Here is a 49849-nt window from a genome sequence, read left to right as displayed (position 1 = left end):
CAAGCTCACGGATCCGCGTCACCTCGGCCGTGGTCACACCCGGTTCGATACCCTCCTGATATCGGCCCTTGACCCGTCCGTAGCGACTCCACCCGCAACCGATCTGGTCCGCGACTCGCGCGATCGTCCCCCGCGTCGTGCCGAGCTCGGGCCTTGATCGCGGATCTTGGACACGGTGTCGGACGCGGCGCGGCTGTGGCTGTGACGGTAGCCGGGAGTGTCTGTTCGTAGGTGTTCGGGGACAGGTGCCGGCAGTAGGAGTGTCGTCGTCGGGTGTTGTAGCGGGTCAGCCACCTGAAGACCTGCCGTCGGCAGGTGGCCGCGTCGGGCCAGCAGGTGCTGTCCTGGAGGACCTCGCGTTTGACGGTGGCGTTGAACGACTCGGCCAGGGCGTTGTCCGCCGACGATCCGACCGCGTCCATGGAACGGGTCACTCCGAGCCGGTCGCAGAGTTCGGCGTAGGCACTCGAGGTGTAGACCGCTCCGCTGGTGGTCGCTGGAAGACCGCCCCGCGTAGCGACCACGGGCCCGTTCCGCGGCGTGGAGTGCGTCGCTGACCAGGTCGGTGCGCATGTGATCAGCGAGGGCCCAGCCGGCGAGTTTGCGGGAGCAGCAGTCGATCACCGTGGCCAGATACAGGTTCGTCCCGCCTGCGAGGGGCAGGTAGGTGATGTCACCGACGTAGACCTGGTTCGGTGCTGGGGCGGTGAAATCCCGCCTGAGCAGGTCGGGCACCGTCTGCCGGGACTGCTCGACGATCGTGGTGTGCACCCGGCGCCGGCTGCGGTAGCCGGCGATCCCGGCCGCACGCATCACCCGCGCGACGCGTTTGTGGTTGACCCTGTCCCCGGCTGCGGCGCCGTCGTTGAGCTCGGTCGTGGCCCGCGGTGCACCGATGGTGTTCTCGGCGTCATGGATCGTCCGGATCCGCGCCACCAACACCGCATCACGGGCGGCCCGACGCGCCCGGGCCGGAGCGGCCGCCAACCAGGCGTAGAACGACGACCTCGAGACGTGCACGAGCTCGCACAACCGCTTCACGAAGGCTGCCGGTGGTCAGCGACGGACTGGAAGCGGGTCACCAGCGCGTCTCCCGCGAAATACTTGGCCGCCCGCTGCAGGATCTCCCGCTCGGCAGTCAGCTTCTTCTCGCTGATCTCGAGTTCACGGACCCGAGTCGAGACGGGCGATCTTCTGCCCCGGGGCCTCCCCGTCCAAGCCCGACCCCGGCGTGGTGCGCATGGTCTGTACCGGGCTGGGGCAGCTACTGCCATCAGCTGCGGTCTTGTTCCCCGTGCCGTGGATCGTGAGCCAGTCCCGCAACGTGCCCCGCGCGATACCCAGGTCGTCGGCGATACCACGGACCGTGGCACCCGGGATGGACTCATACAGATCAACAGCCTGCCGACGGAACTCGTCGGTGAAACTCTTCCTGGCCATGATCGCTGGATCATCTCGCTTCCCCAGCAGTGCTGGATTCAGCGTGTCCAAGATCCGGGGTCAAGCCCCATGGGGCCTCACGCTCGTGACCAACGCCGTGGTCACGTGGACGACCGAGTACTACGGCCTGGCCGTCGAGCAGATGCGCGGCCGGACGCCGGATCGACGACGAGGTCCTGGCCCACATCTCCCCGGCCCACTCGGAGAACATCAACTTCTTCGGCGCCATCGAGGTCGACATCGAAGGCGAGCTCGCCCAGCTCGGCCCCACCGGATACCGGCCACTACGAGTGCGCGACACCCTGTTCTGAACAGCTTTCCGTCCCTCTCGCCGCGACTCTGCGTCATCGAGCCGGCCTCACTCATCCGGCTGCTGCCACACCACCCCCGCCACACTGCGCTCACCGCGATCACCGCTGGTCAGACCCACTGTCGTTGTTCGTGAACACCACCCATGACCATCGCCATCGAACAAGTCGTGGTCGCTTCCACCGATGCGGCTGAGACACGCGATAATCTTGCGTTATCTGACCTATCCCGCGGACGCGGGCGCAGGTCCATGTCCAGGGAAGGGGCCCGGATGAGCGGGGAGAAGGCCGTCGACGCCCGCCCGGGCGGCGAACTGGGCCCTGTTGCGGGCGCCTCGACCGAGCCCGACCCCCGGCCCGACACTGAGCTCGATACCGCGGTGCTGCCCGGCGGGGTCGCGGCCGCCGCGGCCCGGGCGGCCTCCCTCGCGGCGCTGGCCGCCTGCGCCGACGCCCACGCGGTCGCCGCGCGGGCTCCGCGCACCCGGCTCGCCTACGCGGGGGACTGGGCGCACTTCGCCCGCTGGTGCGCCGCAGCGGGGCTGGAGTCCCTGCCGGCGGCGGTGGACACCGTGCGGCTCTACCTGGCCGACCTCGAGGCCACCCGCACCCCGGGCGGGGAGGCGGTGTTCTCCCCGGCCACGATGGGCCGGCGTCTGGCCGCGATCGCCGCTGTCCACCACGACGCCGGCCACCGGTCCCCGACCCGGGACCCGGCGGTCGGGGCGGTGCTGACCGGCATCAAGCGGGCCCGGGCCCACGCCACACATCAGATGCGCCCGCTCCTGCTGGAGGACCTGCGCACCGTGCTCGCGGACATGGAGTTCGGGACGTGGCCGGCCGGGTTGATCGGCGCCCGCGACGCCGCCGTGCTGCTGATCGGGTTCACCGGAGCGCTGCGCCGCAGCGAGCTCGCCGCCCTCACCGTCGCCGACGTGTCCTTCCACCCGGTCGACGGGCTGCACGTGCGCATCGCCCGGTCCAAGACCGACCAGACCGGGCGTGGCGCCACCGTTGTGCTGCCCTACGGCGCCCGGGCGGGTACCTGCCCGCCGTGCGCGGTGCTGCGCTGGATGGGGCTGCTCGCCGCCGCTCCGAACGGTCGCCCGGCCCTGATGCGCGACGTCCTGGCCACCCCATCCTGGCCCGACCTGGACCACCTGTTCGGCCACCCCGAACCCACCCCTGTCAGCGCTGACGGCGTCGGCGCCTGCTCACCGATCGAGACCGGCGCCGCGGAGCCTCCCAAACGGACAGCCCAGCCGTTCCGAGCTCCCGTGCCCGCGCTGGCCGGTCACACACCGCTGCTGCGGGCGATCCGTCGCGGCGGATCGCTCTCCGACACCCCGATGACCGGCGACGCCCTGCACGCCATGGCACGCCGACGCGCCGAGGCCGCGGGCCTGCCGGGACCGATGGGGTTCCACTCGCTGCGCGCCGGGTTCGTCACCACCGCACGACGCAACGGCGCCGACCACCGCTCCGTACGCCGTCAGACCCGCCACAGCAGCGACGCCATGATCGAGACCTACGACCGCGACCACGCCCCCCTCGTCGGCAACGCCGTGACCCGGCTGGGCTTGTGAACGATGACTCCGGCTCCTGAGGATGGCCTTCGATCAGTTACCGATCGCTCACTTCCGTCGAATCCACCCCCGTTGACCGCCGCAGAACCGCCCTGGGACGCCGCCGGGACCGGCTACCGCCGAGAGTGGGTGCTGTTCTGTGACTACGCCGCCGCGACCGGGCAACCGGCACTACCGACCACAGTGCCCACCCTGACCGGGTTCTTCACCGCACTACCCGCCCGCCCAGCCACCCAAGCACGGCGGGTCCGCGCGATCGCCGGCGCCCACCGCCGAAGCGGACACCTGCTCCCACGCCCAGAGACCGGACCCGCCGCGCCGCCGCTCTCGCAGCCGCGGCCGCGTCCGGCAACCGGTCGTACCGACAGCCCTGACCCAGGCCAGATGATCACCGCCTGCCCAACCCGGGGTTGGCCCCACGGGCTCCACGGCCGCCGCGACGCCTTCCTGGTCGTCGCCACCGTGGTCTTGAACCTGCCCCAGACACGCGTACGGGACCTCGTTCCCGCCGCAGTCACCGTCGACGTCGACCGGGTGCGGGTCGGTGAACAGCCCGTGCCCGCCGACGTCGACCCGCGTCGTTGCCCGACCTGCGCCGTCGTGCGCTGGCTGGACATCCTCGGCGCCCTCGACGGCCTGGGCCGCGGATCGACCCGCATGAACCTCACCAGCGCCCACGCCCCGACCGCCACCGACCCACACCGCCACGAGTGCCGGACCCCGCAACGGTGGCGCGCCGCCGCCACACTCCTGCCGGCCATCGACCGCTACGGCTGGCACACCGACTACCGCCCCATCACCACGCGCACCATCCGTACCCGACTCGCCCTGGCCACCACCCGCGCAACACAGCAGAACGAGCACGACACCCCGGCTCCCCGCCCGCCGGACGCGACCGCACCCACCTCGACTGCCGCGGCCCAAGAAGCCCCCAGCCTGGACGAGGTCCTCACCCTCCTCGACCGCATCGCCGACGACGCCGACGCACTCAACGACCAGATCATCACCCTGCTCAACAGAAACCCATGACCCTCCCGCAAACTCCAAGATCAGAAACCCACCCAGCCATATCCGCCCGAAATTTCCCGGATACTACGGCGACCCCAACAGGCGCGGGCGACGGTGCCGGGCGGGGCGGTGGTTCAGACACAGGAGCCGAGGCCGGCGCCGGGGCGGGGCCGGCCACCACGTCGGTGACCGCGCCCCCCGCCGCGCCGACCGCGTCCACAGCCTTGTGCCCCGCATCGGTCAGACCACCCAGGACACCCACCGCGCCCTCCCCCCACGGGCCCTCGACCGCGGGCTCCAGCTCCGCAGCCGACGCAGAGGCGAGCAAGACCGGCGTCACCGCGGTCCCACCGAGCATCGCCCCCGCCGCCAACACCGCGAACACCGACCGACGCGCCACCCCCGCTACCAGCGACGACGAGACCCAGGACGAAGGACTACTAATATATAACAAGTAGCTTACCTTTACCGAGCCGATCGGTGGGTATGTGGCGAGGCTGCCGAAGGCCCCGGATCGGTCGAGAGGGCTCGTCGACTCGACGACGTTCGTCAGGCGACTCCGAGTCCACCGAGGACCCGACGAACGCGCGCAGCTTCTGTATTCAGGAAGGCATGGAATTGTGCTGCAGATAGATGCGCGTCCTGCCAATTATTCTCGGCGAGGTGCTGCTTCCACTGCGGCGTGGCGACCAGGGATGCGATCACTCCCTCCAGGGCGGCGCGCTGGGTCAAAGACAGGCCAGGTGGGGCTATCAGGCCGCGCCAGTTGAACAGTTCGATATTAATCCCGAACTCATGCGTGGTAGGAATATCCAAGCCAGCTACTCGCTCATAGGCCGCGACTGCTAGTGCCCGGAATTCTCCCGTTCGGAGCTGGTGGGCGAACTCACCGACACCAGCGACGGCGAACGTGACTTTGTTGTTGAGTAGCGACCCCATTAAGCGCCCCCGACCGTCGTGAGCGATGTAGTTGACCGACTTCGGAATCAGTCCGACGTACTCGGCAATCAGCATCGGCGCCAAATGATCAGGGCCCCCCGGCGCTGAACCGCCACCCACGAGAACCGTGGAGGGGTGGGCTTTCCAGTCTCTGACCAGATCCCCAAGATCGCGATATACAGAGTTCGCAGGTACGAGAATGGCCTCGGGCTCGCTCACAAGCCGGGCGATCGAAGCAGTCTCACCCAGCAACGAATCAGCTTGGTTGGCGATCACCCCGCCGAGGAGTCCGAGTCCCATACTCGCCAACAGGCGATCGTTACCGCCCTCGGTGATGAGGTGATGAAGACCCGTCACACCGGCATCGCCGACGACGTTGAAGACCTCGACACCACGAGTCAGCCCAGTAGCATCGAGCACCTCGCCTACGACATGAGCCGTCATATCATAGCCGCTGCCCGGCGAGTTGGGGACAAGTAACCGCAGATCCCGCATCCGGCCATCAGCCAGCTCCATCAGCGGCCGCGCCCCGAGCGCCGCACCGCCGGTCGCAGCAATCCCGAGCCCGCCCCCCCCCCGAGGCGACGCCGCGTCAGGGGCGTTCCCCACACGTCCGAAGTAGACCGAGAAGACATCTACGCACACATTCCCGCACAGGCCGAAGGACGGCTTCGGTCAGTTTTTTCACCCATCTCGGCGAGCCTAGAGGCTTATTCAGGCCCCGTGAAATAACGATCTAGCCCGGCGTGTCGGGTTGGGCGACAGCCCGTCCATCGCGAATATTGGTTTGCCGAATCAATCCGAGATGAACGGGCTGCCGCAGTATGTACTATACCACTGGTTTCCGGCGTGATGAAATTCAGGATCTTGTCGCTATAGTGTATGAGCAGGATCAGCGGGACGCGACGGAGGCACGTTTGTCTTGGCCGCCGGTTCTGGGGTTGTTCTGGTCGGTGGTGATCACGTTGGCGTATCTGCGCGGGAATCGTGTGCAGTGGGAGTTGGCGGAAACCTATGGGGTGTCGCAGTCGACGGTTAGTCGAGCGATCACGGGGGTGACACCGTTGCTGGCACAGGCGCTGCGGAGTGTCGTTCCGACGGCAGAGGAGCTTCGTGCCGATCGGCAGTACATCATCGATGGAACCTTGCTGCCCTGCTGGTCATGGGCCGCGGTGCCGGGTCTGTGGTCGGGCAAGCATCGCACCACCGGCGTCGTCGTCCAGGTCGCAGCCACCCTGGAAGGGCAGCTGTCGTGGATCTCCGACCCGACCCCAGGCTCCCGACACGACCTATATTGCCTCGACCAATCCGGCGCCCTCGACCACCTCGCCACATACCCCCCGATCGGCGATAAAGGATACATCGGGCGCGGCATGCTCACCCCGTTCAAAAAACCACCCGGCCGGGAACTTCTCGACTGGCAAAAAACATTCAACAAGAGCCTCAACCACACACGCGCCACCATCGAACGAGTCATCGCCCATATCAAAACGTGGAAAGTTCTCCACACAGACTACCGGCGGCCCTACGCCACATTTAAAACGACAATCTCGGCAGTCATCGGACTCATCTTCTACACACTTACCTGACGGAGCCTGAATAAGCCTCCTGATCACTACCGCAGCCTACCTATCCGGGATATATGTGGGCAACTGGGTGAGCCTGTCCGAAGCCAAGGACCTCAGGCGGGGATGCTCACAACCCTAAGTAACGCTCCGGTGTCCAGTGTCCCCGTGGCCGAGACGGCCGCGACGGCACCGCGTGCTGCCCGGCACGGGACGCGCAGGCGTCGGTGCCATGTCTGACGTGAAGCCAGTTGAGCACCGCTCGAGTCTTCGGCTCTAGGGTGTGTCTCCCAAAGCCCGTAGCCAGGTGACGATCATCTTCAGCATTATTCCGCCGCGGTAGGTCAGAGCGAGCTTGTCGTAACGGGTAGCGAGGCCACGCCACTGCTTGACCTCGCAGAATCCGCGTTCGACGACGTTGCGGCTGCGGTAGTCGACCCGATCGAACACCGGTGGTCGCCCGCCGAGGGAGCCGCGTCGCTTCTGGTGTCCTTGTTGGTCAGCCGGTTCGGGGATGACCGCGGCGATCCCGCGTTCACGTAGATGCCGGCGGATGGTGCGGGAGGAGTAGGCCTTGTCGCCGCGGACCCGATCCGGGCGGGGCCGCGGCCAGCCCGGTCCGACCCGGTCGATGCACAGATGACTCATCAGATGCCCGAACATCGGGGCGTCGCCGGCCTGGCCGGGGCCGACGAGCACGACCAGCGGGCGGCCGTGGCCGTCAACGAGCTGGTGGATCTTCGTGGACAGTCCGCCGCGGGAGCGGCCCAAGGCGTGATCGGGCGGCTCGGCGTGCAGATTGTTGTAGTTCGATCCGGCCCCCTGTGTCACGAGTGAGGGTCGCGGCGTGTTGGTGGGCACGGATGATCGTCGAGTCGACCGACACCGCCCAGTGTGTGTCGGGTTTGCTGTCGGGTTGTTTGACACTCTGTCTGCGGGGCATGGGTCAGATCCAGACGACGCGCAACCCGCACGACATCACTTGTGAACTCAGACGGGTACTTCCTCGGCACAGCGACATCCTCTCAGCGGGACCCACGCCCCGCAGACAGAGTGTCAAACAACCCGACAGCAAACCCCTTGGCAGGCCGACCAGTGCGGTGGAGGCACACGCAAAGTTCTCACCAGCGGTTTCGGCCATTAACCGCCCCGTCTGGGGCGGCCGGCGGCCCGAAGCGCCCAGATGAGGGCGCACTGGCCTGCGCACCAAATCGGGGGCTGCAGCTGGTCTCACGAGCTTCCCGGACTTGCCGCAGATGCTCGCTTAGCGCCTCGCGGGCAGCCTGCCGCGCACCCCGCCCGGCCGGCCGGTCAAGCAGCATTCGATCGAATTCCACCCCCCGTGCGCTACCACGATGATGAAGCCTGTCGGGCACTGGTCCAGCGGTGCTGCGCATGCGCCCGATCTGGACTGCGCGGATCTCGTGCAGCCTGTTTCGCCAGGGCCTCAGTCGTGCCCCCATGACCCGCAGTGGGTCGCGGGCGTCGGTGGTGACCGGTCCACGGGGCTGGTCGGGCCGGTCAGGGTGATGCTCGAGGGCGTGCCGAAGGCCGGCGACGGTGGCGCCGGCCTCCCACCACGGCTTGAGCAGAGCCCGGGCACGCCAAATCTCGATCTTGTGTCCTTTTCGGCCTCCTAGGCTGAGAAGCGTGATCAGGGTGAGAGTTGCTTGGTGCCTGGCACCGGGGTTGTCGGGGACGTCGTAGGGGTGCCATTTGTGTGGGGAGCTGTTGTGTGGCCGTCTGCCGCCTGACAAGGGCTTAGTAGTCAGGTGAGTAGTGGGGAGGTCGCCACTTTCATCCACAGTGGTCTGACCTGGCTCAACTTGGTGCTGCAGGGGAGCGGAGTCGGAGGCAACCGGTAGCTCGGGCAGGGGACTGTGGGTGACCAGGGCGTAGGTGGGGGTACGACCGGCCTCGGTGCCGAGGAACTCTGCGCTCGCGCCGGGTTCGACCACGACGAGTAGGCCGCGGTCTCGGGCCCACGCCAGGACTCGGGAGACGGTGCGCTCGGCTCGGTCACCAGCAGCGCCCAGGCGTTGTGTGGTGAGTCCAGTGATCAGGCCGGTCTCCCAGTCCATATGGCACACCAGCCGCCGCAGGATCGCAGACCAACTGCGCCGCTTGTCTGAGCGCCACTCCTCGTCGTCGACCAGGCGAGCCACGTAATCGAGGGCCTCGCACTGGTCGAGCAGGACCCGGTACTCGTGGTCGATGAAGTTGCGCCAGCCCGGGTGCGGGATGAACCCGGCGCGGTGTCGCGCTCGGGCTCTGGCGACACCGCGTGCCAGCGCCCGTCTGCTGGGCGGCAGAGCTCCGCTCGGCCGGCCAGGGCCGTTGGTCGGTCCGGTGCGGGCGCGGGCGGCCCGGCCGCGAGGGGTACGTCGTGGCGCAGCCGCGGCACGGATGCCGAAGGTGTCGGTTGCTGGCTGAGTAGTGAGTGGGAGCTGGTGGAGCAGGCAGAGCTGGGAGGGGCCGGAGGCCAGGGCGAAGGCGCCGTGCTCGTAGCACAGAGTGCAGAACCCGGTGCCCGCTGCTGGTGAGCGGTCGGATTCTGAGCATGACGAACTTACCCCGTGTCTGTGGTGGTTGGCTTCCGGCCCAGGATGTATCCTGGACACGCGAAAGCGCCCCTTCTTCGCAGGTGGGGGATCGACCCCGGTTCGCCGGGGTTACGGCATCAGGCGGGTGCAGGTCCGACTTGATGCGAGAGCGACTCGAGGCGCCCCCCCCCCCCCCGGGGCTAGGGGGGCGCCTCGATCTCGTTATGAGGCCTTGGTCAGCAGCTGCTCCTGGGTCGTCATGTACTGCACGGGAATCTGGCCCGGCAGCTCACCCGCATGGCGCAGGCCAATCTCGATCAGCGCGCTACTGACGATCGAGATTGGTCGGTCTACCCGCTTCGCCAAAGCCCGGAGCTTCACGCTCTCGGCCTCGGGGATCCTGACTGTCACGTCTTCGCTGTCTGCCGAGCTGTAGCGGGCAGGAAGCGACGGCGGCAGCTCTGAGACCCTCTGCAAGCCTTCGACGACGAGTTCGGCTCCGATCTCGGACCACGTGAGACCTCGCCGCTTGGCAAGGTCTTTGAGCGCTGCCTCGGCTGCAAGCGGCAGTCGAGGAAAGATCACGACGCGGGTGCCCTTCGACGGGCGCCCCTTCGCACGGCCTGATGATCTCCTCGGCATGGCTCGCATCATGGTCTATATTCTGAATGAGCGGTAGCCGACACGCGGAGCGATCCGCTGGCGGCAATGGGTGAGGTTGCGGTCGAGGCGACTCTCCGGCTACGCCACGGGCGTGCCGTGTCGACGGCGCGTTGAAACTGACCCCCTAGCGACGGATTGGGATCATCCCCTCTGCGTGACGCTGAGGGGATGATCTTGTTGGAAGAGTGGGCCGAGGTTCGTCGGCTGCATCGCGCTGAGGGTGTGCCGATCAAGGAGATCGCTCGGCGGTTGGGGTTGGCGCGTAACACGGTGCGGTCGGCGTTACGTGCCGATGCGCCGCCGGCGCGGCAGCGGTGGCGGCGGGGGTCGGTGGTGGACGCGGTCGAGCCCCAAGTGCGGGCGTTGCTGGCGGAGTTCCCGTGGATGCCGACCACGGTGATCGCTGAACGGATCGGCTGGACCCGGTCGTTGACGGTCCTCAAGGACCGGGTGCGGGAGCTGCGTCCGTTGTTCGTGCCCCCGGACCCGGCCGACCGTATCGAGTACCGCCCGGGTCAGGTCGCTCAGTGTGATCTGTGGTTCCCGCCGGTACCGATCCCGGTCGCTGGTGGGCGGGATCGGGTCCTGCCGGTGCTGGCGATGACGTGCGGGTACTCGCGGGTGACCGACGCGGTGATGATCCCCTCGCGCAAAGCGGGAGACATCCTGGCCGGGATGTGGGAGATCATCGGCGGTTGAGGACGTTGTCCGCGGAGTCTGTTGTGGGACCGTGAAGCTGCGATCGGTGGTGGTGGTCGCCCGACAGCCGAAGCGGCCGCGTTCGCTGGGACGCTCGGAGTCCGGCTCACACTCGCCCCGGCGCGGGCCCCGGAGACCAAAGGGCTGATCGAGCGCCGTAACGGCTATTTCGAGACCTCGTTCCTGCCGGGGCGCAGCTTCGTCTCGCCGTTCGACTTCAACGCCCAGGTCCAGGCCTGGCTCAGCACCACGGCCAATGCCCGGCATCTGCGTGCGATCGGGGCCAGCCCGGCCGCGCGGTGGGCCGCTGACCGCGCCGAGATGGTGACGTTGCCGCCGGTGGCGCCGCGGGTCGGGCTGACCGGGCGGGTCCGGCTGGCCCGGGACTACTACGTGCGTGTCGACGGCAACGACTACTCGGTCGCCCCCCGCGCGATCGGCCGGTTCGTCGACTGGATCGCCACTCCGGCCCTGGTCGTGGTCACCTGCGGTGAGCAGATCGTGGCCACCCATGAACGGGTCTGGGGCAGCGGAGCCGCGATCACCGACCCGGAGCACAAGACCACCGCCCGAGCTCACCAGGCCGGCCAGCTCGAAGCCGAGCTGAAAAAGGGGCTTGACCCCGGATCTTGGACACGCTGAATCCAGCACTGCTGGGGAAGCGAGATGATCCAGCGATCATGGCCAGGAAGAGTTTCACCGACGAGTTCCGTCGGCAGGCTGTTGATCTGTATGAGTCCATCCCGGGTGCCACGGTCCGTGGTATCGCCGACGACCTGGGTATCGCGCGGGGCACGTTGCGGGACTGGCTCACGATCCACGGCACGGGGAACAAGACCGCAGCTGATGGCAGTAGCTGCCCCAGCCCGGTACAGACCATGCGCACCACGCCGGGGTCGGGCTTGGACGGGGAGGAACCACCGGGGCAGAAGATCGCCCGTCTCGAGGCTCGGGTCCGTGAACTCGAGATCAGCGAGAAGAAGCTGACTGCCGAGCGGGAGATCCTGCAGCGGGCGGCCAAGTATTTCGCGGGGGAGACGCGCTGGTGACCCGCTTCCAGTCCGTCGCTGACCACCGGCACACCTTCGAGGTGAAGCGGTTGTGCGAGCTCGTGCACGTCTCGAGGTCGTCGTTCTACGCCTGGTTGGCGGCCGCTCCGGCCCGGGCGCGTCGGGCCGCCCGTGATGCGGTGTTGGTGGCGCGGATCCGGACGATCCATGACGCCGAGAACACCATCGGTGCACCGCGGGCCACGACCGAGCTCAACGACGGCGCCGCAGCCGGGGACAGGGTCAACCACAAACGCGTCGCGCGGGTGATGCGTGCGGCCGGGATCGCCGGCTACCGCAGCCGGCGCCGGGTGCACACCACGATCGTCGAGCAGTCCCGGCAGACGGTGCCCGACCTGCTCAGGCGGGATTTCACCGCCCCAGCACCGAACCAGGTCTACGTCGGTGACATCACCTACCTGCCCCTCGCAGGCGGGACGAACCTGTATCTGGCCACGGTGATCGACTGCTGCTCCCGCAAACTCGCCGGCTGGGCCCTCGCTGATCACATGCGCACCGACCTGGTCAGCGACGCACTCCACGCCGCGGAACGGGCCCGTGGGTCGCTACGCGGGGCGGTCTTCCACAGCGACCACGGAGCGGTCTACACCTCGAGTGCCTACGCCGAACTCTGCGACCGGCTCGGAGTGACCCGTTCCATGGACGCGGTCGGATCGTCGGCGGACAACGCCCTGGCCGAGTCGTTCAACGCCACCGTCAAACGCGAGGTCCTCCAGGACAGCACCTGCTGGCCCGACGCGGCCACCTGCCGACGGCAGGTCTTCAGGTGGCTGACCCGCTACAACACCCGACGACGACACTCCTACTGCCGGCACCTGTCCCCGAACACCTACGAACAGACACTCCCGGCTACCGTCACAGCCACAGCCGCGTAATCCGACACCGTGTCCAAGATCCGGGATCAAGGCCCGTGGTCCTGCGCCCGGGCGCGCACACCGTGGGGGATCTGGTGGCGCATCGGGTGCGGCTGGCCGGTGGGCTCGGTGTCGACGCTGACCGTGTGCTGTTCGCGCCGGGGCGTCGTGGGCAGGGGGCGAACCGGGCGCGGTTGACGATCATCCACACCGACCCGGTCGCCGACACTCGGTTCTTCACCGCCCCGAAGGTCGTCGACGGGACGATCAAGGGCGTGGGCCGGTCGATCGACGGCTCGGGTGAGGTCGATGTGTTGATGTGGGACGACGGCGGGACGGTCCCGACCGGGGTCGTCGGGTCGACCGGGGGCGGGAAGTCCGGGGCGACGAACATCCTGGTGACCTCGGCGTTGTCGACCGGTGTGTTGAACCTGCTCTATGCCGATCCGAAAGGGAATTCCTCGACCGCTCTGGCCAGCCGTGCGCGGGTGGCGGTGATCGGCAAGCAGAACGTGCTGGCTCTGCCGCGGCTGGTGGCCGCGATCCTGGAGGCTCGGGCGCAGATCGCCGCCGAGCAGCACTCCGACCTGATCTTCCCCAGCCAGGACATTCCTGGGTGGATGTTCCTGCACGATGAGTACTCCTTCGTCGCGCATGATCCGAAGGTCGCTGCCCTGTGGACCGAGACGGTGAACACGGTGCGGGCGCTGGGTGTGTGGCTGGTCGGGTTGAACCAGTCCCAGGGGCAGGCCGCCTGGGGCGGCGATCACGCGCGTAGTGCGTTCGCCTCGCAGGTGATCGCGTTTCGCACGAACTCGAAGTCGTCCTCGGATCTGGTGCCCGGCCTGCTGTTCGACCCGGCGGAGTTGCCGCTCAACGACGGGCGTCCGCGGCGCCCGGTGCCCGGGATGGCTGTGCACGCGCACTTGGATGCCCCGGTGCGCTGGGACTGGCTGCCCAGCGATGCCGACGCCGACCGGATGGCCAGCAAAGGTCTCCCGGCGCCGGAGCTGACCGCGTCGATCGCATTCGACCGGTTCTTCGCCCAGCCGGAGCTGCATCCGCTCGACGCCGCGGCGGTCACCGCGGTGCTCGGCCCGCCCGTTCACGGGCGGTGGCAGGTCGGTGGCCTCGGTGGCACCCACCACCTCGACGACGGCACGGTCGGCGGCGGCCGCGCCGTCGTCATCCCGACCAGCCCGGCGCCGCGGCGGGCCCCCTGGGGGGCACGCGGCAGCGAGGCCAGCGGTGAGCCCGCCGACGCGGTGGAGCCGGCAGAGGTGGTGTTGTCCCCAGTCCAGGCCGAGGTCCTCGCCCTCATCCAGGCCGGGACGGCCACGACCGGGAAACTCGTCGCCGCGGCGACCGCGTCCAAGGCCGCCGTCCACGACGCACTGGACACGTTGATCGGGTGTGGGCGGGTGGTGCGGGTCGCCCGGGGCCGCTACCAGGCCGTTGAGGCGCCGCCCGCCCCAGACACGACCACCGCCGACACCAGCGACACCGTCCCCACCGGCGGCGGCGAGGACCGGTCGTGACCGCCGGGCCTCGCCGCCACGGTCGCAGCCGGACATTTCACCCACCCGCCGACGACCGTGACGGACGGCAGGGAAGGATCAGGCTGGTGAACCGGGTCTGGACGGTGTTGTTCGCGGTGCTCGCGGCGGCGGTGTTCGTGCTGGTCGAGATCTGGGCCTTCCGCGAGGAGACCGACACCGCCGCCGTCGACACCGGGACGTCGACGCCAACAACCACGACAGCACCGTCGGTGCCGGAGATGGTGACCGCGTCCGGCCCGGTCGACCTGTCGGCGCTCCGGATCGCCCCCGACCGGCACGGCCGCGACTACCGCCGCGAAGCGTTCGGCCCCGGATGGGCCCCCGCGGTCGGGCCGGGCTGCGATGTCCGCGACACCGTGTTGGCCCGCGACCTGACCGCCACCACCGTGGCCCGCGGCTGCGACGTCACCGCAGGAACGCTGCACGATCCCTACAGCGGCCAGACCGTCACCGGTCCGACGAGGGAGATCGACATCGACCACGTCATCCCCCTCGCTCTCGCGCATCGCAGCGGCGCGCACGCCTGGACCGACGCCCAACGCGAGCGGTTCGCGAACGATCCGGACAACCTGCGCGCCACCACCCCGGCGGTCAACCGGGCCAAGTCCGACCACGGGCCCGAGCACTGGATGCCGCAGGTCGACGCGTGCGCCTACGCCCACGACTTCGCCCGGGTCGCGACCCGCTACCAGCTCACGGTCACCGCGGCGCGCGCGGCGGCGCTGCAGCGTGCCTGTCGATGACGGTGTTCTGCGCTGGCGTGTCGCACCAGCAGACTTCGGTACCTGCCGATACCATCAGGTTGTTTAGCGGGCCTCTGTGGGAAGGGCGGTTGCCGGTGCGAGCCGATGTTGCTGAGTGGCTCGGCGTGGACGCTGCCGAGCTTTCTGATGAGCAGGCCGCGCGGGTCGATGCTGCGTTCGCTGTGATCACGTCCCGGTATGTCGGGCCGGATAAGGCTGTCGAGCGTGAGGCGGCGCTGGGTGCTGCTGTGCAGGTTGTCCTGGGTCGGGCCTCTCTGGATGAGATTTCGGTGTTGTGGCATCGGGCTAAGGAGCTCGAGCGGGAACGGCTCGCGGCATTGTCGGGTGCGTTGGTCGTGACGCCGGGTTCGGAGCGGACGTTGGCTGAGCGTTCGGGTGCGGCCCGGATGACCGTCCGCAGAGCCTTGGGAAGAAAGGTCCCCGGGGGAAGGGGCCGGTGAGAACAGTGTGACGAGTATCAGTGCCTGAATGCGACAAACGGCGCCCCATCCCTAGCCAGGTAAAGGCGCCGCAAGTCGTCCAACAGCAACAGCCGTGAAGGCTGAGATAGGAGAACTGTACCCATGAGGCTTATTCAGGGTGATCATGAAGTGCGGTGTTTCTCCAGGTCGGGACCGCAGCGAGGTAGCCCGCCAGGCGGCCCTGAATAAGCCTCTCTGTATGAGTCCATCCCGGGTGCCACGGTCCGTGGTATCGCCGACGACCTGGGTATCGCGCGGGGCACGTTGCGGGACTGGCTCACGATCCACGGCACGGGGAACAAGACCGCAGCTGATGGCAGTAGCTGCCCCAGCCCGGTACAGACCATGCGCACCACGCCGGGGTCGGGCTTGGACGGGGAGGAACCACCGGGGCAGAAGATCGCCCGTCTCGAGGCTCGGGTCCGTGAACTCGAGATCAGCGAGAAGAAGCTGACCGCCGAGCGGGAGATCCTGCAGCGGGCGGCCAAGTATTTCGCGGGGGAGACGCGCTGGTGACCCGCTTCCAGTCCGTCGCTGACCACCGGCACACCTTCGAGGTGAAGCGGTTGTGCGAGCTCGTGCACGTCTCGAGGTCGTCGTTCTACGCCTGGTTGGCGGCCGCTCCGGCCCGGGCGCGTCGGGCCGCCCGTGATGCGGTGTTGGTGGCGCGGATCCGGACGATCCATGACGCCGAGAACACCATCGGTGCACCGCGGGCCACGACCGAGCTCAACGACGGCGCCGCAGCCGGGGACAGGGTCAACCACAAACGCGTCGCGCGGGTGATGCGTGCGGCCGGGATCGCCGGCTACCGCAGCCGGCGCCGGGTGCACACCACGATCGTCGAGCAGTCCCGGCAGACGGTGCCCGACCTGCTCAGGCGGGATTTCACCGCCCCAGCACCGAACCAGGTCTACGTCGGTGACATCACCTACCTGCCCCTCGCAGGCGGGACGAACCTGTATCTGGCCACGGTGATCGACTGCTGCTCCCGCAAACTCGCCGGCTGGGCCCTCGCTGATCACATGCGCACCGACCTGGTCAGCGACGCACTCCACGCCGCGGAACGGGCCCGTGGGTCGCTACGCGGGGCGGTCTTCCACAGCGACCACGGAGCGGTCTACACCTCGAGTGCCTACGCCGAACTCTGCGACCGGCTCGGAGTGACCCGTTCCATGGACGCGGTCGGATCGTCGGCGGACAACGCCCTGGCCGAGTCGTTCAACGCCACCGTCAAACGCGAGGTCCTCCAGGACAGCACCTGCTGGCCCGACGCGGCCACCTGCCGACGGCAGGTCTTCAGGTGGCTGACCCGCTACAACACCCGACGACGACACTCCTACTGCCGGCACCTGTCCCCGAACACCTACGAACAGACACTCCCGGCTACCGTCACAGCCACAGCCGCGTAATCCGACACCGGGAGGCTTATTCAGGCTCCGTCAGGTAAGTGTGTAGAAGATGAGTCCGATGACTGCCGAGATTGTCGTTTTAAATGTGGCGTAGGGCCGCCGGTAGTCTGTGTGGAGAACTTTCCACGTTTTGATATGGGCGATGACTCGTTCGATGGTGGCGCGTGTGTGGTTGAGGCTCTTGTTGAATGTTTTTTGCCAGTCGAGAAGTTCCCGGCCGGGTGGTTTTTTGAACGGGGTGAGCATGCCGCGCCCGATGTATCCTTTATCGCCGATCGGGGGGTATGTGGCGAGGTGGTCGAGGGCGCCGGATTGGTCGAGGCAATATAGGTCGTGTCGGGAGCCTGGGGTCGGGTCGGAGATCCACGACAGCTGCCCTTCCAGGGTGGCTGCGACCTGGACGACGACGCCGGTGGTGCGATGCTTGCCCGACCACAGACCCGGCACCGCGGCCCATGACCAGCAGGGCAGCAAGGTTCCATCGATGATGTACTGCCGATCGGCACGAAGCTCCTCTGCCGTCGGAACGACACTCCGCAGCGCCTGTGCCAGCAACGGTGTCACCCCCGTGATCGCTCGACTAACCGTCGACTGCGACACCCCATAGGTTTCCGCCAACTCCCACTGCACACGATTCCCGCGCAGATACGCCAACGTGATCACCACCGACCAGAACAACCCCAGAACCGGCGGCCAAGACAAACGTGCCTCCGTCGCGTCCCGCTGATCCTGCTCATACACTATAGCGACAAGATCCTGAATTTCATCACGCCGGAAACCAGTGGTATAGTACATACTGCGGCAGCCCGTTCATCTCGGATTGATTCGGCAAACCAATATTCGCGATGGACGGGCTGTCGCCCAACCCGACACGCCGGGCTAGATCGTTATTTCACGGGGCCTGAATAAGCCTCAGATCAACAGCCTGCCGACGGAACTCGTCGGTGAAACTCTTCCTGGCCATGATCGCTGGATCATCTCGCTTCCCCAGCAGTGCTGGATTCAGCGTGTCCAAGATCCGGGGTCAAGCCCCCCAGGCCCGCGACTACGAACGCCACACCGCCGTCTCCGAGGCCATGATCCGCTGGGCGGCGATCAACACGATCGCCCGCCGTATCGCCCGCGGCACACCCGCCCACCGCCAGCAGAAGCACACGAGCACACCGTCGATCTGACCTTCTCAAACACGCTCTAAAGGAAACCCTCCATACTTCGGGGGGAAGCGCACTCCGCGACCCGAGCGATCGCTGACCGGGGAAACGCCCTGCTCAAGAACACCTTCCGAGCGTTGAGACACCTCAGCCTCTGCCCACAACGGATCGGCGCGATCACCGCAGCAGCGCTGGTCCTACTCCACACCGAGCACAACCGAACAACATGATCAACAAGCTAGTGAGCCTTTCCCAACCTGTTGTGCTGTTCAGGTAGCTGCGATCATGGGGGGGCCGCGGCGATGAGCTGGCCGGCTTGTGAGGGGCTGGAGCGGATCGTGCGGAGGTTCTTCCAGTTCTTCAGTTCGGCGTTGACCCGTTCACCAGGTGCGCGCCGTCGGGCGTGAGCGGCGTTGACGGCCTTTTGATTCGCTGGCAGGGGCCGGTACCGGCCGGTGTCGAGGTCGCGGCGTCGTCGTCGGTGGGGGACGGTGATCGCGGGGCCGCCGCCCTGGTAGGCGGTATCAGCGACCGCACGCACCCCGGCAGCGTTGACCGCGTCGATGATCCCGTGAATGCGGGCAGCACCCATGTCGTGCCGGACCCCTGGTAGCGGCGGGGAGATCCACACCAGACGACCGACAGGGTCGGCGATGACCTGCACATTCACCCCATGACACTTGTGCTTCCCGGAGTAGAACGCCCGGTCATAGCCCGATCCCATACCGACCCGGTCGATACGCAGCAGCGTCCCGTCCAGGATCACGAACGCCTTCCCGGCTGCGACGGTGATGGCCTGCTCCAAGGTCGGCGCGAGCGCGGCGAGCAGACCGATCGCCTCGGCGACATACCGGGACACCGTGGACTTCCCGACTCTAAATCCGCTGGCCAGGTCGGTGTAGGTCTCGCCCTTACGCAGGTGCGCGAGCACAAGCAGGGCCTGACGGGCCGGGGTCAGAGGCCGCCACCGAGTCCCGATCCGGAGACGGTGACCGCGCAGCAGCCCGGCCAGGACACGAACCGTGCGGGTGGACATCGACATCCCGGATGGGTAGGACAACCGCGGGGCTCCTGGTCAGACGGTTACTCGACACCTATCCGTCTACCAGGAGCCCCACCCACCTCACGACAAGCCATGCATCTCAAGCCCCTGACCAGCGGAAACAGGCTGGGAAAGGCTCAGTGAGAACACCTCAATATGTCGCCGTTCGATACGGTGAACGACTCGCTGAAGTCGCCTCGGTCGCCTCGGTCGGATCGGTGGGCGATTCCTGCGATAACGCGATGGCCGAAGCGTTCAACTCGCTGTTCAAAGCCGAACTTGTCCGTAACCGGGGTCCCTGGGGCAAGGGATCGTCGAGCTAGAACTGGCCGTCGCGGAATACATCGACTGGTACAACCACCGCCGACTACACGGCGAACTCGGCCTGATCCCCCAGGGCCCCGGCAAAGTCGTTAGATGATCTTGCGGCGAGCCGAGCGGCGGCGCAGCTGCGCCGCCGCTCGGCGCTATAGCTGGTCCCGGGCAGGTGCAGCGCGGCAATCAGAAGGCCGCGTGGGGCGACTACCGCCGCCTATCGCGACTTTGCCGGGGCCCTGGATCCCACTCATCGAGCACGAAGCTCTCCACTACGCCCAGCAACCTACTGGAGCGTGAGAACCAAGCCTCTACGAAACCCGGGGCTTGACACCACCCTTATCGACCCGTTGATCAGCGGACTTACGATGAAAAGAGTCAGTCTCAGGGCTCACGAAGTAGAGGGTTAGTGTTACCGCAAGCGCGACTGGAACAATGATCGAAATTCTGTAGGATTCGGAGTAGTGGGCCCACGCCCAAGGGACGACTGGCCACAATTGTCGACTCATTACCGTTCCGGCCACCAGTAGACCGGTGACCGTTCCGGCGATACCAATAGCTGCTGTTAGTGTCACCGAGAATCGGTTGGCGATCCAGAGGTGCGCGACCGTCAACATAGAGGCCACAGCCGTACCTACTCCGATAATTCGCACGGCATCCCGACCAGATAGACCTGCGCCGACAAATATAATATCGGTTACAACAACTACGCCAATCGCCACAGTTAGCGTGATCGTGATGACGGCTCGCCATCGGACGGAGGCAGAGGGGGCTCGAGTCGCCACGGCACGCGCACCTTCAGCGACGGCTCCCTGAGCTAGCATAGCGAGTACTACTGCGCCGAATGGCACGATGCCGACTGTGAGTACCGAAATTGCCTCGGCAGGCTCGCGCCAGCGCAGCAATAAAACCGGCGCGCCGATGGCTACGATAGCGAGCGGCCAAGCTAGAGTACGGCCGAAGATGGTAATTATGGCGCGAATAGGGCGGCTTTTATTCGAACGCCCTTGATTGGGCAAGAGTGGCGCGGTTCGGCGGTTAGCGCTGGCGGCCCACTGAAGCTTAAAACGTGGGATCCTCCCGCTATTCATAGACGCGGGTAGCGAAAGGGCCACAATTGCCAATGCGAGGGACAGCGATGTCGGCCCCATAACTGAGGTGGTTGCTAGCGGTTCGCCAGGCAAGAACCCTTCGCCGTTGGCGTGAGTTTCAATCACAGGCAGGGCTCCACGCAGTGTCCAAGCGAAAGGACTCATGATCCAGTAAGTCGCCTCTGCCGTCACCACCGCAGCTACTGACCAGGAAGTGCCTACGGCCAGTACTGCCAACCGCCCAGCGTGCATCCCCACACGAACAAGAACCGCAAGCAAAGCAAGTTGCCCGAGGGCAGGCACTACGATCGACAGCAGCAGGCGCGCGCCGGGTGGTGAGCCAACCAATACGATTCCTGCGATAGTAGGGATAAGCATGGCCAGGAAGTTCACCGCAAACACCGCTGGCGTCAAAACGATGAAGCGAGCGGCTCTGGCGACCCACGGTGTTACTGCCCGACTCCAAGTGCCTCCGCCCCGCTCTACGTGTTCGATTGATGCCTGCGTGCCGACAATCAAAGCAAGAAACAGTGGACTGAAGCCAACAACCCACAAATTTTGGTAGGCAAGAAAAGTGCGCCACTCGGGATTTGCTGTGCTACTCAATGCCAGTAGCGTCGCCAATCCTCCGAACCCGACGGCGCCCCAGGGGAGACGGGCCACCGACGACCCCCGCCAACGAATAATTTCTGCACGTACAGCACTACTGAGTGAATAGACTGCGTTCATGAATGCCTCTCTAACGTCGAATACCTGCGCCACGATGAGTGAGGAGTAGGAACTCTCCTTCGAATGCCCTGTTCTCGGTGCCCTTCTGCCTGGACTGAGCTTTTTCTCAACCTGATGTTCCTGCATCTGAGGTGGTCTGGCCTCGGTGTGCGCAGAGGCCGATCTGTCGAGCCTATGATCTGCGCAGTTGTGGTCAGAGCAGTCGCGCCGCAACCTTCGCGGTACCTTAGAGTATAAGCTCGCCAGTCAGATTAGAAAAGGCTCACTGACGACGCACCATGTCACCGACATGCACCCGGGCCCGGGCAAGACCGGCGCCCGCGACACACGCCATCGCCGAAGCGGCCCAGACCGAGGGTTTGCTGTCGGATTGTTTGAAACTGAGCCTTTCCCAACCTGTTGTGCTGTTCAGGTAGCTGCGATCATGGGGGGGGGCCGCGGCGATGAGCTGGCCGGCTTGTGAGGGGCTGGAGCGGATCGTGCGGAGGTTCTTCCAGTTCTTCAGTTCGGCGTTGACCCGTTCACCAGGTGCGCGCCGTCGGGCGTGAGCGGCGTTGACGGCCTTTTGATTCGCTGGCAGGGGCCGGTACCGGCCGGTGTCGAGGTCGCGGCGTCGTCGTCGGTGGGGGACGGTGATCGCGGGGCCGCCGCCCTGGTAGGCGGTATCAGCGACCGCACGCACCCCGGCAGCGTTGACCGCGTCGATGATCCCGTGAATGCGGGCAGCACCCATGTCGTGCCGGACCCCTGGTAGCGGCGGGGAGATCCACACCAGACGACCGACAGGGTCGGCGATGACCTGCACATTCACCCCATGACACTTGTGCTTCCCGGAGTAGAACGCCCGGTCATAGCCCGATCCCATACCGACCCGGTCGATACGCAGCAGCGTCCCGTCCAGGATCACGAACGCCTTCCCGGCTGCGACGGTGATGGCCTGCTCCAAGGTCGGCGCGAGCGCGGCGAGCAGACCGATCGCCTCGGCGACATACCGGGACACCGTGAGGCTTATTCAGGCCCCGTGAAATAACGATCTAGCCCGGCGTGTCGGGTTGGGCGACAGCCCGTCCATCGCGAATATTGGTTTGCCGAATCAATCCGAGATGAACGGGCTGCCGCAGTATGTACTATACCACTGGTTTCCGGCGTGATGAAATTCAGGATCTTGTCGCTATAGTGTATGAGCAGGATCAGCGGGACGCGACGGAGGCACGTTTGTCTTGGCCGCCGGTTCTGGGGTTGTTCTGGTCGGTGGTGATCACGTTGGCGTATCTGCGCGGGAATCGTGTGCAGTGGGAGTTGGCGGAAACCTATGGGGTGTCGCAGTCGACGGTTAGTCGAGCGATCACGGGGGTGACACCGTTGCTGGCACAGGCGCTGCGGAGTGTCGTTCCGACGGCAGAGGAGCTTTGTGCCGATCGGCAGTACATCATCGATGGAACCTTGCTGCCCTGCTGGTCATGGGCCGCGGTGCCGGGTCTGTGGTCGGGCAAGCATCGCACCACCGGCGTCGTCGTCCAGGTCGCAGCCACCCTGGAAGGGCAGCTGTCGTGGATCTCCGACCCGACCCCAGGCTCCCGACACGACCTATATTGCCTCGACCAATCCGGCGCCCTCGACCACCTCGCCACATACCCCCCGATCGGCGATAAAGGATACATCGGGCGCGGCATGCTCACCCCGTTCAAAAAACCACCCGGCCGGGAACTTCTCGACTGGCAAAAAACATTCAACAAGAGCCTCAACCACACACGCGCCACCATCGAACGAGTCATCGCCCATATCAAAACGTGGAAAGTTCTCCACACAGACTACCGGCGGCCCTACGCCACATTTAAAACGACAATCTCGGCAGTCATCGGACTCATCTTCTACACACTTACCTGACGGAGCCTGAATAAGCCTCCGTGGACTTCCCGACTCTAAATCCGCTGGCCAGGTCGGTGTAGGTCTCGCCCTTACGCAGGTAGGCGATCACCAGCAAGGCCTGCCGCCCGGCTGAGAGCCGGCGCCAGCGTGTTCCACGCTGACGCCGATGCCCCCGGAGAAGATCAGCAAGATCACGGACGCTACGGCTGGACACGTTCATCCCGGATGGGTAGGCCAGCACTCGGGGCTCCTGGCAGACGACGGTTCGACACCCGTTCGTCTACCAGGAGCCCCACCCCGGCCGACCTTCACACCCCTGACCAGCACAAACGTCAGGTTGAAAAAGGCTCACGGCCAGCGGGACGCGCGTGGCCCCTACCGGGCTGGGACACCTGCTGAAATCGGCTGCGATCTTGTTCCCGGGGCCGTAGTTCGTGAGCTATATCGGCACCGGCGAGATCGCCCACGCCTTCAGCGCTTCGCCGGGGCGGCGACGAGCTGCATCCCAAGCAGGTGTGGCCGCCTGCCTGGTCGCCGCGTTTTTGCGGTGTTGTGTGTGGTGGCAGCCCATTCGCGGTTGCGGCGGTCGCCGCCGCGAGGGGTAGGGACGAGAGACCAGACGGGACAGACCACCAGCGCCCCCGGACCACCGTCCTCCGATGCGTCATCGCGACGTCCCGGGATTGGCGCCAGACACCGTCGTCCCGCGCGATGCCCAGATCCTCAGTGATGCCGCAGAGCGCGGTACCCAGGGTCGACTCCTACAGATCAACAGCCTGCCCACGGAACTCCTCGGATGGTGGCGCAACATCTCCGCTGCGCCACCATCCGAGGAGAGAGATCAGCGCGAGATCACGATCGAACAGCCGCCGCTGCACGAGCGGGTAGTGCAATGCATCATTCCCGTGATGCAACCCGGAGTGCACAGCGACTTACTCGTGATCCTCGAGGTGCTGTTCGAGCTTGCTGGCGCATCCATACGGACATCCAGATCGAAATCAGACATTGAGCCGTTCCCTTCATCTTTCGAGCAGCGCGTCGACGGCCTGCTCGCCAAGCAAGACTATGCCCGACGTAAATCACACATCCATCACAGCTACGGCGCGCATCTATACAACGGCATACTGTCACTTTTGCGGTTTTTAAACCGGGCTCCAGAGGGCAGTTCGGGTGAAACTGGACAAATTTGAGCGAGACAGAGAGGGGTACCCCACCTCGGATGCGGCAGGTACGCTGGGGCGAGTGGCCTGCACAGCTCCAGTTTCCGCCATTGAAATAGACACTTCGTGTAGCTTTCCTGCAGTAGGGAGCGAGACGTCACCAACAGGAGCCTAAGGAATATGTGGATGTCGCCTGACCATGCTAATGCTCAAGGATCGCCTTGTCCGCGAGCATTGATCCTCTATCGGATCGCGAATAATTGCTGCGGACTTTGACGTGCGCATTGAGATAATCGGAGGCTGTCGCGTCGACGGCACCCCCTTGGGGAGTGTCAAGCCTATCGAGTTGGCAGTTACCTTGGCACTTGCCGGTGGTCAAATGAATCGCGACTCTCTCCGGCTACGATTGTACGAGCAGGAAATAGCAGAATCCACATTGCCAACGATTGCCTACCGAGCGCGTCGGCTGGGTATCGATGTAGGGTACGAACAGGATTGTCAACGGTTCTCGCTCCGGTCAATTCCAGACATCGATGTGCTGCATGTGTATTCGTTGCTTGAAGCTCATCGAATCACGGAGGCATTGGATCTCTATCATGGCCCGTGTCTTCCGACCAGTTCTAGTCCCATAGCCGAAGCTCTCCGACACAGTCTTGAGGCGCGGCTCACATATGAGGTGGTACGAACTGGTGATCAAGAACTGATCAGATCAGCATCGGCGAGAATCGATGAGTGCAGTCTCGCGGAACCTGCAATGCGAGGCGATCACCTCCCTGCTGCCGTGTTAGGTAGGGCCTATCTAAATAGCTACAATCTAATTCTGGGCACATAAAAACACATACGCTTTGATTGCTGCTACCCTCACTCCGGTTGCCACACCTGGCACATAACTCCTGTTTCTATTCAAATACGATACGACCAAGAGGGGACTTGCGCTAGAGCTAGAGAGCCTTGCCTGCGGCAGGCGGCAAGACTGAGCGTTAGACGCGGTGGAGGGACTGCGCTTTCGCGCGCCTCATATCAAAGGGAGCAATCGGCGATGACGTTCCGGCTTTTATTAAGTCTAGTCTAATCGATTCACCTCACCTTGGATGCACATGCCCAAGAATGATCAAAGCCGTCGATCGACGAGTAGAGGATAGCGCTAGTGAACGTGCTGTCAAACATGGTCATGCTTAGGTGCCCGACTCGCTCAGTCGACTGCTATCCATCCCCGACTGTGAATGTCGAGCCTCTCGAGGATATCCGTCGAATGTGGGCCGACTCGCTGCTGCGAGAATCAGTGAGAGCCGCCAGTCCAGTTCTCTACCAGGGAATTATGCGCCTGCTCGACTCGCCGAGAGAGGTCAAAGAGAAAAGGGTGCAGTCATTGCACCGTACGCTCGTTCGATATTCTATTCGAATTGCCACCAGGACTACTCCGTTCGGGACGTTCAGTGGGTTCGCGATGGTTCGGGTTGGTGATGACGATCCGATACGTCTAGGTACCGCTCATCGGAGGTACGCCCGGGTCGGGTCGAGCTTCGCGCGGCGACTTACTCACGAAGCTAGTCTAATCCGGAGTGGTGTGTCGGTCCAGGTAAATCCGAGCGCTCTGATCCGATCGGACCGGCTGGTTGCGCTGGTCCGTCCTCATGGCCCTGACGGTAGTGTGAACGAGCGCAGCAGCGTTCGGGTGACGCCACCTGTCCGCGCGGTACTTCGTATCGCTCGCGATCCAGTCGGAATTGATGACCTTCTACGTGCGTTAGTTGCAGAGTTTCCAACCACGGACGACGCAGTTCTCATAACGTTCCTTCACGAGCTGCAAGCTGCCGGCTTACTCGTGTCTGAGCTAGACAGCTCATTGTTCGACCGTGACCCGCTCAGCCGACTACGTTCTGACCCAGTGATCGCACCTAGAGTAGAGGCCGTATCCAAAGCTCTCGACCAGTATGCAGAGGCAGAGTTTGGGCGAGGAGAGAACGAGATCGGCCACCTCTATCAGCTGCTCCGTGTCGATCCTAACTCGATGCAAGAAGAGCTGCAGGTAGATCTTCAGCTCGAGGTACATGGCTGTATACCTGCAAAAGTGATCCGGTGGGCAGAGGATGCGCTGGCCGCGCTGATCTGTACCACTCCTGTCCCAGCGTGGCAGCCAGAGATCCAAGCACACGCTGAACGATTTGCAGAGCACTTCGGGGAGACACTCGTCCCGCTCCATGAGGTCCTCGATCCCGAATACGGGATCGGATTTCCCGCTGGGTATCCAACGTCACGTCATCAGGTAGCGGCGACTCGGATGAGCACACCTGAACGAGTGCTGCGTGCTGGTCAGCGGCTTCGCTCCCGCCTGGTGGAAAAATCTCGACAAGACAGTACGACACGCGTAGTTCTCTCCGAAGAGCTGCTGGCCACGATGCCGCCTGTACTGGGACGTCGCGCCGCTTCCTACGACGTTTTCCTGCATCTCCAACGCCCATCGGTGGATAATTCAATCCAAGCGACCCTAGGCCCAGTAGGGGTTGGCATGCCGGGAGGGCGAGCGCACGGACGCTTCGCCCACCATGACTCTCACTGTCATGATCACATGATCAACGTCAGTGCTCATGATCGGGAACATTTGGCGGATACGCAATTCTTTGAGGTCGACTACATCAGCAATCGCCCTGCAGTGAATAATGTTTCGTTAGCGCCTTCGATAGAGTCTCTGCGATTGGCTCTAACGACGGGGGAGTTCGACAGAGAAGTCGAATTGCTTCGCGTGCAAGAAATTTTACTGGGAGTTGGACCGGATGGATTTAGACTAGTTCACTCCGCGACAGGTAAACGACTACTATTTCGCGCTGGGAACCTCGCGGCACCCGATATTTCCACTGACCTCGTCCGATTCCTTGAGGAGATTTCGGCTGATGGGTTCGTGCGGCCAGCGTGGCACTGGGGAGACTCGCTTGATGTCCTCGACTTTCTACCTGGTGTGACGTTCAGAGATACCGAGCTTGTAGCGCCACAGTGGCGGCTCCCAGAGCTTAAAGGAGGGGCGGAGAAGCAAGATCAGGAGTTACTCAGGTGGATCTCTGCCGCTGGGGTTCCCGATTACGTGCATGTCGGAACATTGGATAATCGTCTACTTCTCGATCTTCGTAACCGCCTCCACCGTGACCTACTCCGTCGGGAGCTGGCGTCTGGTGCTGAGTGGGCGTCAGAGGCAATTGAGCCAGCCAGGTTAGGCTGGGTTGAAGATACGAAAGGAAAGCGCTACGCCGGAGAGATTGTAGTTTCTGTCGCGACTACAGGCCATGCGGAGCAAGTAGCCCAAATTCCGCAACCACGATGGACCGCGATCGATCGGTGTCACCGAATATTGCCTCCCGGACGCGAGTGGTGGTACGCGAGACTCTCCTGCCCTCCAGGACTTCAAAACTCTGTGCTTTCCCAGTTAGCTGCCGGCCTATCGGGAAATTCATGGTTCTACGTGCGTTACACTGACACAGTTGATCATCTGCGAGTGCGTCTACAGGTCGAGCGCCATAATGAGTTAGCCGTAACTTCGACGCTCAACGAGCTTCTCGACCAGAACAGCGTCTCATGCTACTCGATCGATACATATCGGCGTGAGGTCGAGCGGTACGGAGGGTTGGAGGGGATGCGAGCTGCAGAAGCGTTATTCTGCGCTGAATCAGATTTTCTTGCGTCTCGCCCTGAGCTGTTGCTTAATCCCGAACGACGTTATGCAAACCCGCTCGATGGGGAGGTCGCACCGGGACGTGACACTGTCGAGCTCATGAGTACGTACCTCCATGCGATCTGTGACAGCTCTGAGGATATGCGAGCCGTCGTTCATTTTGCCTGCTCGGGATATCGAGCAGAATTCAAAGATTCCGGACAGAAACTACGTCAAGCCACGAGAAGCCCTGTCAAGTCAGATGTGTCTGGCTCCGGATACCGATCGGCGCAAGCGCTCTCCAGGCAGCTTTTCGAGCCCAGTCATGAAATGCGACGCACTCTGGGGGACCTACCAGATCTTACATACCGGACGCAAATTAAGCAGGCGCTTACTCATATGTTCGCCAACCGGATGGGGCTCAGTCGACAGCAGGAGTACCAGGCAGTGTTCACCCTCGACTCGCTACTTCGCGCAGACGTGTATCGGGAGAGGATGAATGTCTGAAAACCACAAGGGCGCGATAGTGAACCACTCCGCGCGGTCAAGTGATGCTGCGGAATTCGGATGGAGTATCCTAACTCGCATTCGAGAATACCCCGACTTACGCGGACTTACCGCACTCCACCCTATGACAGGGATTCCGGGACAATACTGGGATCCTCTGGATTTAGATCACGGGGATCTTGGTGTTGCGCTTGTATTCGCTGGGGCCGACGAACTCCGTCCTGATGACGGATGGGACCGTGCAGCCCTCCCCTACATAAGTCGAGCAGTAGACGCCTTGCCGAGCCACATCAGAGCCCTCGGTCCAGATGCCATGGGGTTGTTTGGAGGGGCAGCTTGCGTAGCCTACACGCTTCGCTCGCTGAGCAGATTTGGAGAGCGATATCAGAACGCAATCGCCCAGGTCGACTCCCTGATGCTTGATCTAGTTGAAGCACACCTCGGTTCAGTTCCGGATGAAGGCCCCAGTACTGATGATTATGACATCATCAGTGGGCTTGCTGGCCCCACTCGTATGTTACTTCAGATCCCTAATATTCGAGGCCGCAGCGCTGCTGTCCTCACGGCTTCAGTCAGCCAACTATCTCGCTGGGCAGTGATGACAGACGGATATCGGACTCCACCAGAGCGGATCACGTCTCTTGAGCGAGAACATCAGCCAGATCTACACGCCGGCTACATAAATCTCGGCTATGCTCATGGAATATGTGGTGTACTGGCTACGCTGGCTGAAGCAGCGAACCGACAGATCGGAGGCGCCCTCACTCGAGAGGCTGCACAACACGTCGCGGAAACCGTCGTCGACTCGATATTGGAGGGGGCCAACGGCCCCAGACTACCGTTTATGAGTCCAACCTCACCTGTGTCACCGCAAGAGGGAGTCGGGGGGACATCTCGAGTTGGCTGGTGCTACGGCAACGTTAGTGCAGCTCTCGCCCTCACAAGCTATTTGCCTATCTCCTCACAACAATTGGACACGGCTGCGCTCATAGACTGTCTCTGGGACTCTGCTACGCAGACGCCACCCAGTTCAATCGACAAGAATCCCTCTCTGTGCCATGGCGTTGCTGGGCTACTCCTGATCCAGCGACATCTGTCTAGTTACGGAGGACTTACATCCTCAGACTCAGCCGCTTCGGCCGAAGTGTTGGCCGGTCGTCTCCTAGGCATGCGTGATCCTCAGCTGTTATTTGGACTACGAAATCAGCAGCGGACGCTGCTCGACTCGCCGGGATTTCTGACCGGATCCGGAGGAGCTGCTGTTGCACTTATTTCGTGGGCCGAAAGCTCACGTCTCACCATGGCAGAGAAACTTATTTCCGGAGGCCCTTTGTGCTAGTTTTCAATGAAGTGACGCTCCGGTTCCCAGGGGCAGATTACCCGCTGTTAGAGAGAGTGTCGCTGGAGCTCTCTCCGGGGACAATCACATCATTACTCGGTCCGAATGGGGCAGGGAAAACAACACTGCTTAAACTTTCCTGCGGACTGATCGAGGCGACAAGCGGAACTGTTACCGTAGCCGGACACGATGTAGTGGTGACAGCAACTCAAGCCCGTAGGATGCTAGGGGTATCACTTTATCCGGAGCGGAGCTTTTACTATCGATTGACTTGTCGTCAAAACCTACGTTACTACTCTGCGCTTCGCGGGATCTTCGGGCGCGAATGTCGCTTGGAAGTCAGTCGGGTACTGCAGCTGCTAGACCTGGATGACGTCGCAGATCTAGCATTCATGCACCTGTCATTGGGTCAACGTCGCCGCATTGGGGTGGCACGCAGTCTACTCGGCTCCCCGCCCTTGGTGTTGCTCGACGAACCGACCGCAAGCCTCGACGACACCAGGATTGACCAGTTGCATCAGGCACTTTCAGCGTACCGTCAAGAAGGTGGGACAGTGCTGCTCTCCACGCACCTGGCTCGTGATTTTGCGCTGTCGACTGATCAACTGCATCTAGCGGACCATAAAATTCGACATGAATCATAATTACATGCAGGTCACGTGCGTTCGATTCGAACTGGAGGACGATTTAGCCAATCGGCACTAAGCACACTTCAACGGCAATCTTCGACACTTCACGAAGAGGACAGCGTTCCTATGTACGTTCCGATGGAGATCAAGACTTCGGCCCTCGCGATAGAACTTGAGACTCTCCGAGTCGGACGAAATGAGCCTTTTTCAATCTGTTTGCACAGGTCAGATGGCCGCAGGTCAGAGGGTCGAGCTCGCTCCCGGGGTAGCCAGGAGACCTTCCAGTTGTTCAGCGCCGCGTTGACCTGCTGTCTTCAAGGGCGATGACGAGGAGACGCTGCGTCGACCATCTTCTGGCACGCCGTCAGAGGACAGAGTCACGAACTGCAAAGCTCTGACCTGCGCAAACAGATTGAAAAAGGGTCACTAGTATGAGGGTCGACGCTCAGAGCAGCCACACCAGGAGGCTTATTCAGGCTCCGTCAGGTAAGTGTGTAGAAGATGAGTCCGATGACTGCCGAGATTGTCGTTTTAAATGTGGCGTAGGGCCGCCGGTAGTCTGTGTGGAGAACTTTCCACGTTTTGATATGGGCGATGACTCGTTCGATGGTGGCGCGTGTGTGGTTGAGGCTCTTGTTGAATGTTTTTTGCCAGTCGAGAAGTTCCCGGCCGGGTGGTTTTTTGAACGGGGTGAGCATGCCGCGCCCGATGTATCCTTTATCGCCGATCGGGGGGTATGTGGCGAGGTGGTCGAGGGCGCCGGATTGGTCGAGGCAATATAGGTCGTGTCGGGAGCCTGGGGTCGGGTCGGAGATCCACGACAGCTGCCCTTCCAGGGTGGCTGCGACCTGGACGACGACGCCGGTGGTGCGATGCTTGCCCGACCACAGACCCGGCACCGCGGCCCATGACCAGCAGGGCAGCAAGGTTCCATCGATGATGTACTGCCGATCGGCACGAAGCTCCTCTGCCGTCGGAACGACACTCCGCAGCGCCTGTGCCAGCAACGGTGTCACCCCCGTGATCGCTCGACTAACCGTCGACTGCGACACCCCATAGGTTTCCGCCAACTCCCACTGCACACGATTCCCGCGCAGATACGCCAACGTGATCACCACCGACCAGAACAACCCCAGAACCGGCGGCCAAGACAAACGTGCCTCCGTCGCGTCCCGCTGATCCTGCTCATACACTATAGCGACAAGATCCTGAATCTCATCACGCCGGAAACCAGTGGCATAGTACATACTGCGACAACCCGTTCATCTCGGATTGATTCGGCAAACCAATATTCGCGATGGACGGGCTGTCGCCCAACCCGACACGCCGGGCTAGATCATTATATCACGGGGCCTGAATAAGCCTCCAGTCGTGGTATTCGGAAGCAGTTAGTATCGTAAGGAGGGGTTCCAATGGGACGGATACCGATATCCGTGCGACAGTTCGGAGTGCACCTGCTGCGCTTGTACTGGGAGCAGCGTAGTTACCGCACCGCGCTAGTACTGGGCGGCGCCTCTTCCTTGGTCGCACTCGTTCAGTTCTTTTTGATGGGAAGATTCCTGCAGCAAGGAAATACATTCGACGGGATTCGAGTCTACGGGGGCGATATCGTTAGCTTCTTGTTGACGGGATCGATCTTCACTGGGTTTGTCGTTATCGGCCTGAACGCCTTCAGCGGATACCTGCAGGAGGAGCAGGCCGCCGGAACTCTCGAGTCCGTTCTGGTCATGCCTGTGTCAGTGTTTAAACCAATGATCTTTTCCGGGGGGGCCGCGTTAATTGGGACGATATCTGGATCCTTTGCGATGGTCGCTGTATTTGGAGCGATACTGAAGGTTCCGTTCAATATCGATATCCTTGGTTCTGTTTCAGTGCTTTTTCTGCTGGTTCTCACCACGAGCGGCTTAGGGCTTACCGGATGCGGAGCCCTGTTGGTGACCAAGCGAGGTGACCCAGTGAAGTGGACAGTGGTCACGGTGACGACTCTGCTGTCCGGAGTCGCATACCCTGTGACGATACTTCCGGAATGGCTGCAACTGATAGCGGGTTTCCTGCCAACAACTATTGCACTCGATGGAATGCGTCTCGCGCTCACGCAGGCAGCTACCCCGAAAGAACTGCTTCCTTCACTCGCTGGCCTGGCCGCTTGGGCTACGATCGCACTGGCGATTGGCCTCTGGGGGATGCATACCGGATTGCGAATAGCAAGACGGCGAGGATCACTAGGGGAATTCTAAAAAGCAGGCCTTAGCGTTAAGAAGAAAAGGAAAGGGAGAGACTCCGATGAATCAGGCTCGGCGTGGATCGACACCCAATGGACCGGCTGCCGCGTTGTCGAATGGTCCTGTTATCGAGACCCGTGGTCTCACTCGAGATTTTCGAAACAAGCGAGCAGTGGAGGAAGTGGACCTACGAGTGCACCCAGGAAAGATCTATGGACTCCTGGGGCCGAATGGTGCAGGAAAATCTACTACACTCAAGATGATTCTCGGCCTTCTGCGTCCCAGTGCAGGAACAATCTCGTTGTTCGGTGCTCCCTGGCGCCGCGAGTCTTTGGGAAGGATCGGAGCTTCAGTCGACGGCCCCAGCTTGTACGGTCACCTCTCCGCCAGAGCTCATCTACAGGTGCATGCCCACTTGATCGGTGTCGGCCAGGAGGAGATCCAGTCGGTTCTTGACAAAGTTGGACTTGGCGACACTGGGCGGGCCCGTGTGAGAACATTCTCCACTGGAATGAAAGGACGGCTCGCACTCGCGACCGCCATGCTAGGTGATCCGGAGCTGCTGTTGCTCGACGAACCACAAAATGGTCTTGACCCCGAAGGGATGGCAGCTCTTCGATCGCTCATGCGAGATGTCGTTTCCACCGGCCGCACGATCGTTCTGAGTAGCCACCTTTTGAATGAAGTAGGCAAGGTGGCTACTGATATTGGCGTGATCAAGTCAGGAAGGCTAATCTTCCAGGGTTCAGTACGCCAGTTCGCCCCAGACGGTGATATCGAACGCTCCTACTTCCAGTAGGACTTCGTGAGTTTGTAATGAGATGTGCCTGCGACCTGTAAAATGGCGATCGGGGGTTTGCTGCAGAGTTGGTTGGCAGAGCCCTTTTCATCGTGATTTTGCTGGTCAGGGCCTGATGAGGGTGGTGGTGTAGCTGGGTGAGCCTCCCGGTAGGACAGCAATCGACCAAGATCGGCTGTCTCACCAGGAGGCTCGGCGTGTTATCCTACCCTGCTGCGATCGCGTCGTCGACTCACACTCTCTCTCTGCGCTTCCCCCCGAATTGTGGAAAGTTTCCTTTAGGCGGCGTCCCGGTCGGGGCCGGGGGTGCTCTCGTAGTCGATCGGGCTCATCATGGCTGCGGCGGTGTGACGGCGTTGGTGGTTGTAGAAGCCGTAGCACCAGTCGGTCACGACTTCGCGGGCGTGGCCGGTGTCGGTGAACTCGTGCCGGGACAGGACCTCCCATTCCAGGGATGAGAAGAACGCCTCGGCTACAGCGTTATCGAAGCACGACCCGACCCGGCCCATTGAACCGCACTGGGTTCGTTGGAGGCTCGGTCTATTGGATTCCGACCCTGGTGGGGTCGGTCTGTTGTGCAGCGTAGAACGCTGCTTCGTACTCCGCTGGGGTGGTGTCGCCGCAGTGGCTGTGTAGCCGGGCTTCGTTGAACCAGTGCACCCAGGACAGGGTGGCGAGTTCGAGCTCGCCGACGTCGTCCCAGCCGTTCGTGTCGGGGCCGTAGACACATTCGGTCTTGTAGAGGCCGTTGGTCGTCTCGGCCAGAGCGTTGTCATAGGAGTCCGCGACCGTGCCGATCGAGGGCCGGGCGCCGATCTCGGCAAGCCGTTCGGTGAAACGCACCGACGTGAACTGGACGCCCGCGTCCGAGTGCGTCACCAGGCCGATCAGCCGCTGCCCGCCCCGCGCTGCCCGGGCCATCTCCAGCGCGTCGAGGACCATCTCGGTCTTCATGTTCGCCGCTGCCCGCCAGCCGACGATGCGCCGGCTGAACGCGTCAACGATGAAGCACACATAAGTCATGCCTGACCGGGTCGGCACATAGGTCAGGTCAGTCACCCACAGGGCATCCGGACGGTCGAGGGTGAAGTGCCGGTTCACCAGGTCCGGCGCCCGGACCGAGTCAAGGTCAGCCCGGGTGGTGAGTACCTTCTTCCGCGCCCGGGACACGCCCTGGATTCCGAGCTCACGCATGAGCCGGGCGACCTGGTCGCGGCCGATGTCATACCCGGCGCGGCGAGCGGCCTTCCAGAGCTTGTGAGCGCCGTAGACCTTCCGGTTCGCGACCCACAACGCGAGCAGGATCGACAGCATCAGCGCGTCACCGCCCGCGCGGGCCGACGGCGTGCGCTGCCGCTTCTTCGCCGCGTAGTAGCTGCTCGGAGCCACCTGCATGTGCGTGCAGATGAACTCGACTCCGAACTCGTCGCGGTTGTCGTCGACGACCGCGACGATCACTTCAAGGGACGGTCGAGCTCCGCCGCGAAAAAAGCCGAGGCCCGCTTCAACAGGTCATTCGCCCGCCGCAACTCACGGTTCTCCTGCTCAAGCTCACGGATCCGCGTCACCTCGGCCGTGGTCACACCCGGTTCGACACCCTCGTCGATATCGGCCTGCTTGACCCAGGTCCGTAGCGACTCCACCCCGCAACCGATCTGGTCCGCGACTCGCGCGATCGTCCCCCGCGTCGTGCCGAGCTCGGGCCTTGATCCCGGATCTTGGACACGGTGTCGGATTACGCGGCTGTGGCTGTGACGGTAGCCGGGAGTGTCTGTTCGTAGGTGTTCGGGGACAGGTGCCGGCAGTAGGAGTGTCGTCGTCGGGTGTTGTAGCGGGTCAGCCACCTGAAGACCTGCCGTCGGCAGGTGGCCGCGTCGGGCCAGCAGGTGCTGTCCTGGAGGACCTCGCGTTTGACGGTGGCGTTGAACGACTCGGCCAGGGCGTTGTCCGCCGACGATCCGACCGCGTCCATGGAACGGGTCACTCCGAGCCGGTCGCAGAGTTCGGCGTAGGCACTCGAGGTGTAGACCGCTCCGTGGTCGCTGTGGAAGACCGCCCCGCGTAGCGACCCACGGGCCCGTTCCGCGGCGTGGAGTGCGTCGCTGACCAGGTCGGTGCGCATGTGATCAGCGAGGGCCCAGCCGGCGAGTTTGCGGGAGCAGCAGTCGATCACCGTGGCCAGATACAGGTTCGTCCCGCCTGCGAGGGGCAGGTAGGTGATGTCACCGACGTAGACCTGGTTCGGTGCTGGGGCGGTGAAATCCCGCCTGAGCAGGTCGGGCACCGTCTGCCGGGACTGCTCGACGATCGTGGTGTGCACCCGGCGCCGGCTGCGGTAGCCGGCGATCCCGGCCGCACGCATCACCCGCGCGACGCGTTTGTGGTTGACCCTGTCCCCGGCTGCGGCGCCGTCGTTGAGCTCGGTCGTGGCCCGCGGTGCACCGATGGTGTTCTCGGCGTCATGGATCGTCCGGATCCGCGCCACCAACACCGCATCACGGGCGGCCCGACGCGCCCGGGCCGGAGCGGCCGCCAACCAGGCGTAGAACGACGACCTCGAGACGTGCACGAGCTCGCACAACCGCTTCACCTCGAAGGTGTGCCGGTGGTCAGCGACGGACTGGAAGCGGGTCACCAGCGCGTCTCCCCCGCGAAATACTTGGCCGCCCGCTGCAGGATCTCCCGCTCGGCAGTCAGCTTCTTCTCGCTGATCTCGAGTTCACGGACCCGAGCCTCGAGACGGGCGATCTTCTGCCCCGGTGGTTCCTCCCCGTCCAAGCCCGACCCCGGCGTGGTGCGCATGGTCTGTACCGGGCTGGGGCAGCTACTGCCATCAGCTGCGGTCTTGTTCCCCGTGCCGTGGATCGTGAGCCAGTCCCGCAACGTGCCCCGCGCGATACCCAGGTCGTCGGCGATACCACGGACCGTGGCACCCGGGATGGACTCATACAGATCAACAGCCTGCCGACGGAACTCGTCGGTGAAACTCTTCCTGGCCATGATCGCTGGATCATCTCGCTTCCCCAGCAGTGCTGGATTCAGCGTGTCCAAGATCCGGGGTCAAGCCCCATCCACGATGACGAGACCGCCGCTACCGCGGCTGCTGTGCTCTCGCGGGCGACTACGTGGTTCACCGATCGCGGGGTCACCGTGTCCCGGGTCCTGTCGGACAACAGCTCGGCCTACCGTTCCCGGCTCTGGCGCGACACCTGCCACGACCTGGGCATCACCCCGAAACACACAAGGCCCTACCGGCCGCAGACCAATGGCAAGATCGAACGATTCCACCGCACCCTGGCCGACCGGTGGGCCTACGCCCGGCACTACACCGGCGAGTCCCAGCGGCGCGACGCCCTCCCAAACTGGCTCCACGAGTACAACCATCACCGGCCCCACACCGCCATCGGACGACGACCACCGATCAGCCGGTTAACCAACGTCTGTGGTCAGTACAGCTAGTGAAGGCGATCCCGCCGATCCGGGGTCGTCGTGGCCAGCCCCGCCACCGCCCCGGGACGCTCTACGGAGACCGGGGCTATGACTCCCAGCCACACCGCCGCCGCCTCCGCGCACTCAGCATCCGACCACACTTGGCCCGACGACGACGAGGCCACGGCTCCGGCCTCGGGAAACACCGCTGGGTCATCGAACGCGGCTTCGCCTGGCTCCACGCCTTCAAACGACTCCGGACCCGCTACGAACGCCGAGCCGACATCCACCTCGGCCTGCTCCACCTCGCCTGCGCCCTGATCTGCCACCGGGGACTCACGAAGTCATTCTGAAACGACCTCTGAGTACCAGCTTGCCAGATCCCCCGTCGCTGCTGGGTGGTCACTACCACACCAGCTCCGGATCGGGCCGCGAGTTCCAGTGCCGCTCAGGCTTCACTCGGCCCGCATTGCACCAAGACCGTGTCGCGTATCTGCTCGAGCCCATCGAACCGATCAGACATCGACACGCCTCCAGAAATTCTGGACTGCCGCAACGCACTACAGCGCAGCAAAGCACCCCGGAACCACCCGGATTTTTCTAGAATGACTCCAGTTTCAGGAGGTGAGGCCGACCCGGCAGTAAGCCGCAGTGCGGTCGAGGTGGGTGATGGTCAGGTCGTCGCCGCCGATGGCGATGGTCAGCACTTGGATTTCGTCGGGGCTGTATTGGTCGGGCAGTGTTCGTCCGAGGGTGGTGAAGCCGCGGTGCATGGTCTCGAGGGCGGTGGTGATGCCGTGGTCGATGCTGTCGGCGATGACTTCGATCCGGATGGTGAGGTGCTCGCCGTCGAGGTCGTCGGGGTCGTGACCGTCGGTGGCTGGCGGTTGGGTGGGTCCGGCGTAGGCGTCGGCGATCCGGCCTTGTCGGCAGAGCCCGGAGAAGTAGCTCATCAGGGCGTAGGAGGCCTGGTAGAGGTCTTTGTCGCTGCGGATGGTGAAGTCCTGGGTGGTGATGACCAGGATGTCGTCGGGGCCCATCGGGTCGGACATGTCAGACACCAAGGCAGTGTAGTGGCGCCCGGTGTAGAGGCCTCAGGATGCGGGAGAGGCCCCGCACCCCGAGGGTTGTGGGCATCCTGTGCGACAGTGCCGTGGTCCCTTGAGGCCGGGGCTCTCTCGGTGTACGCGCCCTGGTCTCTGCTCGTTGGCAGCGAACAGGGGCGCGTGCTCAGCTGGCGTGGTGAGTGAAGGCTCCCGCCAGCGAAGCGGCGCGGGGTGTTACTTGCCGCTGATGGCGGCGTCGCCGGCGGCGCCGGTCTGGGCGCAGGTGTCGGACTGGTCGGTGACCGAGTGTCCGGACTTCGCGGTGCCAGAGCCGAGGATCCCCAGCGCGCCGGTGAGCCCGTTGCCCAGGCCGAGGTCTTCGATGGGGACCTGGGCGCCGATGAGGTTGACGGGGATGTTGTTGTTGCAGACCTGGATCGGCACGTTGATGTTGTTGCCGTTCAGGCCCGAGATCAGCCCCTTCGAGCTCTTGTCGATTCCGTGGTCGCCGTGGTCACCGCTGGTGTGAGCCATCGCCACCGGCGAGAGCGCCATCAGCGATGCCGCTGAGGCGGCCACCACGATCCCGGTCTTCTTCCACATCACGCATGTCCTCCAGATAGTGCTGGTACTCGAATATGAAGGGGGGAGCCCGTACTAGGAGGCTTATTCAGGCTCCGTCAGGTAAGTGTGTAGAAGATGAGTCCGATGACTGCCGAGATTGTCGTTTTAAATGTGGCGTAGGGCCGCCGGTAGTCTGTGTGGAGAACTTTCCACGTTTTGATATGGGCGATGACTCGTTCGATGGTGGCGCGTGTGTGGTTGAGGCTCTTGTTGAATGTTTTTTGCCAGTTGAGAAGTTCCCGGCCGGGTGGTTTTTTGAACGGGGTGAGCATGCCGCGCCCGATGTATCCTTTATCGCCGATCGGGGGGTATGTGGCGAGGTGGTCGAGGGCGCCGGATTGGTCGAGGCAATATAGGTCGTGTCGGGAGCCTGGGGTCGGGTCGGAGATCCACGACAGCTGCCCTTCCAGGGTGGCTGCGACCTGGACGACGACGCCGGTGGTGCGATGCTTGCCCGACCACAGACCCGGCACCGCGGCCCATGACCAGCAGGGCAGCAAGGTTCCATCGATGATGTACTGCCGATCGGCACGAAGCTCCTCTGCCGTCGGAACGACACTCCGCAGCGCCTGTGCCAGCAACGGTGTCACCCCCGTGATCGCTCGACTAACCGTCGACTGCGACACCCCATAGGTTTCCGCCAACTCCCACTGCACACGATTCCCGCGCAGATACGCCAACGTGATCACCACCGACCAGAACAACCCCAGAACCGGCGGCCAAGACAAACGTGCCTCCGTCGCGTCCCGCTGATCCTGCTCATACACTATAGCGACAAGATCCTGAATTTCATCACGCCGGAAACCAGTGGTATAGTACATACTGCGGCAGCCCGTTCATCTCGGATTGATTCGGCAAACCAATATTCGCGATGGACGGGCTGTCGCCCAACCCGACACGCCGGGCTAGATCGTTATTTCACGGGGCCTGAATAAGCCTCTAGCTGTAACGAGAGGCTCCAGGCTGGGAAACTGCAGACCACACACCACCACCCGGTCGACGTGCGGTTGTCGCGCAGCGCAGTCGAGATGTCGGGGATGCCCACTCGGGTGGGGGTGGCGGACGTCGCTTGATGCGTCGGTGTGTCACTCGCGGTGTGTCCCAGCTGGTGGTCGCGCGGTGGCGGAGGCCGCGGCCGGCGCGGTGGTCCGGTTCTGTCGGGATTGCAGTAGCGACCTGATGGGGTTTGCTGCAGTGTTGGTTGACAGTGGTTAAGTGGTGATCATGGTGCGGGGGTGGTGGTCTGGGTGGTGAAGGTGAGTTCGTACTCGACGGGGGTGAGTTTGCCGAGGCCGCGTTGTCGGCGTCGGCGGTTGTAGGTGCGTTCGATCCAGAAGATGATCGCGTCGTGGAGCTGGTCGCGGGTGTGCCAGCGGTGCCGGTCCAGGACGTTGTTCTGCAGCAGGGCGTGCCAGGACTCCACCGCGGCGGCGCGGGCGGGGTTGGTTCACCGGGCGGCGCCGAGACCGACGACGCCGGCGGTCTGCAGGTGTTCGACGACGGCGGCCACGTCGGCGGTGACGGGCTCGTCGGGGCCGTAGAGGCACAGCGGCATCTGCGCGCTGTAGGCCTCAGGGACCCGGACGGAGCGGCGCACGGCAGGGGTGACGATGCCGCCCCATGCGCTGCGAACCTGGTCGAGCACGTCGCGGTAGTAGCTGCCGGCCGACGGCACGATGGACGGTGCCGCCGCGACGAGCCGCAGCTGAGGGTTGTAGGCCTTGGCGACGGTCTCGATGGTGGCCTCGAACTTCCCGACGCCGCCAGCCTCCTTCTCGGCCGGCGCGAACACGGTCACCGCGACGTCGGCTGCGACGAGCGCGGACACGGTGAGCGTGCCGAGCGACCCCGGGCAGTCGAGCAGGGTCACGACGTCGGCGTCGTCGACGGCCGCCTGCAGCGCCATGCGCAGCCGCTGCTCGCCGCCGAGGACTTTCGACAGCTCGACGTCGGCGCCCTCCATCCGTGTCGGGTGAGAGGGCACCACGGTGAGCGTGTCGAGCTCCTCGACGGGACGTTCCGTGGCGAGGATCGCCGCGCCGTCGAAGAGGAGCTCGTAGGTCCCGAGCCCGGCCGGGGCGACGTTGCCGGCGTCGTCGGGCAGGGGCTCGGGATGGCCGAGCCAGTGGGAGGCGTTGCCCTGCGCGTCCAGGTCGATGACCCGCACCCGGTGGCCGAGCTGAGCCAGCCGCGCGCCGACGTTGACCACGAGGGTAGTCTTCCCGGCGCTGCCGGCCTGGTTGCCAACGGCAATCACGGTCATGAGGTGGCTCCGTCTGCGGGGGTGCTTCCGGCGGAAGCACTCATGGTGAGGACGGCGAGCCGCTGCTCGTCGTCGGAGGTGAGTTCGTAGCCGCCGTGCGCGGCCAGGCGCCGCACGTGCCGGGCCTCGTGGGAGGTCCAGTCGCGGCCGTCTCCGCCGGCCCAGCCGAGGCTGTTCTCGACCTCGGCGAGCGCGACGGCCACGGCGGCTCGGCGCGCAGCCAGCGGCCCGGCGGTGGCCTGGCGGTGCAGCCACGTCGAGACGGGGTCGTCGCCGGCGTCGACGTCTTCGTCGACGAGCTGTCCGCAGAACTCGGCGGCGACCGCGGCGTACTCATAGGGCTCGAGAACGACGTCGACAAGCACGGCGTCGGCGAGGATCTCCACGGCGAGCTCGGGGTCCAGTCGCCCGGTCACGATGCGGGCGCACGCCGCGGCGCGGGCCTCGCTGGCAGCGCGGGCGACCTCGGCACGTTCCTGACGTTCACGCAGCAGAGGGGCGCGCTCCTGCGCCTCGGCGGGGTCGACCGTGGTCGCCGGTGCGTCGGGGCTTCCGCTGAAAGCACCCGCGGAACCGCTTCCGCTGGAAGCACTCGGCTCGGCGGGCGCGACGGTTCCCCCCCACCGCTGCGGGGCTCGTCCTCCCGCGCCTGGGTGGAGTACCAGGACAGGTGCAGTCGCTCGCCCTGGGCGTAGACGTGCGCGAGAACGTCGGCGGGCGGCGGTACGGCGTCGTCGCCGCTGGCGATGCCGCGCACGGCCGGGTCGGCGCCGGGCACCGAGTACGCGCTCGGGAGCAGGTGGTTCCAGGGGCGGCTGCCGAACTCGGCGTCAGGGTCGTCGATGAGGCGAAGCCCGGCGGCAGTGAGTGCGGTGCGCAGCTGCTCGCCGCGTTCACGGGCGGCGAGCGCGGCCAGGCGGGCCGTGACCACGCCGTTGATGCCGCGGTACTCCTCGCGCTTGGCCTGCGACCAGGCCGAGGAGATCTCGCTGTCGGGCAGTTCCAGCAGCCGCAGCGCGTCGGTGACGGTCAGCTCTCCGTCTACGAGCGCGGCCGCGAGCTTGGCCGGCAGCCGCAACAGCTGCAGCCGCTTGTGCACCTGGCCGGGACTGACCCCGGTCTCCTTGGCGATGCGACGCTCGGACCAGCCGCGATCACGCAGCCGCCCGAAGGCGCGGGCCTGCTCGATCGGACTCAGGTCGGTGCGCTGCACGTTCTCGACGATCATCGACAGGACGGCGTCGTCGTCGCCGGCGAGCGCATCGCGCACGACGACCGGCACGGTCGGAACGCCGGTGTGGACGGCGCCGGCGTGGCGACGGTGCCCAGCAACGATGACGTACTGAACGGCCACGTCCAGCTCGACGTCGGACCGCTGGGCAGTGAAGGCGGCCCGGCTCACCACGACGAGGGGCTGCAGCACGCCGCGCTCGGCGATGGACTCACCGAGGCCGGTGACGTCGCCGAGGCTGTCGCGGATGTTGTCGGGGTGCGGAGTGAGGTGCGCGACGTCGACGTCGACGATCCGCTCCCCCGGCGCCGGCGGCTGCTCGGCGGCTGCGCTGATGGCCCCGAGAATCCCCGCCCGGGCCTGCGGAGCCTCCGCGGTCGCGGTGGCGGTGGCGGTGGCGGTGCTTCCGCTGGAAGCACCCTCGCCGGATGCTCGGCGCCCGATCCGTGCGGCTGCGCCGACGGTGAGTCCTGGCTGTCGCCTCGGTGGCATGAGGTGTCCCGCTTCCCCTCGATGTTGGGTGCATCCTCCCGCGAGCGCTCGAACTGCAACGCGCCGCGGTCATCCCAATATATATGGATTGTATATATTTGTCGTGTCTGATGGGTGCTTCCGCTGGAAGCAGCGTCGCGTTCAGTGCGCGGCACTGGGCTTGCCCAGGTTCGTACGGGCCTGGTGGGTGGCGAAGGACGCGAGCGCTGCGGCCTGGGCGGCGTTGCGGCGGTTGGAGGGATCGGGCGCCACCGGCGTGCGGTCGGTGGGCTGTACGGCGACGGGGGAGCGGCGCTGCTGGCGTTCGTAGCGGGCGGCGACGTAGTTGCCCGGGTGTCCGAGGAGGCTGGCGGGCAGCTCGCCGAGTCGCCCGGTCCATGGTCGCAGTCGTGCGCCGCGGATGGCGATCGGGTCGCGGCCGCCGCGGAGCATGTCTCCGCGGTGGTGGTCGGGCCAGTCGGGGTGGTGGTCGATGGCGTGCAGTACCGCGGCGGGGCAGGCGCCGGCATCCCACTATCTGCGCAGCAGTGCGTGGAGGCAGAACCGGGGCACCCCGGGAAGCCGCTCGTTCTCGATGCCGAGACCGCGAAGGACACAGGCAGCGGCGTCGGTACGTTCCAGAGGGGTCTGGGGCACTCCGCAGAGCAGCCAGGGCGCCCGGACAGGACCACGGTGTTCGAGCCGTGTGCCGCGCAAGGGCTTACGAGTTCATGCGCTATTGGGGTTGGGATGTGCTGGCCTCAGAGGTGCTCGGTGAGGGCCTATCGCATGGCGTCGCGGTCGGAGACCAGACCGGCGATCGCCCGGTAGGTCTCGGGCAGGTGTGCGCGCTGGTGAGTCCAGCGCCGCAGGCCGCGTCACTGCTTGTGTGCGGCGATCGCGTGCTCGACCGCGATCCGCTGGGAGGAGTGACGCTGCCGAGCCCGGTCTCGGATATCGGCGGTGACGACAGAGACCGTGTTGCGGGAACGAGTACTCGGGGGCGGAGCAACGATCTGACCCCGATGACGCTTCCGGAGTCCGCGATAACCGGCGTCGACCAGCGCTCTGGCGTGCGGGAAGTGATCGAGGAGGTCATCGATGCCCTCAGTGTCGAACGCGGTCTGGTCGTGTTGGCGTCCCGGCCGGTGCGCCCCGGTCCATAGGGTGCGTCCCGCACCGTCGCTGATGATCGTGGTCTTGATGGTGTTCAGGTTCTTCTTCCCTGAGATGAAGGCCCGCCGGCCTGGTCGGTGCGCGGCGGGTCGGTTGACCTGGGTCTCGGTCGCATCCAGCCGCAGGACGACTCCCTCATGCTCGGCGTAGGCAACCACGTCAGCCAGCGTGCGCAGCCGTACTCCAGGCCGGTCAGGCACCGCGTGACCACGCCCGGCCAGCAGCGGCCGGACCTCACCGATCGAACTCGGCCCGTGCGGGCAGCAGCGCGGCGAATTGGTCCCACAGCGGCTCGGTCAGCCATGATGGCAGGACGGGCACGCGGCCTCCAGACGATCACGAAGCGTAGACAACTTCATGATCGGCAGGCCCGTGCCCGCCCTCGCCCCAGACACTCGGCCGCGGCCAAGCTGTAACCAATCCGCGCGAGCTCCAAGTCGTCACTTCGGTTGCTCGGTGGCGGCCGACGGTGCCTCAGCCGTCGCTTCCGTCGTCGGAGTTGGGGCCTTGGTGAATTTCAGACCGACGATGCAGCTGATCAGGATGGTCAGCACGACGGCTTTGGCTGTGGTGAACTGCTCGCCGCCAGTCAACATGGCGTAGGCGACGGTGAGCACGGCGCCGATCCCGATCCAGACTGAGTACGCGACGCTGACCGGGATGTGGCGCATCGCGAGCGCCAACCCGATCATACTCAGGGTCAGGAAGATCACGAAGACTACTGTTGGGGCTGGCTTGCTGAATCCATCGGACTGTCCGAGTGCGGTCGCCCAGACTGCCTCGAACACTGCGCTGACGACCAGGACAATCCAGCTCATCACGACACCACCTTGAGCGCGACGACGCTGCCGACCAGCCCGGCGAGCAGGAGCACCTTCATCGGTGTGGCCTTCTCTTTGCCGCGGAAGATCGCCCACCCGGCGGTCAGCACGGCGCCAACGCCGACCCAGACCGCGTACGATGTACCGGTGGGCAGGGTCTGCATCGCCACAGCAAGGCCGATCATGCTGAACACAAGCGCGACGGCGAAGACGACCGTCGGTTTGCGACGCTTAAATCCGTCCGAGGACGACAGTGCTGTCGCCCATACCGCCTCAAGGACGCCGGACGCGATCAAGATACCCCAAGCCACCAGGAACTCCCTGAACCAGTCTTGTCGCTGCGCGGGTACTGGTTCACCTCGTCCGCAAGGCTTCTCCAACCTTCACGCTGCAACATAGCAAGCCAGAGTCGAGTAAGCGCTCCGTGGTGACCGAAGCCTCCACCGTATTCATGCGACCGTGACTGTTGGCGGTGCCCGAGTTTGCCGGCTCCTGGCCCATGCGAGGCGCTGGATTCCGGCCGGAGCCGTGACCCGACTACTGCGAGGGTCGCTGTAGCCGCGGTCACGCACGGGTGGTCCCGCCCGACGGGCTCCGACCGAGCCGGCTATAGTCTGTGGCGATCCACCGCTATGGTGGGGGCGCGTCTAGGGTTCCGTTCCCCTTGGAGGAGTCTGGTCTGAGAGACGTAGGCGGTTTATCGAATCGCCTCACGGCGGGACAAAAGCCCGGGAGACAACTGGTTGGCATCAGTTGCTCCGCTGGTGCTCGGTGAGAGGACTCCCCTGTCACGCGATGATCGCCGGGCCGGACGCCGGTACAGGAAGCGTCGATAGAGGTAGCAGACCTACTCCGCGCGGCGCTGAGACCGCTGCTCACCTGAGCAGGCCCGAGAGGGGCCGTCCACCCTGTCGGACCTTCCGGACCTCGGCTGGAAGCGTCGCCGCACCGGGGAGCTGTCCCCCTCGGCTTCGCCAGGGCTGTCGAACAGTAGAAACTCATGTAGTAGGAGCAGTGCCCAGCTGTCATCGACATCAGACATGAACGACATCTCATCGACACCGCACGGCCCGTCCGTTTTTCCGGTGGACCACCGAGGAGGAAACCCGGCGACATGAGCCCAACCTCACGGCCTCGTCCAGGGGGGCTGCAGATGAAGAAGCGGGTCGTTGAGGCCCTGGAACAAGCCGACCAGCGGTATCGCCCAGCCGCGGGGCTGCGTCAACAGCTCAACAAGGTCTTCCCGACCCACTGGTCGTTCATGCTGGGCGAGATCGCGCTCTACAGCTTCATCATCGTCATTCTCTCGGGGGTCTATCTGGCGTTGTTCTTCGATCCCTCGATGGGAGAGGTCGTCTACAACGGCCCCTACAATCCGCTCCGCGGCGTGCATATGTCTCGGGCTTACGAGTCAGCACTCGCGCTGACCTTCGAGGTGCGCGGTGGGCTGTTCATGCGTCAGCTGCACCACTGGTCCGCTCTGTTGTTTGTGGCGTCGATGATGTGTCACATGTTCCGGGTGTTCTTTACTGGAGCGTTCCGTAAGCCTCGAGAGGCTAACTGGGCGATCGGGGTTAATCTAATCCTGATCGCTACCTTTGCGGGTTTCAGTGGCTACTCGCTGCCCGACGAGTTGCTTTCTGGGATCGGCTTGCGGATCGCTTCCGGTATCACCCTGTCGGTCCCGGTCGTGGGGACCTGGATGCACTGGGCGCTGTTCGGCGGGGATTTCATGGGCACCGAGATCATCCCGCGGCTCTACATCATCCACGTCCTAATTCTTCCTGGGATCTTGCTCGCCCTGATTGCAGTCCACCTCGGTCTTGTCTGGTATCAGAAGCACACCCAGTTCCCCGGAGTGGGCCGGACGGAGAACAACGTGGTCGGTGTCCGGATCATGCCGCAGTTCGCGGCTAAGGGTGGTGCGTTCTTTTTCATTGTCGCTGGCATCCTCATCATCGTCTCCGGGCTGTTCGAGATCAACCGGATCTGGTTCTTCGGGCCCTTCGATCCCTCGCATGTCTCCGCTGGCTCGCAGCCGGACTTCTACATGCTGTTCTCCGAGGGCATGGGGCGGATCTTCCCGCCCTGGGAGTTCTACTTGTTTGACACCTACACGATCCCGTCGGCATTCCTGCCTACCGCAGCGTTCCTGCCGGTGCTGTTCATGCTTGCATCGGCCTACCCGAAGATCGAGCGGCGGTTCACCGGTGACGATGCGCATCACAACCTGCTCCAGCGCCCGCGTGACGTCCCGGTCCGCACAGCCCTGGGGGCGATGGGGATCGCGTTCTACCTGTGGCTGGTCCTCTGCGGGTTCAACGACTGGATCTCGCTGTTCTTCCACATCTCGCTCAACGCAACGACCTGGGCCGGGCGTATCGGTCTGCTGATCGTGCCGCCGATCGTGTACTGGGTCGCCTACCGGTGGTGCCTGGGTCTACAGAAGTCCGACCGCGCTGTACTGGAACACGGTCTGGAGACCGGTATCATCAAACGACTCCCACACGGGGCATACATCGAAGTGCACCAGCCGCTCACCGGGGTCGACGAGCACAGCCATCCCGTCAAGCTGGAGTATCAGGGGGCCCCCGTTCCGAAGCGGATGAACGAGCTCGGAGCTGCAGGCCGCTCCACACCCGGGACCCTGTTCACTCCCGACCCGGCCGCCGAGACCGCAGCGCTGGACCGGGCCCGCGAGCAGGCACGTGAACAAGAACGTGCCGTGTCAGAACGGCACGCCGACGTCACCGCGGACCGCCGCGCCGACCCTCATGGAACCGATGAAACGGCCGGCCGTCCCTTCGACGACGGCGGCCCCCGCGATGCGCACGCTTGACCTGGTGTGGGCCTGGCGAGAAGAGCGGCGCCGCGTCACAGAACATAACCATGTCGAAACGATTCTGCGGGACTTCCCGCGCGTGGTGCTCCATCTGCGCGACGCATTCACCCTAGACCCTGATGAACTCGGCACCGACCTTGCCTACGCCCGAGTAAACCGCCAGAGAGACGTCCTGACTTTCGCCACAACAATTCGCCGAATCGACGAGACGACGTCCGAATGGCACCTAATCGTGACTCGGTCAGAAAAACAAGGAGGAACGCCGCTTACACTTTCTACCGCGGAAGGCCGCTCTTGGAGTCTTGCGTTGTTCGGAACTTGTCATGCCGCATCAATCACGATCGGGGCAACGCTGCCGCGCCACGAGCTACCTTTCGAGCTCCACGATGGAGCACACTATGCCGTGCGCGTCAAGGCAGACGCCAGGCCGACATCATTCATCGCGACCGCTTAATAGGAATCAAGACTTCTCCGTACCCCGATGAGCTGCGGGAACGCGGGGTACGGAGTCACCTGCACCACACGGTTGCTGCTGCTGCGGCGCGGGTCATGTTCGTCCAAGCCCACGAGCCCGACGCCGCCCGGATACTGATCGCCGCTCGGTGAGGGGGCTGTGCTCACCGACAGGCGCGGCGGTCGACGGCGCGCGATGGAGTAGATGGTGGCGATAGCTGCCCTGAGTGCAGGTTTCTCTGTGGATTTCATGTAGTGGTGAGCGACTAGAGAGATTCGAGGTCCTGAGTGTGGCCGATGTTGAGGTTCTTGTTGATCTGGTCGATCGCCGTGCTGCGTTCAATGTGTTTCTAGGTGCGCTGCATAAAGCTCCGGTGGGTATCGAAGAATGGCGTGAAGGGTGGGTCGGCGACGACCTTTTCGATGATGAGTGTTGGCTGGGCGTCCGGGGTGCGAATGGCGAGATTGTCGGGACAGCACATTCCTTTCCGACTCAGTGGACGTTGCCGGGTGGGGCCCGGGTTTCCGCGTCAGCAGTGACGGGTGTGGGAGTTCGGGCTGATTCCACACGGAAGGGCCGGTTGTCTGCGTTGATGGGCACTCAGCTCGGCCAGGCCCGGGAGCGCGGTGATGTCGCGGCGGTTCTGCATGCGACACAGACGGGGATCTACGGGCGTTATGGTTACGGCGTTGTGTCCCGGAGTGAGACGGTGCGTGTCCCTGTCCGGGCAGAGTGGCGGCCCGAGTGCGGCCCGGACACCGCGACTGGGAGGCGGGTCCGGATGCTGGATCGCGCCGAGGCGGCGGCCGTGCTGCCTGTTCTGCAGGAACGCCTTGCTGGTGGGCGTCCCGGTGGGTTGACTCGTCCGCCGCAGTGGTGGCGGCATGCCCTGGAGCCGGCGTCAGGGGCGACGCCGGGGTTCGCGGGTTCGGGTTATCAGGGTATTGCTGTGCATTCCGGAACGGCGGGCGATGACGGATTCGTTGTGTGGGTGAGCGGCAAGGTCGGTCCGGATCGTGATTGGCCCGCCGAGGTTGGGGTCCAGCAATTATGGGCGTCGTCGGCGGCGGCTACAGCTGGATTATGGCGGTTTGTGACGGGTCTGGATCTCGTTGATTCGGTGGTGGGGTGGGGGCGCCCGCTGGATGAGGACCTTGATCTGATGCTTGCTGATTCACGTCAGCGGCAGGTGCTCGGGCGGGGTGATGAGCTGTGGGCGTGCCTCGTCGATATTTCTGCCGCGTTGTCGGCTCGAAGCTGGGGGTCGGGCGATCCGGTGGTGCTGCGGGTGCGTGAATCGGGACCGCTCGCTCTGGGTGATGGCGCCGGTACCTGGCGGATCGGGGTGAGTGGTGTCGAGCCGGCGAAGGGGGTCCTGCCTGATCTGGAATGTAGTGCGAGCACATTGATGCCAGCGTTTCTCGGTGACCGGATGCCGTCGAGATTGTGCACGGCCGGGTTATGGGTCGAGCACACCCCAGGAGCGGCCGCGCGAGCGGACGTGCTGTTCGCCGTCGCCGCCCCGGCCCCGTGGGCAGGTACATGGTTCTGAGACCGTGTTTGAGAAGGGCCGGCGCGTCTGCGCCGTGCAGGCTGGAGTCTGTGTGCTTCCCCCCCCCCCCCCCCGGATCGTGGAGGCATCGGCTATAGGGAGTGGCGATGTCAGAGACACGCAGGGTGTACGACCGGGAGTTCCGTGACGAGGCGGTCCGGATCGTTGCCGAGACGGGGAAACCGATCGCGCAGGTCGCCCGCGATCTGGGGATCAACGAGGGCACGTTGGGCACGTGGGTGACCCGTGCACGTGACGATGCTGCCGGCCGCGACGGGCTGGCCCGGACGCGGTCGCGGAGCTGAAACGCCTCCGCGCGGAGAACGCCGAGCTCCGGATGGAGCGTGATGTCCTCAAGCGATCCGTGGTCGGGTGGGTGAAAGAGGCGACGAGGTGAGCGTGGCACGCTTCATCGCTGACCAGAGGACCTTGTACCGGGTGCCGCACGTGCTGTCCTGCGACCTGTTGGGAGTCTCGGTGCCCTGGTTCTACAAGTGGGCCGCTCGCGACGGCGGCCCCGAGGCGGGACCGGCCTGCACACCGATCGGGACCGTCGCCGGGCCCAGCTCGACC

42 protein-coding genes, 9 pseudogenes, 1 riboswitch and 1 other annotated feature are annotated in these 49849 nt (G+C 64.4%); of the genes and pseudogenes, 26 read left to right on the top strand and 25 right to left on the bottom strand.

The window, feature by feature from the left end; all coding sequences use genetic code 11:
* Positions 1–191 precede the first annotated feature (191 nt).
* Positions 192–1440, bottom strand: a pseudogene (locus KPL59_RS33545) (IS3 family transposase); the annotation flags it as partial.
* A gap of 70 nt (positions 1441–1510) precedes the next feature.
* On the opposite strand from KPL59_RS33545, the pseudogene KPL59_RS38010 reads away from it, so the two are divergent.
* The 3 genes and pseudogenes from KPL59_RS38010 to KPL59_RS33535 form a co-directional block, all read left to right on the top strand.
* Positions 1511–1751 (top strand): annotated as a pseudogene (locus tag KPL59_RS38010) (Tn3 family transposase); the annotation flags it as partial.
* Positions 1752–2020: 269 nt separating this feature from the next.
* Entirely contained in the window at positions 2021–3334 is a 1314-nt protein-coding gene (locus KPL59_RS33540) for a hypothetical protein (RefSeq protein WP_226360826.1), read from the top strand.
* A 384-nt stretch (positions 3335–3718) separates the two neighbouring features.
* Positions 3719–4363 (top strand): hypothetical protein, encoded by a 645-nt coding sequence (locus KPL59_RS33535; protein WP_226360825.1) that lies wholly within the window; start codon positions 3719–3721, stop codon positions 4361–4363.
* Positions 4364–4891: 528 nt separating this feature from the next.
* On the opposite strand, the gene KPL59_RS33530 is transcribed toward KPL59_RS33535, so the two are convergent.
* Positions 4892–5797: a tripartite tricarboxylate transporter substrate binding protein gene (locus tag KPL59_RS33530; protein ID WP_226363212.1), complete on the bottom strand. Its 906-nt coding sequence runs from the start codon at positions 5795–5797 to the stop codon at positions 4892–4894.
* 308 nt (positions 5798–6105) lie between these two features.
* On the opposite strand from KPL59_RS33530, the gene KPL59_RS33525 reads away from it, so the two are divergent.
* A complete protein-coding gene (locus KPL59_RS33525; protein ID WP_226359944.1) occupies positions 6106–6870 on the top strand; it encodes a transposase in 765 nt (254 codons plus the stop codon).
* Positions 6871–7122: 252 nt separating this feature from the next.
* Here the strand turns inward: KPL59_RS33525 and KPL59_RS33520 are convergent, their stop codons facing one another.
* On the bottom strand, positions 7123–7677 hold the full coding sequence (locus tag KPL59_RS33520) for an IS5 family transposase (protein WP_226363216.1): 555 nt from the start codon (positions 7675–7677) through the stop codon (positions 7123–7125).
* A gap of 1934 nt (positions 7678–9611) precedes the next feature.
* Positions 9612–10043 carry a hypothetical protein gene (locus tag KPL59_RS33515; RefSeq protein WP_226363211.1) on the bottom strand — a complete coding sequence of 144 codons (432 nt, stop codon included), beginning with the start codon at positions 10041–10043 and terminating at the stop codon, positions 9612–9614.
* Between the two features lie 177 nt (positions 10044–10220).
* On the opposite strand from KPL59_RS33515, the pseudogene istA reads away from it, so the two are divergent.
* From istA to KPL59_RS33485, 6 genes and pseudogenes are all read left to right on the top strand, one after another.
* Positions 10221–11336 (top strand): annotated as a pseudogene (istA, locus tag KPL59_RS33510) (IS21 family transposase); the annotation flags it as partial.
* Positions 11337–11431: 95 nt separating this feature from the next.
* A protein-coding gene (locus KPL59_RS33505; RefSeq protein ID WP_226363196.1) for an IS3 family transposase occupies positions 11432–12696 on the top strand; the annotation gives its coding sequence in 2 pieces (ribosomal slippage) (positions 11432–11783 and positions 11783–12696; 1266 coding nt in all).
* A complete protein-coding gene (locus KPL59_RS33500) occupies positions 12588–14213 on the top strand; it encodes a hypothetical protein (RefSeq protein ID WP_226363210.1) in 1626 nt (541 codons plus the stop codon). Before KPL59_RS33505 ends, KPL59_RS33500 begins: the two co-directional genes overlap by 109 nt.
* A gap of 86 nt (positions 14214–14299) precedes the next feature.
* Positions 14300–14977, top strand: coding sequence for an HNH endonuclease family protein (locus tag KPL59_RS33495; RefSeq protein ID WP_226363209.1), 678 nt, complete (start codon positions 14300–14302; stop codon positions 14975–14977).
* Positions 14974–15438 (top strand): hypothetical protein, encoded by a 465-nt coding sequence (locus KPL59_RS33490; RefSeq protein ID WP_226363208.1) that lies wholly within the window; start codon positions 14974–14976, stop codon positions 15436–15438. Before KPL59_RS33495 ends, KPL59_RS33490 begins: the two co-directional genes overlap by 4 nt.
* 216 nt (positions 15439–15654) lie before the next feature.
* Positions 15655–16871, top strand: a protein-coding gene (locus KPL59_RS33485) for an IS3 family transposase (protein WP_226363215.1) whose coding sequence is annotated in 2 segments (ribosomal slippage) — positions 15655–15958 and positions 15958–16871 — 1218 coding nt in all. Because the reading frame shifts where the segments join, the coding sequence is not laid out codon by codon here.
* Positions 16872–16901: 30 nt separating this feature from the next.
* On the opposite strand, the gene KPL59_RS33480 is transcribed toward KPL59_RS33485, so the two are convergent.
* Positions 16902–17666 (bottom strand): transposase, encoded by a 765-nt coding sequence (locus KPL59_RS33480; protein WP_226359944.1) that lies wholly within the window; start codon positions 17664–17666, stop codon positions 16902–16904.
* A 149-nt stretch (positions 17667–17815) separates the two neighbouring features.
* Between KPL59_RS33480 and KPL59_RS33475 the strand changes: the two genes are divergently transcribed.
* Complete coding sequence (locus KPL59_RS33475; protein WP_226363207.1) at positions 17816–18046, top strand: hypothetical protein; 231 nt, start codon at positions 17816–17818, stop codon at positions 18044–18046.
* 50 nt (positions 18047–18096) lie between these two features.
* Positions 18097–18252 (top strand): annotated as a pseudogene (locus KPL59_RS33470) (IS5/IS1182 family transposase); the annotation flags it as partial.
* A 53-nt stretch (positions 18253–18305) separates the two neighbouring features.
* Here KPL59_RS33470 and KPL59_RS33465 read toward each other — a convergent pair.
* Entirely contained in the window at positions 18306–19064 is a 759-nt protein-coding gene (locus tag KPL59_RS33465; protein WP_226363206.1) for a transposase family protein, read from the bottom strand.
* Between the two features lie 298 nt (positions 19065–19362).
* On the opposite strand from KPL59_RS33465, the gene KPL59_RS38005 reads away from it, so the two are divergent.
* The gene (locus tag KPL59_RS38005) at positions 19363–19485 is read left to right on the top strand and encodes an IS3 family transposase (protein ID WP_374111705.1); all 123 of its coding nucleotides are present in this window, start codon (positions 19363–19365) and stop codon (positions 19483–19485) included.
* Positions 19486–19690: 205 nt separating this feature from the next.
* On the opposite strand, the gene KPL59_RS33455 is transcribed toward KPL59_RS38005, so the two are convergent.
* Both KPL59_RS33455 and KPL59_RS33450 read right to left on the bottom strand, forming a co-directional pair.
* Positions 19691–21325, bottom strand: coding sequence for a hypothetical protein (locus KPL59_RS33455; RefSeq protein ID WP_226363205.1), 1635 nt, complete (start codon positions 21323–21325; stop codon positions 19691–19693).
* Between the two features lie 136 nt (positions 21326–21461).
* Complete coding sequence (locus tag KPL59_RS33450) at positions 21462–22199, bottom strand: transposase family protein (protein WP_374111702.1); 738 nt, start codon at positions 22197–22199, stop codon at positions 21462–21464.
* A gap of 122 nt (positions 22200–22321) precedes the next feature.
* Between KPL59_RS33450 and KPL59_RS33445 the strand changes: the two genes are divergently transcribed.
* Positions 22322–23086, top strand: coding sequence for a transposase (locus KPL59_RS33445; protein ID WP_226359735.1), 765 nt, complete (start codon positions 22322–22324; stop codon positions 23084–23086).
* A 19-nt stretch (positions 23087–23105) separates the two neighbouring features.
* Here KPL59_RS33445 and KPL59_RS33440 read toward each other — a convergent pair.
* Both KPL59_RS33440 and KPL59_RS38000 read right to left on the bottom strand, forming a co-directional pair.
* Positions 23106–23288, bottom strand: a pseudogene (locus tag KPL59_RS33440) (transposase family protein); the annotation flags it as partial.
* A gap of 621 nt (positions 23289–23909) precedes the next feature.
* Positions 23910–24047, bottom strand: a complete 138-nt coding sequence (locus tag KPL59_RS38000; RefSeq protein WP_374111704.1) for a gallidermin/nisin family lantibiotic — start codon at positions 24045–24047, stop codon at positions 23910–23912.
* 1346 nt (positions 24048–25393) lie between these two features.
* Between KPL59_RS38000 and KPL59_RS37995 the strand changes: the two genes are divergently transcribed.
* From KPL59_RS37995 to KPL59_RS37985, 3 genes are read left to right on the top strand one after another with little or no spacing between them, the layout of a single operon-like run.
* A complete protein-coding gene (locus tag KPL59_RS37995; protein ID WP_374111703.1) occupies positions 25394–28378 on the top strand; it encodes a lantibiotic dehydratase in 2985 nt (994 codons plus the stop codon).
* On the top strand, positions 28371–29717 hold the full coding sequence (locus tag KPL59_RS37990) for a lanthionine synthetase LanC family protein (RefSeq protein WP_374111701.1): 1347 nt from the start codon (positions 28371–28373) through the stop codon (positions 29715–29717). The genes KPL59_RS37995 and KPL59_RS37990 overlap by 8 nt, the downstream gene beginning before the upstream one ends.
* Positions 29654–30361 (top strand): ATP-binding cassette domain-containing protein, encoded by a 708-nt coding sequence (locus KPL59_RS37985; RefSeq protein WP_374111700.1) that lies wholly within the window; start codon positions 29654–29656, stop codon positions 30359–30361. The genes KPL59_RS37990 and KPL59_RS37985 overlap by 64 nt, the downstream gene beginning before the upstream one ends.
* Before the next feature lie 467 nt (positions 30362–30828).
* Here the strand turns inward: KPL59_RS37985 and KPL59_RS33415 are convergent, their stop codons facing one another.
* Positions 30829–31593, bottom strand: a complete 765-nt coding sequence (locus KPL59_RS33415) for a transposase (protein ID WP_226363201.1) — start codon at positions 31591–31593, stop codon at positions 30829–30831.
* A gap of 201 nt (positions 31594–31794) precedes the next feature.
* Here KPL59_RS33415 and KPL59_RS33410 point away from each other — a divergent pair, with 201 nt between their 5' ends.
* Entirely contained in the window at positions 31795–32583 is a 789-nt protein-coding gene (locus KPL59_RS33410; RefSeq protein ID WP_226363200.1) for an ABC transporter permease, read from the top strand.
* A gap of 46 nt (positions 32584–32629) precedes the next feature.
* Positions 32630–33367 (top strand): ATP-binding cassette domain-containing protein, encoded by a 738-nt coding sequence (locus KPL59_RS33405; RefSeq protein ID WP_226363199.1) that lies wholly within the window; start codon positions 32630–32632, stop codon positions 33365–33367.
* A 278-nt stretch (positions 33368–33645) separates the two neighbouring features.
* Here the strand turns inward: KPL59_RS33405 and KPL59_RS33400 are convergent, their stop codons facing one another.
* From KPL59_RS33400 to KPL59_RS33390, 3 genes and pseudogenes are all read right to left on the bottom strand, one after another.
* Complete coding sequence (locus KPL59_RS33400) at positions 33646–33876, bottom strand: integrase core domain-containing protein (protein WP_226363198.1); 231 nt, start codon at positions 33874–33876, stop codon at positions 33646–33648.
* Between the two features lie 31 nt (positions 33877–33907).
* Positions 33908–35073: pseudogene (locus tag KPL59_RS33395) on the bottom strand (IS3 family transposase); the annotation flags it as partial.
* Positions 34748–34861, bottom strand: a sequence feature (AL1L pseudoknot). It overlaps the preceding pseudogene by 114 nt.
* A gap of 29 nt (positions 35074–35102) precedes the next feature.
* Positions 35103–36367 (bottom strand): IS3 family transposase gene (locus KPL59_RS33390; RefSeq protein WP_226363196.1). Its coding sequence is split into 2 segments (ribosomal slippage): positions 35103–36016 and positions 36016–36367, totalling 1266 coding nucleotides; the frame shifts between segments, so codons are not numbered across the junction.
* Between the two features lie 69 nt (positions 36368–36436).
* Here KPL59_RS33390 and KPL59_RS33385 point away from each other — a divergent pair.
* Positions 36437–36826, top strand: a pseudogene (locus tag KPL59_RS33385) (integrase core domain-containing protein); the annotation flags it as partial.
* Positions 36823–37149, top strand: a pseudogene (locus KPL59_RS33380) (transposase); the annotation flags it as partial. The pseudogenes KPL59_RS33385 and KPL59_RS33380, both read left to right, overlap by 4 nt.
* A gap of 264 nt (positions 37150–37413) precedes the next feature.
* On the opposite strand, the gene KPL59_RS33375 reads toward KPL59_RS33380, so the two are convergent.
* The 11 genes and pseudogenes from KPL59_RS33375 to KPL59_RS33325 form a co-directional block, all read right to left on the bottom strand.
* Complete coding sequence (locus KPL59_RS33375) at positions 37414–37857, bottom strand: hypothetical protein (RefSeq protein WP_226358233.1); 444 nt, start codon at positions 37855–37857, stop codon at positions 37414–37416.
* A gap of 219 nt (positions 37858–38076) precedes the next feature.
* Positions 38077–38445 (bottom strand): hypothetical protein, encoded by a 369-nt coding sequence (locus tag KPL59_RS33370; protein WP_226363195.1) that lies wholly within the window; start codon positions 38443–38445, stop codon positions 38077–38079.
* Positions 38446–38522: 77 nt separating this feature from the next.
* On the bottom strand, positions 38523–39287 hold the full coding sequence (locus KPL59_RS33365; protein WP_226359656.1) for a transposase: 765 nt from the start codon (positions 39285–39287) through the stop codon (positions 38523–38525).
* Positions 39288–39688: 401 nt separating this feature from the next.
* Positions 39689–39895, bottom strand: a pseudogene (locus KPL59_RS33360) (IS3 family transposase); the annotation flags it as partial.
* 18 nt (positions 39896–39913) lie between these two features.
* A complete protein-coding gene (locus KPL59_RS33355; protein ID WP_226358235.1) occupies positions 39914–40729 on the bottom strand; it encodes a ParA family protein in 816 nt (271 codons plus the stop codon).
* On the bottom strand, positions 40726–41145 hold the full coding sequence (locus KPL59_RS33350) for a hypothetical protein (protein ID WP_226363194.1): 420 nt from the start codon (positions 41143–41145) through the stop codon (positions 40726–40728). The genes KPL59_RS33355 and KPL59_RS33350 overlap by 4 nt, the downstream gene beginning before the upstream one ends.
* Positions 41142–42452, bottom strand: a complete 1311-nt coding sequence (locus KPL59_RS33345; protein WP_226363193.1) for a ParB/RepB/Spo0J family partition protein — start codon at positions 42450–42452, stop codon at positions 41142–41144. Before KPL59_RS33345 ends, KPL59_RS33350 begins: the two co-directional genes overlap by 4 nt.
* Positions 42453–42593: 141 nt before the next feature.
* The gene (locus tag KPL59_RS33340; RefSeq protein ID WP_226358237.1) at positions 42594–42884 is read right to left on the bottom strand and encodes a hypothetical protein; all 291 of its coding nucleotides are present in this window, start codon (positions 42882–42884) and stop codon (positions 42594–42596) included.
* Positions 42885–43309: 425 nt separating this feature from the next.
* Entirely contained in the window at positions 43310–43765 is a 456-nt protein-coding gene (locus KPL59_RS33335; RefSeq protein ID WP_226363192.1) for a transposase family protein, read from the bottom strand.
* 282 nt (positions 43766–44047) lie between these two features.
* Positions 44048–44425 (bottom strand): multidrug efflux SMR transporter, encoded by a 378-nt coding sequence (locus KPL59_RS33330; protein ID WP_226358238.1) that lies wholly within the window; start codon positions 44423–44425, stop codon positions 44048–44050.
* Entirely contained in the window at positions 44425–44739 is a 315-nt protein-coding gene (locus tag KPL59_RS33325; RefSeq protein ID WP_226358239.1) for a multidrug efflux SMR transporter, read from the bottom strand. The genes KPL59_RS33330 and KPL59_RS33325 overlap by 1 nt, the downstream gene beginning before the upstream one ends.
* Positions 44740–45064: 325 nt before the next feature.
* A riboswitch (guanidine-I (ykkC/yxkD leader) is annotated at positions 45065–45165 on the top strand.
* A 377-nt stretch (positions 45166–45542) separates the two neighbouring features.
* On the opposite strand from KPL59_RS33325, the gene KPL59_RS33320 reads away from it, so the two are divergent.
* The 5 genes from KPL59_RS33320 to KPL59_RS33300 form a co-directional block, all read left to right on the top strand.
* Positions 45543–47267: a cytochrome bc complex cytochrome b subunit gene (locus KPL59_RS33320; RefSeq protein ID WP_374111699.1), complete on the top strand. Its 1725-nt coding sequence runs from the start codon at positions 45543–45545 to the stop codon at positions 47265–47267.
* Complete coding sequence (locus tag KPL59_RS33315; protein WP_226358241.1) at positions 47254–47724, top strand: hypothetical protein; 471 nt, start codon at positions 47254–47256, stop codon at positions 47722–47724. Before KPL59_RS33320 ends, KPL59_RS33315 begins: the two co-directional genes overlap by 14 nt.
* A 289-nt stretch (positions 47725–48013) precedes the next feature.
* Positions 48014–49276 (top strand): GNAT family N-acetyltransferase, encoded by a 1263-nt coding sequence (locus KPL59_RS33310; protein ID WP_226358242.1) that lies wholly within the window; start codon positions 48014–48016, stop codon positions 49274–49276.
* A 125-nt stretch (positions 49277–49401) separates the two neighbouring features.
* Entirely contained in the window at positions 49402–49581 is a 180-nt protein-coding gene (locus tag KPL59_RS33305; RefSeq protein ID WP_308187997.1) for a transposase, read from the top strand.
* Between the two features lie 88 nt (positions 49582–49669).
* Positions 49670–49849 (top strand): hypothetical protein (locus KPL59_RS33300; RefSeq protein ID WP_226363197.1); only part of this gene is annotated, 180 nt, incomplete at its 3' end.

Origin of the sequence: Pseudonocardia sp. ICBG1142 (genome assembly GCF_020496255.1) — a bacterium.
In the GTDB taxonomy this organism is placed as follows: Bacteria; Actinomycetota; Actinomycetes; order Mycobacteriales; family Pseudonocardiaceae; genus Pseudonocardia.
Note: the sequence above shows the minus strand (reverse complement) of the source record. Positions and strands in the feature narration are given on the sequence as shown.

Coding starts and splice junctions, on each gene's coding strand:
- KPL59_RS33540 (WP_226360826.1), top strand. CDS start 2,021: ATGAGCGGGGAGAAGGCCGTCGACGCCCGCCCGGGCGGCGAACTGGGC.
- KPL59_RS33535 (WP_226360825.1), top strand. CDS start 3,719: ATGATCACCGCCTGCCCAACCCGGGGTTGGCCCCACGGGCTCCACGGC.
- KPL59_RS33530 (WP_226363212.1), bottom strand. CDS start 5,797: ATGGAGCTGGCTGATGGCCGGATGCGGGATCTGCGGTTACTTGTCCCC.
- KPL59_RS33525 (WP_226359944.1), top strand. CDS start 6,106: ATGTACTATACCACTGGTTTCCGGCGTGATGAAATTCAGGATCTTGTC.
- KPL59_RS33515 (WP_226363211.1), bottom strand. CDS start 10,043: ATGATGCGAGCCATGCCGAGGAGATCATCAGGCCGTGCGAAGGGGCGC.
- KPL59_RS33490 (WP_226363208.1), top strand. CDS start 14,974: ATGACGGTGTTCTGCGCTGGCGTGTCGCACCAGCAGACTTCGGTACCT.
- KPL59_RS33480 (WP_226359944.1), bottom strand. CDS start 17,666: ATGTACTATACCACTGGTTTCCGGCGTGATGAAATTCAGGATCTTGTC.
- KPL59_RS33465 (WP_226363206.1), bottom strand. CDS start 19,064: ATGTCGATGTCCACCCGCACGGTTCGTGTCCTGGCCGGGCTGCTGCGC.
- KPL59_RS33455 (WP_226363205.1), bottom strand. CDS start 21,325: ATGCAGGAACATCAGGTTGAGAAAAAGCTCAGTCCAGGCAGAAGGGCA.
- KPL59_RS33445 (WP_226359735.1), top strand. CDS start 22,322: ATGTACTATACCACTGGTTTCCGGCGTGATGAAATTCAGGATCTTGTC.
- KPL59_RS38000 (WP_374111704.1), bottom strand. CDS start 24,047: ATGGATGCGCCAGCAAGCTCGAACAGCACCTCGAGGATCACGAGTAAG.
- KPL59_RS37995 (WP_374111703.1), top strand. CDS start 25,394: ATGGTCATGCTTAGGTGCCCGACTCGCTCAGTCGACTGCTATCCATCC.
- KPL59_RS37990 (WP_374111701.1), top strand. CDS start 28,371: ATGTCTGAAAACCACAAGGGCGCGATAGTGAACCACTCCGCGCGGTCA.
- KPL59_RS33415 (WP_226363201.1), bottom strand. CDS start 31,593: ATGTACTATGCCACTGGTTTCCGGCGTGATGAGATTCAGGATCTTGTC.
- KPL59_RS33405 (WP_226363199.1), top strand. CDS start 32,630: ATGAATCAGGCTCGGCGTGGATCGACACCCAATGGACCGGCTGCCGCG.
- KPL59_RS33400 (WP_226363198.1), bottom strand. CDS start 33,876: ATGGGCCGGGTCGGGTCGTGCTTCGATAACGCTGTAGCCGAGGCGTTC.
- KPL59_RS33370 (WP_226363195.1), bottom strand. CDS start 38,445: ATGTGGAAGAAGACCGGGATCGTGGTGGCCGCCTCAGCGGCATCGCTG.
- KPL59_RS33365 (WP_226359656.1), bottom strand. CDS start 39,287: ATGTACTATACCACTGGTTTCCGGCGTGATGAAATTCAGGATCTTGTC.
- KPL59_RS33355 (WP_226358235.1), bottom strand. CDS start 40,729: ATGACCGTGATTGCCGTTGGCAACCAGGCCGGCAGCGCCGGGAAGACT.
- KPL59_RS33345 (WP_226363193.1), bottom strand. CDS start 42,452: ATGCCACCGAGGCGACAGCCAGGACTCACCGTCGGCGCAGCCGCACGG.
- KPL59_RS33340 (WP_226358237.1), bottom strand. CDS start 42,884: ATGCTCCGCGGCGGCCGCGACCCGATCGCCATCCGCGGCGCACGACTG.
- KPL59_RS33330 (WP_226358238.1), bottom strand. CDS start 44,425: ATGAGCTGGATTGTCCTGGTCGTCAGCGCAGTGTTCGAGGCAGTCTGG.
- KPL59_RS33320 (WP_374111699.1), top strand. CDS start 45,543: ATGAGCCCAACCTCACGGCCTCGTCCAGGGGGGCTGCAGATGAAGAAG.
- KPL59_RS33315 (WP_226358241.1), top strand. CDS start 47,254: ATGCGCACGCTTGACCTGGTGTGGGCCTGGCGAGAAGAGCGGCGCCGC.